The sequence below is a fragment of the Nocardia sp. NPDC051321 genome (assembly GCF_044455225.1).
GTDB lineage: Bacteria > Actinomycetota > Actinomycetes > Mycobacteriales > Mycobacteriaceae > Nocardia.
In genome coordinates this window covers 1-53,884 of sequence record NZ_JBITEM010000030.1, presented here as the reverse complement: position 1 = coordinate 53,884, position 53,884 = coordinate 1, and the positions used below count along the sequence as shown (strand labels likewise).

Here is a 53,884-nt window from a genome sequence, read left to right as displayed (position 1 = left end):
CCCGCCCCCCCCCACACCCCCCCTTGCTTTCCGTTGTTTTACCACCAATGCGCGGGGGGGAACCCCCCCCGCGGCGCCCGGCCCCCCGGGGGGGTGGGGGGGGCCCGGGCCCCCCGCCAAGCTCTGCGTTCAGAGCTTGATGATCCGCAGATCCGGCATGGCGGCGTAGGCGCCGTCCTGAGTCGCGATCGGAATGTCGTAGGTCATGGCGGCGGCCGCGATCCAGCCGTCTGGCTCAACGTCTCTCGCAACTCTTCGCGCAAACCCGTTGTGTCAGGGCCGAGCCGGGTCAGCTCCTCGAGTATTTCCGACGCGGGAATCCATTGCCGCCGCCGAGGTCGCGGGATGATCTCTGCCATCGGACGATTGTCCCGCACGGTTGAAGCGAGCGCAGTCGGTTGACACGCCGATAGCTGGCTGGGGTGAATGTCTGGTTGAACCGCCCGGTGGGCTGCGTCGTTGACCAAGCGAAGAGCGGTAACCGGTGGTGCCTGAGGTTTGGGGATCGCTTCGGCCGGGTTGACCGACGGGCGTACAGCGAGGAGTCCTATGAAACGTCTTGGGCCATGGCTCACTTTGGCGGCCGTGGCTGTGCTCGGTGTTGTGCTGCTAATCGTCAATATGTCCAAGGAGAGCGAACCGGCTGCGGCGAAACCGAATACGCCGGTGGTGACGAGCAGCGCCGTTGTGGCACCACCTATTACCGCCGCGCCGACCAGCAATGCGCCCGGGCCGGTGCGGTTTCCGGCGAAGGCTGACTATGTCGGCAAAATTCCGCTGGCGACAGGTGCTCCGATCACGCTGTCGATCACCGTCCAGGAGGACAATGCGATTGCCTATGCCTGTGACGGGAAAGCGGTCGAGTCGTGGTTGCAGGGCAGCGCGGCCAGTGGCGCACTGCAGCTGGCCGGAAAGAACGACGCCAAACTAGGCGGCAGTTACGACGGCAAAGTGGTTACCGGCACGCTGTGGCTAGGCCCCAGGAAATGGGACTTCACCGCCGCGCCGGTGCAATCGCCCGCGGGACTCTATGTCTACAACGAGGGCGGCGCGCGGCAGAGCTGGATCGTCGATGCCAACGGCACCGTGACCGGTGTGCGGCGCGCCGCCGACGGTGCGACCTCCCCAGCCGCCGGGCTGGCCCCCGACGCGACGGCAATCGTCAACGGCAAGAAGATAACCGCGAACAAGGTTAGTGGTGGTGACAGTGTCGGCTGATCGAGAGACGGCGCCCGTCCGGCGGCCGAACGCAACGGCGGTCGCGGCCATCGCGATCCCGATATTGATCGGTGCGGCGGTGTCGGTGCTGCTCGGCGTCTACGCCAAAACGCATGAGCCGATGGGCTACTCGGTCAATATCGCGGGCTTCGCCAACCCGCAGGCGGTCAAGGCGTGGCTGGCCACCGTCGCCATCCTGCTCGCCATGTGCCAATTGGTCTCCGCGTTGGCGATATACGGCAAGCTACCGGTCGACGCACCGTCCTGGATCGGCACCGCGCACGTCTGGACGGGCAGGCTCGCCGTGCTGGTCAGCGTCCCGGTCGCGGTGCACTGCCTCTACGCCTTCGGTTTCGAGCAGTACGACACCCGGGTGCTGCTGCACTCGCTACTCGGCTGCTTCTGCTATGGCGCGTTCGTCGCCAAGATGCTGCTGCTCACCCGAAAAGGGTTGCCCGGCTGGGTGATCCCGGTCGCGGGCGGCTTGGTGCTTGCCGTGCTGACCGGCATCTGGCTCACCTCGTCGCTCTGGTTCTTCCAGCACAACGGCCTCACCTTCTGATCGGAGATCGACCACATGACCAACGACGAATCGGTCTGCACCCGCCGCACCGTGGTCACGGCTGGCGCGGGCGCCGTTGTCGCGGCGGCCGCACTGACCGCGTGCACCACCTACGGCAAGGAAAACGCCGCTCCCGCACCGAATCCCGCACCGACCGGCAATCCGGCGGCGCTAGGTCAGCCGGCCGGCAACGCACTCGCCAAGACCGCGGACATCCCCGTGGGCGGCGGCGTGATCGTCGGCGACACCGTGGTGACCCAGCCGAGCGCGGGCACCTTCGTCGGACTGTCCGCGACCTGCACGCATGCTGGTTGCACGGTGGCCTCGGTGTCCGGCGGCACGATCAACTGCCCGTGCCACGGCAGCAAATACAAGCTGGACGGCACCGTCTCCAACGGCCCGGCAACCAGGGCGCTGGCCGCGAAAACCGTTCGGGTCGTCGGGGATTCGGTGATACCCGGCTAGTTGATCACGGCCCCGGAACACCCTGCAGCCGACGCACCTGCGCGGCGGTGAGATCGCTGAGCACGCCGTCCTCGACCGGTTCCGGCGCGGTCACCGCCACCTGCGCCAGCGTGGTGCCGACCTGCACGATCGCGACCGAGGAATGCAGCGTCAGTCCGTCACTGGTGGTCTGCACCTGAAACGCGGTGGCGGCGTCGCCGACCCGCGGCGGAGTGAGACCGCCGATCCGGTAGTCGACCGCGATATCGGTGGCGTCGTTGCCGGAGTAGTGCAGGCAGCGGCGCAAGGTCGCCTGCACCTCCGAAAACGCGGACGCCACCGCGTGATTCGGAAAGCTCGCCGCATCGATATCGACGCTGGAGAAATTCGGACCCGCGTATTGAATGGACGCTTTGGCGAGCGAACCTGCCTGCTGCGCCCCGAGCGGAGTGAGGACTTTCGCGCACTCCGCCGGATCGGTCGGCGAGTCGTGCGTGCCGGCGGGCGCCTGGGCGCGGGTGGGCAGCATGGTGAAGTTCGGCGGCAGGTTCGTGCTGGTCAACAGCTGGTCGTGGAGTCGGTCGGCATTGGTGATCGGGTCAGCGGTGACCGGCGCGGCGGTTACGGTCGGACCGAGTGGCGGCAATCCCGGCGACTCGGGGGCCGCCGATTTCGACGATCCGCACGCCGCGACGAGCGCGGTGGTCGCGGCGGCCAGCAACAGGGCAGAGCCGCGGCTCACTCCGTCCACGACACCTGCGTGTCGATCGTCTGCTGCAGCACGCTCGCGCTGCGCGCATCGCGGTAACCCTGGTGGCCACCGACGGTGATGGACCCGGAGACCGGCAGCGGCAATCCGAGATCGACGGTGATGGTGCCGGTGCCCTGCATCACGTAGTCCTGGATGTCGAGCTTGCCCGCGTTGTTGGGCAGGTTCCACACCGCGGACTTCGGTTGCTGGATGACGTCCAGCTCGATGGTGAGCCGGTCGCCGTCGCGCTTGGTGAGCGTCGCCGTGGTCACCTGATCGAGGGTGACGCCGCCGGCGATCTCCTGACGCACCGTCCAGACGGCGCCCTCGCCGACCGGCTGATCGGGGAACGCGATGGAACGGTAGACCGCCTGATAGAAGGCCTGCTCCAGCGCGGCCCGCGCCGGGTTGGGGATGTCCGGCGACGGCTCGAGCCGCAGCGCGGTGATGGTGCCGAGGTCGCTGAGGTCGAATCCGGCATGCGAGCCGCCGGTCTTGGTGAGCGCCTTGGCGAGCGACGGGTCCGGCGTGGTGACGGCGCCGAGCGTCAGATCGATGCCCTCGGCGTCGGTCTGCGCGGTCATCGGGATGGACAGCGCGGGCGCGGAAAAATCGCGCGCGGGCTGATCGTTGATCTGCTGGGCGATGCGGTGCGAGGTATGCAGCGTCACCTGCTGCACGGTGCCCGACGGGTAGTCGCGGTGCAGCAGCGAGCGCGGCTCGGCGCCGGGCGAGACGAGGACGGTGGTCGCGGCCGGGATCGGCATCGTCACTTGCTTGCCGATGCCGAGCGGCTCGGTGCTGTCGGTCTCCGGGCGCGACTCCGAGCCACCGCTGCAGCCGGTTCCGAACGCGGTCAGGCCGACCGCGAGCACTATCAGCAGCACACCCGACCGCGCGAACCGAGGGATGTGGGGGGAAGACAACACCGTCACGAGCATCAGGGTACGACCGGTTCCTGAGTGTCAGCTGGGACTTGCGGGTGACCACCGCACAACGTGTCGGGTAGCTCGAGAGATGATGGTGCGTGTGAGTGATGAGCCGCCGTCCGAGGAGAACCCAGCGAACACCGCCGAGGAGGCGACACCAGCGGCTCCGCCGCAGCGGCTGCGGACCTTATTGATCATCGCGGGCGTGCTGCTCGGCCTGGACCTGCTTACCAAATGCATCGTCGTCGCGAACCTGACGCCGGGCGAGCCGGTGTCGATCATCGGCGACTTCGCGCGGTTCAGCCTGGTGCGCAATCCCGGCGCGGCCTTCTCGATGGCGACCGGCATGACCTGGCTGCTGACCTTGGTCGCGGCGGCCGTGGTGATCGGGGTGGTGCGCATCGGGCGCACGCTGCGGTCGCTGTGGTGGGCGATCGGGCTCGGCATGGTGCTCGGCGGCGCGCTCGGCAATCTGGTGGACCGGCTGTTCCGTGCGCCGGGGCCGTTGCAGGGACATGTGGTCGACTTCATCGCGATCGGCTGGTGGCCGGTGTTCAACGTGGCGGACTCGTCGATCGTCTGCGGCGCGATCCTGCTGGTGGTGTTGACCGTATTCGGCTTCGAGCCGAACGGGACACGCACCCGGCGCGACGAGCCGGACACCGACGAGACCGAGACCACTACGGACAAGAGCACCAGCGAGGGGAACACCGCATGAGGGAAACACGAACCATGCCCGTTCCCGACGGGCTCGACGGCATGCGCGTGGACGCGGGCCTGTCCCGGCTGCTCGGCCTGTCCCGCACCGCCGTCGCCGCGCTCGCCGAGGAAGGTTCGGTGCAGCTCGACGGCATCGCGGCGGGCAAGTCCGACCGGCTTGCCGCGGGCGCCTGGCTCGAGGTGATCTTCCCGGAGCCGAAGCGCGAATTGTCCATCGAGGTCGCGCCGGTGGAGGGCATGCGGATCCTCTACGCCGACGACGACATCGTCGCGGTGGACAAGCCGGTCGGCGTCGCGGCGCACACCGGCGTCGGCTGGACCGGGCCGACGGTGATCGGCGGGCTGGCCGCGGCAGGCTATCGGATCTCCACCTCGGGCGCGCACGAACGTCAGGGCATCGTGCACCGGCTCGACGTCGGCACCTCCGGTGTCATGGTGGTCGCGCAGTCCGAGCACGCCTACACGGTGCTCAAGCGCGCGTTCAAGCAGCGCACCGTTGCCAAGCGGTATCACGCACTGGTGCAAGGACATCCGGACCCGAGCAGCGGCACCATCGACGCCCCGATCGGGCGGGCCCGCGGCAACGACTGGAAGTTCGCGGTCACCGCCGACGGACGCCCGAGCGTCACGCACTACGACACCGTCGAGGCGTTCCAGGCCGCAAGCCTGCTCGACATCCACCTGGAAACCGGACGCACCCACCAGATCCGGGTGCATTTCTCCGCGATCCGGCACCCATGCTGCGGCGACCTCACCTACGGCGCCGACCCGCGCCTTGCTCAGCGCCTCGGCCTGGAAAGGCAATGGCTGCATGCCCGTTCGCTCGGCTTCCACCATCCCGCGGACGGCCGCTGGCTGGAGATCACCAGCGATTACCCCGACGATCTGAAGCACGCCCTGGACGTCCTGCGCAATGCCTGACCGGCGGACGCTGCCCCTCGGTCGACTCGCCCTCGGGGCGGCGGCCGTCGCGCTGGTCGTGTTCATCGTGCTGCTCGGTGTGCTGAACCCGCCGCGTACAGCGGGGGTGTTCACCGATCGACTCGGCCCGGAGCGGGGTGAGCGGGTCGCGGATTATCTTGCGCGGGCCCGCGATTCGCTCACCGGCACGGACACCGCCGATCACTGGGCGCTGGTGTCGTTCACCGAACCGCTGGTGCCGGAGCGGATTCCGTCGCACAGTGGCGGGCTGCGGATATCGCAAGTGCTGTACCAGGTTCCGCTCCCCCGGGTGCAAACCCCGTTGGTCGCGGTGCCGGTTCCCGCGGGCGACGAGGCGGCAGTCACCTCGGCGGAGTCGGCCGCCTGGCTGCTCCCGCGGAACACACCCGATGAACGCGCCACCCGGATCACCGCGCTCTCCGCCGCCCGACTCCGCTCCGGGTGTGCGTGCACCGTCGGCCTGGTCCTGCGCGGACCACTCGCCGGTCTCCGAAACATCGCCTCCCAGAACGGGATCCGCGCAGTAGAGGCCCTACCCCCCGATGCCGTCTCCGGCCGATTCAGCGTAGTCCCGCTACTCCCCGACCAACTCGACGCCGCCCTCCCCGGCCCGAACGACGGCCCCGTCCCGGACCAGTGACGCGCCCGAACCACCAACGCCGCGCACCAGTTGTCCTGCTGCGCATCAATCGTCGTGCCGCGCACCAAATCGCGGGCTGATTTACGCGCAGCACGACAGAGAGGCGCAGCGGGGGCGTTAGTGGCGCAGCCGAAGCATCGACGCGGCGCACCAGTTGTCCTGCTGTGCACCAGCTGTCTTGCCACTCGCGTATTCGCTAGCTGATGCGCAGGAGGGCAAAGGGGTGCGGGGCATATCAGTGGCGCGCGAGCCAGTCGGCGATGTCGGTGACGACTGTGGGGTCGACGTGTTGTGGCGCTTCATAGTCGGCGGGGGTCGAGGGACCGGAGCCGGGGAAGAACATGTGGTTGTCCGCGGGGTACACGCGGATTGTCACGTTGGTGCGTGATTCGAGGCCTGCCCGCCAGCGAGCGAGGTCGTCGTCGACGGTTACCTGGTAGTCGCGCCCTCCCTGCAGGACGAACATGGGCTGCGGTAACGCTGCGGCGGTCGCCACCTGGTCGTAGTGGCGTAGGTCCAGCCAATAGGCGCCGCTCATGCCGAAAGGCAGTTCGGTGGCGGGTGTTTCGCGGGACAGATCGGCGCTGTCCACCACCGCGGCCCCGCGGGTGACGGCGGCGAGCATGGCGTCCACCTCCGGACTCGATGCCACCGATGCCAGGTAGCGCAGCACACGCACGGCGGCGTGCTGCATCGGCTCGGCGTCGGCCGCGAGCAGCACCAGGCCCGCGACGGACGGCTCCGCGGCCGCGACGCGTGGCGCCACCTTGCCGCCCATGCTGTGGCCGACGACGAAAACCCTTGCCGGATCGACGTTCTGCGTCTCTTGCAGCAGCCGGATCGCGGCGGTGGTGTGCGGCAGGTACTCGTCGGTCATCGTGAAGCCGGGGTCGGTCATGACTTCAGGGCGGGTGTGGGTGATCTTGTCGAAACGCACTACCGCGACGCCACGGCTCGCCAGACCCCACGCGAGGTCACGCAGCGGCTTGTTCGGCCCAACGGTGCCGTCCCGGTCGAACGGCCCACCGCCGCTGAGCAAGACGACACCGGGTCGGAGTCCGTCGATCTGCGGCAGGGTCATCGTGCCTGGCACCGCGAAGTCACCGGAGCCGATGCTGATGTCGCGCTCGGCGAAGGTGGCCGGGTCGGCATAGGTCGGCGGAATCCATCTGGACGCATCTACCATTCTCATGTTTGAGAACGGTATCAGTTGTGAGATCGTAGAGCAATGGACGCGATGGAGCTGCTGGCTCACCCGGTGCGGTTGCGGATCGTGCACGCGATGCGCGGCGGCCGCCTGCTCACTACCGCGCAACTGTGCGAGCGACTTCCCGATACGTCGAAGGCGACCGTCTACCGTCATGTCGAATTACTCACCGCGGGTGGGATTCTCGAAGTGGCCGAGGAGCAGCGGGTCCGCGGCGCCGTGCAGCGCCGGTACCGGCTGCGCCAGGATCGCGCGGTCATCGATCCCGAAGCCGTCCAATCGCTGACCCCCGATGACCACCGCCGGGTCTTCGCCACCGCCATGGCCACCCTGCTGGCCGAGTTCAACGCCTACCTCGATCGCCCCGAGGCCGATCTGACCCGCGATGCCGTCGGCTACCGTCAGCACGCGATCTGGCTCAGCGACGACGAGGTGCTCGAGCTGATCGAGGGCATGCGCGCCGCGATCGTCCCCAAGCTCGGCAATGCGGCGGCCCCTGACCGCACTCAATACCTGCTGAGCCCCATCCTCTTTCCCATCGATGATCAGCCCTGAGGCGGGACGAAACCAGCGCGGCCCGAGCAGCATTCGACCCCAGCTGGGCGCGGTAGGACAGACCTCCGCCGGGATGATTCATCCCCACTTCATCCCGGCGGAGGCCTGAAATCACCACGCCGCGTCAATGATTCGCCGCGCCGCAGTGACAGCGCGCGACTCGGCGGCGGCGTGGCCACGGCGGCGCTGAGGCAGCGCGAATCTTGGTGACGGCGCGCGCGAGTCGCGGATGCTCGGTTCAGTCCGGTAGTTGCACAACGCCGTCGAGGTAGCGGCGGCACCGCCCGACGAGCAGCACCCGGTCATCGACGAGTGCGCAGCGCAGGCTGCCGCCGCGCCGGGAGAGCTGGCTGGCACTGAGTTCGGTACGGCCGAGCTCGCGCGCCCACAGCGGAACCAGTTGGGCGTGTGCCGATCCGGTGACCGGGTCCTCCAGCACGCCGACGCCCGGCGCGAAGAACCGCGAGACGAAATCGGCGCTCTCGCCGCGCGCGGTGACGATCACGCCGCGCGGCACGGGCGGGAAGGCGGTGAAAATCGGTACGGCGTCGCGGACTTCCTGTTCGGTGGCCACCACGATCACCTCGTCGGTGCCGGTGAAAGCGCGCACCGCGCTGACGCCCAGTGCGGCGACGAGCACCAGATCGGGTTCCACCTCGGTGGATGACACGGCGGGCAGATCGAGCACGAATTCGTCGTCGTCGGTGCGATCGACATGCAGCCAGCCGCTGCGGGTGAAGAAGCTCACCCGGTCGGCGCCGGGGTGCATGTCCTCGAGAATCTGTGCGGCACTGGCCACGGTGGCGTGCCCGCACATGTCGACCTCGACCGCGGGGGTGAACCAGCGCAGGTGGAACGCGGGCCAGTCTCCTGGAGGCGCACCGGCCTCCGGCGGTAATTCCGCAGTGTAGAAGGCGGTTTCGGCGAGGTTGTTCTCCTCGGCCAGTTGTTGCAGCAACGAATCCGGGAGCCACGACGGGAGCGGCATGACCGCGGCTGGGTTGCCCGAGAACGGTGCGTCGGCGAACGCGTCGATCTGGTGCAGCAGTACCTCCATATTCGGAGAAGGTACTCCAACACTGAATGGTCGCTTCGCACAAGGCTTCTCGCGGCGCGCCGGGTCAGATGTCCAGTTTGTCAGGAAACGCCGTTATTCGGGGTCGGGAACAGTCGGGCCTTCTCGCCGAGCAGCGTCGCGCTGACCCACCACGCGACCTCGACGAGCACGATTCCGACAGCGCCGCAAATGAATGCGGCCGTGGTGAGCCCGACGTCCGACGGGTCAAGCTTGAAGAAGTGCCGGGTGAACGGGACGGTGAACAAGATCACGTAGGCGGCGACCGAGGCCGCGATGAGCACCACCTTCCACCACACGTACGGCCTCGCCACGATGGCGAGCACCCACACCGCGATCATGATCAACGTGATGAGCGCGGTGGTGCCCGCCTGCTCCTTCTGCTGCGCGGTGGCATCGGGACCGGCGTAGGCGATCAGGTAGGCCACGAAGGTGGCGACGCCGATCACCACGCCGGACGGGATCGCCAATCGCATGACGCGCCGGACGAATCCGCTACGGGCGCGCTCGTTGTTGGGCGCGAGCGAGAGGATGAACGCCGGGATGCCGATGGTGAACCAGGCGGCGATCGTGACGTGCCGAGGCAGGAACGGATAGCCGATCGGGTCGTAGCCGAAGATCTGCGAGCCGATGCCCGCGATGCCGATCAGGAAGGCGAGCAGCACCGAGTAGACGGTCTTGGTGAGGAACAGATTCGAGACCCGCTCGATATTGCCGATCACCCGGCGGCCCTCCCCCACCACGTACGGCAGGGTCGCGAACTTGTTGTCCAGCAACACGATCTGGGCGACCGCGCGGGTGGCCGGACTGCCGGCGCCCATCGCGACGCCGATGTCGGCATCCTTGAGCGCAAGCACGTCGTTGACGCCGTCGCCGGTCATCGCGACGGTGTGGCCACGCGACTGCAGGGCGGCCACCATGGCGCGCTTCTGGTCCGGGCGAACCCGGCCGAAGGTCGTCTCGTGGTCCAGCACGTCGGCGAGTTCGTCACGGCCCTCGGGCAATTCGCGCGCATCCACCGCGTGATCGCCGCCGGTGAGGTCGAGCGAGGAGGCGACCGCGCCCACCGATACGGCATTGTCGCCGGAGATCACCTTGATCGAAACGTTCTGGCTGGCAAAGTATTCGAGGGTTTCCTTGGCGTCCGGCCGGACTCGCTGTTCGAGCACGACCAGCGCGGCGGGGCGCACGGTGCCCGGCGCGTCCGCGGCGTCGACCGGGCGATCGCCGCGGGCGAGCAGCAGGATGCGCAGCCCGGAGGAGCCGAGTTCCTCTGCCACCCCGGCCTCTTCGGAGTTCGAGTCGAGCAGCACGTCGGGCGCGCCGAGCAGCCAGTCGCCGTGCTCGCCGTAGGAACAGCCGCTCCACTTCTTGGCCGAGGAGAACGGCGCGACCGCGGTGCGCTGCCAGCCGGGGCTGTCCGGCAGCGCCTCGGCGATGGCCTGCACGCTCGCGTTCGGGCGTGGATCGTCGGCCGCCAGCGCGGCAAGCGCCTGCCGAACGTCGTTGTCCTCGAACGATTCCAGGGTCTTGATGTCGGACAGGCGCATGCCGTTCTCGGTGAGCGTGCCGGTCTTGTCCGCGCACACCACGTCCACCCGGGCCAGGCCCTCGATGGCGGGCAGCTCCTGCACCAGGCATTGCCGCCGCCCCAGCCGCACCACGCCGACCGCGAACGCGACCGAGGTCATCAGCACCAGGCCCTCGGGCACCATCGGCACCAGCGCCGCGACCATGCCGCTCACCGCTGGCCGCCACGACTCCTTGCTGGAGAACAGCTGGTTGTAGATGCTCAGCAGCCCCGCAGGGATCAGCAGGTAGGTGATCACCTTCAGGATGGTGTCGATGCCGCTGCGCAGCTCCGACTTCACCAGCGTGAACTTGCTCGCCTCGTCGGCCAGCTTGGCCGCGTAGGCGTCCTTACCGACCTTGGTCGCGCGGTAGCAGCCGCTGCCGGAGACCACGTAGCTGCCCGACATCACCTCCGCGCCGACCTGCTTGTCCATCGGGTCGGCCTCGCCGGTGAGCAGCGACTCGTCGATCTCGAGCAGCGAAGCCTCGGCGACCTCGCCGTCGACCACGATCTGGTCGCCCGGGCCGAGCTCGATCAGGTCGTCGAGGACCACCTCGCGCGGCGCCACCTCGACGGCCTTGCCGTCGCGGCGCACCGTCGGCTTGGTCTGGCTGACGATGGCCAGCTTGTCCAGGGTGCGCTTGGCGCGGACCTCCTGGATGATGCCGATCGCGCTGTTCGCGATGATCAGCAGGCCGAACATGCCGTCGATGATCGAACCGGTGGACAGCACCAGTATGAACAGCACGCCGAGCAGGGCGTTGATCCTGGTGAAGACATTCGCCCTGACGATGTCGCGGACCGAGCGGCTGGCCCGGTCCGGCACATCGTTGGTGAGCCCGTCGCGGCGACGTTGCTCGACCTCCGCCGCGGTGAGTCCGGTGGCGCGCGAAGCCTGCACGGTTGTCGACATGACCGCAAGGCTACGTGAGAAGTAGCGTCGGAAGCGTGCGGCGGAGCAGGTCTATCCCGGGTGTTGCGTTCGGTATGAGCGCGTTCTTTCTCTGGGGCTTGTTCCCCGCGTTCTTCGGTTTGCTGGCGTTCGCCAGCGCCGGCGAGGTGGTCGCACAGCGAATCCTGTGGACGTTGCTGGTGGTGCTCGCGGTGCTGATGGTGTCAGGCAGGCTGCGCGAGCTGCGTGGCATCGGCGCGCGGATCTGGCGGTTGGCGGCGGTGGCATCGGCGGCGATCGCGATCAACTGGGGTGTGTACGTGTACGGCGTCACGTCGGGGCATGTGGTGGAGTGCGCGCTCGGGTACTTCATCAACCCGCTCGTCACCGTCGCGTTCGGGGTGCTGATCTTCCGCGAGCGACTGGCCAAGGCGCAGTGGGCCGCGCTCGGGCTCGGTGCCGCCGCGGTCGCGGTGCTCACCGTCGACTACGGCAGGCCGCCGATCATCGCACTGGTGCTTGCCTGCTCGTTCGCGACGTACGGCCTGGTGAAGAAGGTCATCCCGTTGGACGCGCTGCGCGGCATCGCCGCCGAGGGCATCGTCGCCGCGCCGTTCGCGCTGGCCTTCGTGATCGCGCTCGCGGTCACCGGCCGCAGCGAATTCGGTTCCAGCGCAGGGCATGCCGCGCTGATGCTGGCGACCGGCCCGGTCACCCTGGTGCCGCTGCTGCTGTTCGCCGTTGCCGCCCAACGGGTTCCGCTGTCCACCATGGGCCTGCTCCAGTACCTCACTCCGGCACTCCAGATGGCCTGGGGCGTGGCCGTAGCCCACGAACCCATGCCCGCGTCCCGCTGGGCTGGCTTCGCCCTCATTTGGATGGCCCTGGCCGTCTTCACCGCGCATGCCCTGCTTCGCGCCCGCCGCACCCATCGCGACGGCGCTCCCGCTGCGAATTCTATGCAGAAATCTGCATGATGGGGTACAGTTCTCTGCATGCGGACCACCCTTGATCTGGACGATGCGCTCCTTCGCGCCGCCAAACAACGGGCGGCGCAAGACGGACGGACCCTGACCAGTCTTATCGAGGAGGCGTTGCGCATGTTGCTCGAAGAACTCAGCGACCGTGACACAGCCAAGATGGACATCGCCCTACCCACCTACGGTGGCGACGGGCTCCAGGTCGGCGTCAACTTCGGCGACTGGAAGACCGTCCGGGACGCCGACTACGAAGACGAGGACGCCCGGCTGCGATCGGCATTGACCGATGCTGCTACCTGACGTCAATGTCCTGGTCTACGCCTTCCGAACCGAGTCACCCGACCACGCCGACGTCCACGCGTGGCTGACCGCGCTGGTGAACGGACCCGCCACCTTCGCACTGAGTGAGCTGGCGCTCAGCGGATTCGTTCGCGTGGTCACCAACCCACGTATCTTCCGGACACCGACACCGCCGGCCATGGCGCTGGAATTCACCGAAATCCTGCTCGGCGCACCGAATTCGCGTCCGATCCGGCCCGGACCTCGGCATTACGAGATCTTCGCCGGCCTGTGCCGCGGCCTGGACGCCAGAGGCAACGACGTCGCCGACGCCTACCACGCCGCGCTGGCGATCGAGTCCGGCAGCGAATTGGTCACGTGCGACCGGGGTTTCGCGCGATTCCCGGGTCTTCGCTGGCAGCATCCGCTGCCAGCGAAGACGAAGACGAAGAAGTCGGGGGCACGGTCTCGGTAGACCGAGTTGGTATGGCCGCCTTCGTCGTTGGCCACCCTGCTGCGCACTCGTCGCGCCGCCCGAATGCCAAGTGTGTCAGCGGAATCGGAGCACAGGTAGCTGCTGACCCGCATCCTCGAATGCGGGTCAGCAGTTTTCGCTACCAGTCGGTGTTGATATGGCCGGGAGTCCAAGTGCCCCAGCGCTGGGTCTTGTCGATGGCGACGTGTGCAGGCTGCGCGTTGGGGTCGAGTGGCAGGTACTGCTCGATCGAGCCCCAGTCGCGGTCCCAGTCGTCCTTCAGATACGCGGGCAGCGCGCGGGCGGTGAACAGCAGCTGGGTCCAGCCGAGCGGACCGCCGCCATCGTGCGCCTGCCAGAGGTTGGTGATGGTTGCGCCGTTGCGGTCGGGCAGGATTCGGTAGCTGGGCAGGTCACTTACGCCGGCATGGGTGGGCGCCAGGTTCTGGCAGGGGTAGGTCATGGCGACCTCCCAGTCCAGCAGGACCGGCGTGCGCGAACCGACCACATCGTTCAGGGTCTTTGTCTGCGGCACGCGCGGCGGGGTCACAGCGAGCCACTGATCCTTGCCGAGATCCTTGTCGCTCGCGACGATCCGGACGACGTCCGCGTCACCGGGCAGCCAGCTGAATGGCACCCGCATGTTGCGCCACGTCGGGGACGGCCCGATGTCGATCGGGTCCACGCTGCCGAGCGCCACAGCGGTGCCGTCGGCTGCGGCGCGGCCATACTCGAGGCGCAGATCCTGCCCGGGGTGCACGATGCCGTCCCGGTCGGTGTGCCGAATTCGCCCGGCGACCGCGATCGAGATGATCGGTCCGCGACTTCCGTTGTTGTCCTTGGGAAGTCGATACCACCCGGTCGTCAGCTCAGCAGCCTCCTGAGTGCCTTCCCGATAGCTGCCGAGTACGGGAATGGTTGCCGGATCTAGACCGAAGGGCAGCGGGACACTGCTGCCGTTGATCCCGGCGCCCTTGGACGTGCCGGTCTCCGAACCCGGCGACTTGGACCCCGCCTTCGGATCGGCGGGCTCATCGGAATCGGAGCTGGTGACGGAATTCGCCTTGCCCGTGGTGGATTCGATCTCATCGGAGGTGAGGTCGGTGGCCACGCCGTTCGGGGTGAATCCGGTCGACCCGGCACCGGCCAGCGCCGTTGCGGCTTCGCCGGTCAGCGGACTCAGCACCGATGCGTTGGGATCGGTCTCGACCAGCACCTGGTCTGCGAGCCCGCAGCCACCGGAAACGGCTGCGGTCAGGTTCGATTGGGCGACCGAATACGACGGATACTGTGCCACAGCTGCTTTCGCCAACGACACCACTTCGAACAGCACCATGGCGGCCGCGACGACCGCGAGCACGGGAGTACGCGTGAACCGACCAGGTATCGAGTCAGGACGCGGCTGTGCCTGCGGGAAAAGGTGGAACCAGCCCGCGAGGGCTAACGCGAGCACCGCAAGGCCCGCAGCGAAGCTCGACAACCCGAAACCGGCAATCATCGGCGCCTTATCCCAGAAGGGGACACCCCAGGCCGAGACCCACCAGTAGCCGTTGGCTCCAATGAAAGTCAGCGCCAGTGCGAAGAAGACTGCCGCGGCGAACAGTGCCCGGTTGCGCAACGGACGCGTGACACGTGGACTGATCGCGACGGCGGTGAGCGCCGCGACGCAGGCGGCGAGCCCGGCGAAGACACCGAACAGATGGATCCATTTCGTCGGCGAGAACATCAGCAGCACCATCGCGGCGATGGTGATACCGATGAGTCGACGCGACGGCCCGACGGCCGTCCCGGGGATGTGGCCACCACGGCGCAGCATGGTGACCGCGCAAGCCACCAGACCGAGCAGCATCATGAACATGCCGAACCGCCGAGTCAGCCAGCCATCGCCGCTGGGCTGCAGCAGATACTGGTAGCGCAAGAACTCCATGAACCACGACTCACCAGGCTGAATCCTGTTGTGCACGTATGAAAACTCGAGCACCCCCGCCAAGGTCCGATCCGCGAAGATCACGGTCAGCACCACCAGACCGGCAGCGACCAACGGCAGCAACAGCGCAAGATATCCGGTGTTCTTCGCCCGTCGCACGAGTACCAGGATCATCGTGCGTGCGCCAGCCGCCAGCGCACCGACACAGATCAGCCCCGAGGGTGCGCACGTCAAGGTGAACGCCGCGATGACGATCGCCAGCGCGTAGGGAAGCAGCCGGCGAGTAGCGATAGCTCGCTCGACCGAGGCCCAGGTGAGGATCATTCCCACTGCCACAAAGGGTTCGGCGCGCAAGCCGTTGTTGTAGGGCAGCCAGAACGCGAGGAACACCAGTGCGCTGGTCCAGACAACGACCGCGTTGTCCCGTAGGGCGGCGCCGAGCCGTGGCAGCAGCTCTCGGCTGATCACCCACCAGGCGATAACGCTGACAATCAATGTGGGCAACCGAACCCAGGGACTCAGGTTCGACACGTGGGTCAGCAACCCGATCATGTTGGTGTACGGCGTGTAGAACGGCCCCTCGTCGATGCTGAACCAGCGGTAGTAATTCGACATGAATCCGGAACTGCGCTCAGCGCGCGCCATCCCGATGATATAGCCGTCATCGGAGGTGTTGGCGCCGATGAAGTGCCACACCAGCAGGGTGGCGAAAACCAGATAGTCCGCTGGACGCAACCGCCACCAGCGAGCGGGCAGGAACCGCCGCGACTTGCGGCCGTCGAGACTATCCAACCGGTACAGCGCGACGAGTGCAACCAGCGTGGCCAGCACGGCCAGCACCATCGCGACTAGCTTCAGTGGTGTCGGCGACGACGAAAAGCGGGAATCGACTTGAACATTCACATGCAACCCGGACGGCACCGCGCCGGTCAGCTCGCTGAATACACCGACCACCTGCGGGCGAATGTCGGTCGTGAACTCCTTGTCCGGATCCGCGAGGCCGGGGGCCGACACCGTGGTCCGCTGAGTATCCATGTCGATGCCGACCGAGCAGGACTGACCGCGGACGGCGCTCAGAGGTGACGACCACAGCAACATGTTGCGCGACACCACGTCGACTCGGCCCGGCCGGTCCGCCGTGTCAGCAACGACTTTGACCACGAAGCCGTAGTGCTCCAGGTCGGGTGACTGACGCGGAATCGTCGACACCACGACACCGCCCGAATCCGCGAGGGCGGTGAAAGCGGCGCACGGGATCTGCGCCGAGAGATTCATCGGTGCGTAGGTGATCAGCGGCGACGTAACTGAGGTCACCGCCGCCGTCTGCGGCCACGCCACGCTGGATTGGTCCTGCCGTACCGGAAGGAACGGGATCGAGATCGCCGCGACAACCGCGATGAGGCCGCTGACGATCGCCAACATCTTGATTCGTCGAGCGGCGGCGCTGAGGAAGTGCTTCGGCTGGTCTCCCCGCTGTGCCGACGGTTGGGCGGACTCACGCACAGCGTCACTGACAGTCACGACGGTGGATGCTAGCGCGAAATCATCGGATGACACAGAGTCCCAGCTACCGGGGCTCGAAACACGCACTCAGCCTGCATATTCGGCAACCGCGCGGCACCGGGCAAAAACGGCGTTGCCGCGGCCGGCTCAGCGGAGCCGGCCGCGGCGGGCACGATTCAGCCGCAGGCCGTGGAGGTCTGGCCCAGGTTGGTCAGCATGGCGCAGGCCCAGGACTTCTGGATCTTCCACTTGCCGTTGTCGGCGACGAAGGGCACGTCGACGATGTTCTCCTGGCCGTTGACGACGAACTTGGCCTTGGCGTTGACGCTGTCACCGAACGCGGAAACGTCGGTGACCTCGATCTTCACGTCGGCACCCTTGGCCGCCTGGGAAAGGCGATCGGGCAGCGTCGGGTCGGCCTCGGCGCCCTGGACGCCATCCAGCTTCTCCGCGGCCGGAACGGCCGGGTCGAGCGCGCGGGCCAGGGCCGCGTTCAGCTCCGCGGGGGTCGGGACCGGCGGCAGGTTCGCGGTGTTGGTCGACGCCGACGCGCTGGCGCTGGTCGACGTCTTGGCGGCAGGCTTGCTGTCTTTGTCGTCGCTGCTGCATGCGGTCATGCCCAGCGCGGCAACGACGGCGAGGCCGGCGATCGCGATGCGTCCAGTCTTACGAAGCTTCAACTGCTCGTCCTTTGCGTTCGAGTAGGTCCGTGTCATGTCCACCATTGGCAGCCTCCACCCGACCGGCGGCGCTGCACGAGCTCCCAGGCTACCGGCACAGCGGACCACCGCGTGGACCCACACGGGACGGACTGATGTCGTCGGCAGCGAACGTAGCCGGTGGGCTCGGCGATGTCGAGCCGTTCGCTGGCCCGGTCACCGCAGACTGTTCAGCGGATCGGCTCTGGTCAGACTCGGATCGTCGGCGGCGAAGGTGCGGGCCGGGCCGGGACCGGTCGAGCGGGTCTCGAAGCGCACCGTCACGACGCCGTAGCCGCCGCCCTGCACCCAGCCGTGGCCGTGCTCGGGGTGTTCGACGTCTATGCCCGGGTGCCAGAGCGGGATCGGCAGTGCGGTCGCGAGCGGTGCGGTCTGCGGGGTTTCGTCCTCGGCGGGGACAGCGGTCTGCTCCCATGCCTCGGCGACCGGTGCCTGATCCAGTTCGGGAAACAAGGACTCCTGCCGCACGGTGGACAGTCCGCCGTAGCCGACGCCGACCAGCCGGATCGGGCCGAGCTCGGCCGGGTCGATTGCGGAGCGCTGCGCGGCGGTGGTGAGCGTGACGAGGTCTTCGGTCGCGTAAGGCAAAGTGAACGAGCGCGTCACGATGCTCATGTCGGACTTGCGCAGCTTGAGGACCACGGTGCGGGCGGCGCGACCGTCCTTGATCAGCCTGCGATGCGCGGCCGCCGCCATCGATTCGATGGCGGGGCGCAGGTGGGCCAGGGTGACGATGTCGGTCTCGAAGGTGGTTTCGGCGCTGATCTGTTTGGCCTCGTTGCGTTCGGCGACCGGCCGGTCGTCGATGCCGCGGGCCAGCCGGTGCAGTGCGGCGCCGACGCTGCCGCCGAGGATCGACATCGCCTCGGATTCCGGCAGCGCGGCGAACGCGCCGACCGTCTCGATGCCGAGCGAGCGCAGCTTGTGCTCGGCCACCGGGCCGATCCCCCACAGCTTCCGTACCGGAAGGGCGGCCAGCATCTTGGGCTGCTCGACCGCCGAAACCACCCGTATCCCATCGGGTTTGGCGAGTGCGGAGGCGATCTTGGCGAGCTGCTTGCCGGTGCCCGCGCCGACCGACGCGGTCAGCCCGGTCCGTTCGCGCACCACCGCCCGCAGTTCCTCGCAGAACTCCTGCACCCGGGCCACCGTCGCGCCGGCCAGTTCCTCGGGCTCGCCGAACGCCTCGTCGAACGACAGCGTTTCCAGCACCGGGATCCGGCTGCGCAGCGCGTCGAACACCTGCCCGCTGAGCGTGCCGTAGACGACCCCGCGCGGCGGCACCACCACCGCGGTGACGCCGACCAGCCTGCGCGCCATGTGCATCGGCATCGCCGACCGCGCGCCGTACACCCGCGCCTCGTAGCTCGCGCCCGCGACGACGCCGCGCCCGCCGGTGCCACCGACCAGAACCGGCCGCCCGCGCAGGGTGGGCCTGGTCAGTTGCTCGACGGACGCGTAGAACGCGTCCATATCGATGTGCAGTACCCAACGCCGGGCGGTGCTCCGCGCGTCGACGCGCATGGGGGTCTGCGCGTCGGCATGCCCGAGGCTGTGCGCAGCACGCACGACGCTCTGCTCGTCGGGAAACACGGAGCTCTGCGCATCGGCACGCACGGCGCTCTGCTCGTCGCCACGCACGGCACTCTGCCCATCGGCACGCACAGCACCCTGCCCATCGGCACGCACAGCACTCTGCCCATCGGCACGCACAGCACCCTGCCCATCCGCGCGCACAGCACTCTGCCCATCGCCACGCACAGCACCCTGCCCATCCGCGCGCACAGCACCCTGCCCATCGCCACGCACGGGACTCCCCACATCGGCGGATCCAACGCTCCCCACATCGGCGACGCCGGCGGGCACAGCGCCGGGTACGTCGATGGGTGCCGCGTTCCGCACGTCGGCGCTCGCCGGTGGATGCTGCTTGCTCACCGCGGTTTCGCCGAGGGTTTCCTGGACTTGGGTACGCGCACCGGCAGCAGTTCGGCGGTGCGCCGCACGAACTCCGCCAACCAGGTCGAATCCGCCAGCCGCGGTGCGGGCACGCGGTAGTAGTCCTTGGCGCCGGGATACGGTGGCGCCAGCCAGGACTCGTCGGCGTAGTCGGTGGCGACCGCGGTGGGTTTCACGAACAAGTGGTCGTCGGCGATCAAGACGACCAGCTTGTCGTCGCAGTACAGGCCGTATTCGCCGAACATCGCCCGTACCCGCACATCCAGCGGTTCGAGCTGCTCGAGGATCTCGGCGACGGTCGCCTTGGCAGTACTCACGACTGCGCCTCGCTGACGCTCGGCTCCGTCGTTCGCCCAGACGCCGTGCTGCTGGTTCGCTCGCTGCGCTCACTCACGTCCGGAAATCTACGCCCGAGCACCGACAGGTCCGGGCAGGCGGCGACGCTGGGCGATGACTGGGTACTAACTGTTGATTTCCTGTAGAGATCACAGCGCACCGACCGCCGTGCGGCATCCAGAACTTGAACGGACAACCAGCCCACGACCTGGGCCGATAGCACCCTCGCTGCCGCACTACACGGTTTCGGTAAACAGTTGACGAAGCACGGGGACTGCCCTTGCGGCTCAGCTTCATATGTGATGATCGGACCTATGAAGATCCGCAAGGCCGTGATCCCGGCCGCCGGTATCGGTTCCCGGCTCCTCCCGCTGACCAAGGCCATCCCGAAGGAGATGCTGCCGGTCGGCGACAAGCCGGTCATCGAACATACGGTGCGCGAGCTGGTCGCGTCGGGCATCACCGACATCACCATCGTGGTCAGCAGCGGAAAATCGTTGATCCAGGACCACTTCCGGCCCAACCCGGCCCTGGTGGCCCAGCTACGCGCGGACGGGAAGGCGGCATACGCCGACGCGGTCGAAGAGGTCGGCGAGCTGTCCAGGCTCGGCCACATCACCTACCTCGACCAGCACGGCCCGTACGGCAACGGCACCCCCGTCCTGAACGCGGCCCGCAACCTGGGCGACGAGCCGATGCTGGTGTTGTGGCCGGACGACGTATTCGTCGCCGATGTCCCACGTGCCCAGCAGCTGATCGACGCCTACGAGGCCACCGGCGCCCCGGTGCTCGCGCTGATGCCGATGGACCCGGCCGAGTCGCAGCGCTACGGCGTGCCGGTGGTCGCCGACGACCAGGGCAACGGGCTGCTGCGCATCACCGGCCTGCGGGAAAAGCCCAAGCCCGAGGACGCGCCGTCGGACTTCGCCGCGATCGGCGGCTACGTGGTCACCCCCGGCATCATCGACGAACTGCGCACCCAGACCAAGGCCTGGTACGAGCACCACACCGGCGAGGTCTACCTGACCGACGCGATCAACGTGCACGCCGCCGACAACCCGGTCTTCGGACAGGTGATCCAGGGCCGCTGGTACGACACCGGCAACCCGGCCGACTACCTGGTCGCCCAGTTCGCCTCGGCGCTGGCCAACCCGCAGTACGCGCCGCTGCTGCGCAGCCTCGTCGAAGACGCCGACTGAGTCGCGAATCCTGATCTCCCGCACCCGGATTCGCCGATGTGCTGGAGCTCGGGTCAGAAGCGACGGATCGCGAAGATGTCGAACTGGCGCAGCGGGCTGAGGCCGACGGGGACGCCCCAGTCGTAGGCGTTGAAGATCTGCCCGAAGCCCGCGTAGATGCCGACATGCGAGCCGTCGGTGTTCAGCACCACCACATCGCCGGGCGAGAGCGCGAAGAACGGGACCGGCGCGCCCGCCCTGGCCTGCTCCCAGGTGGTGCGCGGAATGTTGACGCCGACCTGCCGGAACGCCCATTGGACCAGGCCGGAGCAGTCCCAGGCGAACGGGCCGGTGCCGCCCCACTCGTAGGGCTTTCCGGTCTGGGAGGTGGCCGCCGCGAGCGCACCTACCCCATGCGAGCTCGGCAGCGGGATCGCGGCCGAACCGGAGGCGGACAGGGATTCGGCGCTGCCGGTGCCGCTACCGGTGTCCGACCATCCCGGCCCCGCCAGGAGCAACGTCGCGGCCGTCGCTAGGAGGAATCCGAAAGCGATGCGACGCAAGGGTTTTCTCTTCACGTGCTCGTCCCTTCCGGCGGCCCGGCGTGCGGGTCACCATCCGGCGGTCCCGGCTGACGCCTGGGTCGAGCAGCGTCATCCATAAGGAGCCGCAGCCGCCGCGTCCGGCGCGGGAACGCCGGGCACAACGCATTTCAGGTAGGACAATCCACGAACTCACTGCTGCCCCAGAAGTCCATATCTGTCACAGCAGCACCACCTTCGATTCTGCCGCGCGGCCCGGACCAGCGACGACACTTCAGCAAATTTACAGCATGTGATCTACATCACATACATGATCGATGCTCGCGGCGCTGCCCGTCCGCACTCAGGCCGCCGCATCGGCTTCGGCGACCGCGGCACGGACCAGCGCACGCAGTACACCACGCCACCCCACTTCGTCCGAGAACTGGCAGGCGCAGCACTCGTCCGATGCGGTCCTCGGGCAGGAGATAGCGCCGAAATAGCAAGGGCGGGGCCGACTTCGGCCCCGCCCTTCGATGTCGAACCGTCAGGCCTTGGTGACCTGTGCGCGCACTCCCCCGACCAGGTCGGCGGCGTCGGCGGGCGCGTCACCCAGGGTGAAGGTGGTGGCGAGGATCTCGCCCGCGATCAGGTCGCGGTGGGTTTCGGCCCACTCGACTCGATCGGCGGGCACCTCGAGCACCACGGTGATCCGGTCGGATACGTCCAGCCCCAACGACTTCCGGGTCTCCTGGAGATCGCGGATGAGGTCGCGGGCCCAGCCCTCGGCCTCCAGCTCCTCGGTGACCACCGAGTTCAGCACCACCAGGCCGGCATTGCCGGGCAGGGCAGCGGTGGACTCGGGTTCGGCGGCGACCAGTCGCTGCGTGTATTCCTCAGGGAGCAGGGCGATTCCGGCGGCGGTGACGACGCCGTCGGCGTCCTCGGACCATTCGCCTGCCTTGACCGCCTTGATCACCGTCTGCACGTCCTTGCCGAGGCGCGGGCCCGCGGCACGGGCGTTCACGGCCAGTTCGAACCGGCCGTGCACGGCGACGTCGGTGGTCAGGTCGACCTTCTTGACGTTCACCTCGTCGGCGATGATGTCGGCGTAGGGCGCCAGCCGCTCGGCGTCGGCCGCCGCGATGGTGACCTCGGCCAGCGGCAGCCGCACCCGGAGGTTCTGCGCCTTGCGCAGGCTGAGCACCGTCGAGCAGACCACTCTGGCCTCGTCCATCGCGGCGACCAGTTCCGGATCGGCGGGCAGCTCACCGTCTTTTGGCCAGTCGGTCAGATGGACGGACTCGCCGCCGGTGAGTCCACGCCAGATCACCTCGGTGATCAACGGAAGCAGCGGCGCGGCTAGCCGGGTGACCACCTCGAGCACCGTGTGCAGCGTGTCCACCGCATCCGGCTCCTCGCTCCAGAAGCGCGAACGCGACCGGCGCACATACCAATTGGTGAGCGCGTCGGCGAAACCACGCAGTTGGTCGCAGGCACCGGCGATGTCGTAGGTCTCGAACGCCTCGGTCATCGTGTCGCGGGTTTCGGCGAGCTTGGCCAGGATGTAGCGATCAAGCACGTGCGGTGAGTCCGTGCGCCAGGTACCGGGTTTCGAGGCGTACAGCTGCAGGAAGGTCCAGGCGTTCCACAGCGGCCGCAGCGCATGGCCGACGCCCTCGCGGATGCCGCGCTCGGTGACGATGAGGTTGCCGCCGCGCAGGATCGGCGAGCTCATCAGGAACCAGCGCATCGCGTCGGAGCCGTCCCGGTCGAACACCTCGTTGACGTTCGGGTAGTTGCCCTTGGACTTGCTCATCTTCAGCCCGTCGTCACCGAGCACGATGCCGTGCGCGACAACGGTTTTGAAGGCGATCTGATCGAAGAGCGCGGTGGCCAGGACGTGCATCTGGTAGAACCAGCCGCGCGTCTGGCCGACGTACTCCACGATGAAGTCACTTGGATAGTGGCTCTCGAACCACTCCTTGTTCTCGAACGGGTAGTGCACCTGTGCGAACGGCATAGACCCGGAGTCGAACCAGCAGTCGAGCACCTCCGGCACCCGGCGCATGGTCGACTTGCCGGTCGGGTCATCAGGATTCGGCCGGGTCAGCTCGTCGATCATCGGCCGGTGCAGGTCGGTCGGGCGCACGCCGAAATCGCGCTCCAGCTCGTCGAGTGAGCCGTATACGTCCATCCGAGGGTAAGTGGGGTCGTCGGACATCCAGACCGGGATCGGACTGCCCCAGTAGCGGTTCCGGCTGATGTTCCAGTCCCGCGCGCCCGCCAGCCACTTGCCGAACTGGCCGTCCCTGATGTGCTCAGGCAACCACTCGATCTGCTGGTTCAACTCGACCATCCGGTCGCGGAACGTGGTGACCGCGACAAACCAGGACGGCACCGCCATGTAGATCAGCGGCTGACCCGAGCGCCAGCTGTGCGGGTAGGAGTGCTCGATCGTCTCGTGCCGCAACAGCTTTCCGGCGGCCTTGAGGTCCTTGATGATCACCGGGTTGGCGTCGAACACCATCAGGCCCTCGTAGGGCGGCACCATCGAGGTGAACTTGCCGCCCTGATCGAGTGGCTGCACGATCTCGATGCCGTTGGCGGTGGCGACATCCATGTCCTCCTCACCGAAGGCCGGTGCGAGGTGCACGATCCCGGTGCCGGAGTCGGTGGTCACGTAGTCGGCGTTCAGCACGCGGTGCGCGCGCGGATGCCCGACGAAGAAGTCGAACGGCGGCTCGTAGGACAGATCGGTCAGCGCGGCACCGTCGAACTCGCCGAGCACCTCGGGCTCGTCACCGAATTCGCGGGTGTAGTGCGACACGCGTTCGGCGGCCAGCAGATAGCGTTTGCCGTCGGCGCCGCGCAGGTGCACGTAGCGCACGTCGGGGTGCACGGCGATCGCGAGGTTGGACGGCAGGGTCCAGGGGGTGGTGGTCCAGATCAGCGCGTTGGCGCCGTCCAGCGCGTGCAGCGGATGCTCGGCGGGCACGCGCAGCACCATGTCGACGGTGACCGCCGGGTCCTGGCGCATCTTGTACGCGTCGTCGAGCCGGGTCTCCTGATTCGACAGCGGCGTCTGCTCGTACCAGCTGTAGGGCAGCACCCGGAAACCCTGGTAGATCAGCCCCTTTTCGTGCAACGACTTGAACGCCCACATCACCGACTCCATGAAGTCGAGATCGAGTGTCTTGTAGTCGTTGTCGAAGTCGACCCAGCGCGCCTGACGCGTCACGTAATCGCGCCATTCGCCGGTGTAGCGCAGCACGGAAGATTTAGTGGCCGCGTTGAATTCGGCGAGCCCCATTGCTTCGATCTGTGATTTGTCCGTGATACCGAGCTGCTTTTCCGCCTCGAGCTCCGCGGGCAATCCGTGACAATCCCAGCCGAAACGCCGGTCGACGCGCTTACCGCGCATCGTCTGGAAACGCGGGACGAGATCTTTGACGTATCCGGTGAGCAAATGCCCGTAATGCGGCAGACCGTTCGCAAACGGCGGTCCGTCGTAGAAGACGAACTCCGCTGCCCCGGAACGGTTTTCGATGCTCGCACGGAAGGTGTCGGCGGCGGCCCATGCGTCTAGCACGCGGCGTTCCATCTCAGGGAAGGCCGCTCCCCCGAGGTCGACCCGCGGGTATCCGCTGTTGCTGGAAGTTTGGTCCGCCATCGCGGATGCATCTCCTCGTGCCGTTTTGCGTTGGCACGGGGACGATGCCGGCGCCGGTGCGCCGAAACCGCGGTACCACCCCGCTTGTCCGGCCAGACCTGCCGGACCTCTCGTTGCGAGCTGTGACGGGCTCACCCGTTCGGTTCTACTGAGCACCCCCGCGATGCGAAGTGCTGTTCTTCCGAAGGCTCCCCGGTGATGGCCGGATCGACACCATGTTCATGTTTGATTCTAGCCACCGCGGTCAAACCTGTTTACGGCCCACCTAGCGTTTCGCGTGGCGGCCCGGCGGCGGAGCGGAATCTTCGTCCGGCTTACGCATAGACAGGGCACTGACCAGCAGGAGCACCGCACCCAGCACGCACACCAGGATGCAGCCCCACGCCCAGAGCACCGATCCGGTGGTCAGCGCGGCTACCAGTAGTGCGAATCCGACGGCGGCGAGAACAAGCGTCAAGACAAGCATGATGACCCCCCGGGGGGATGGCAGGAAGCGAAGCCGACGGGGTGGGTATCGAGCAGGCCAGGCGGCTCGACTGTTCCTCTAGTTGGATGAACTGCGGTGTGCTCGGTGTGAGCGGTTTACTTGCCACCCTTGGCGAACGTGGCGGGCTGCAGGTTGTTGGCCGTGTTGGCGTCGGCGAAGGCCTCGCCACCGTCGACCGGGACCGCAGAGCCGCGGTTCTCCAGCTCCTCGAGCTGCGACTCCAGGTAGGACTTCAGCCGCACCCGGTACTCCCGCTCGAAGGTCTTGAGCTGCTCGATCCGGCTCTCCAGCACGCTGCGCTGCTGGGTGATGGTGGCCATGATCTCGGTGTGCTTGCGCTCGGCGTCGGCCTGCAGTGCGTCGGCCTTTTCCTTGGCCTGCCGCAGCTGGTTGTCCGAACGGGACTGCGCGTCGGACAGCATCGCGTCGGCCTTCTGGCGCGCGTCGGCGATCATCGCCTCGGACCGGGTCCTGGCATCGCCGACGAGACGCTCGGAGTTTGCCCTGGCGTTCGAGAGCAGGTTTTCCGCCTCGCCCTTCGCGTCGCTGGTGAGCCGGTCCGCCATCTCCTGGGCGAGGCTGAGCACCTTGGCGGCCTGCAGGTTCGCGTCCGCGCTCGGCGCTTCCTTCGGCGCGGGCGGCGGCGGCATCGGGGCGGGCGGGGCCTGCTGCACCGGCGGCTTGATCGGCTCCGGAGGCGGCGGCGGGGCCTGCTGGACAGGCGCTTTCACGTTGTTCGGGCCGACCGGGCCGCGATTCTTTTTGGCATCAGCCAGTTCCGCGTCGAGTTCGGCCACCCGCTGACGCAGATCGGCGTTTTCCTCGATCAGACGCGAGAGTTCCTGCTCGACGAGATCCAGGAAGGCGTCGACTTCATCCTCGTTGTAGCCGCGCTTCCCGATCGGCGGTTTGCTGAACGCGACGTTGTGCACATCGGCTGGAGTCAGCGGCATGGAAGGATCCCTTCACGCGTCTTTTGGAGATCTAGCAGATCTAGCAAGCTACTTCACCGCCCATTCTGTCACACCGGGGCTACCGGCTGCCCGAGCCTGCCCACGATCGACATCAAGATGAAGACGATGAAAAGCAGGACCATTATCGACAGATCCAGGCGAATTCCTCCCAGTGACACCGGTGGTATCAACCGCCTCAGGAGTTTCACCGGAGGATCGGTGATCGTGAAGATCACCTCGAGGATGATGACCACGACACCGGTAGGGCGCCAGTCACGGGCGAAGCTTCGGATGAACTCGACGATCACCCGGCTGATCAGCAACAGCCAGAAGATGAACAGTACGAAGTACAGCACCGCGAACAAGGCCACGACTTCACTCTGCCGCAAAATCCGCTTTGCGCAAAATGACCGCGCCGCCCCACCTGCGACCGGTCTGCAACACCCCCCAGATCACGACCTTATTTCTGGTTGTAGAAGCCGGTTTCGGCGATGCGTCGGCGTTCTTCGGCTGATACGTCGACATCGGCCGGTGAGAGGAGGAACACCTTCGTAGCAACCTTGTCGAACGAGCCACGCAGCGCGAACGCGAGTCCGGCGGCGAAGTCGACGAGGCGCTTGGCATCGGCGTTGCTCAGTTCGACCAGGTCCATGATCACCGGGTTGCCCTCGCGGAACCGCTCGCCGATGATCCTGGCCTCGCTGTAGTCGCGCGGGCGCAGTGTCGTGATCTTGGACAAGGGGCCTCCGTCCTCGAAGAGCCCCGGCCTGCGCGCGGGTGCCGGCTCGGGGCGCACGCGCTCCTCGAGCCTGCGCTCCTCGAGCCTGCGCTCCTCGGCGTCGGGATCGACGGCGAGCGCACCACGGGTGGTGCCGCGCAGCGGCGGCGCGGTGCCGCCCGCCCGGAACCGGCCGGACGACGGCGCGGTCTCGATCCGGGTGGGTCGCCGCGGCGTCTCGTAGCGGTCCTCGCCGTAGGGCGCGTCGGTGTACTCGTCGCGGCGGGAGACCGGGTATCCGGCCTGATACGGCGACTTGTACGCGGGCTCCGGGTATCCGGCGTCCTCGCGATCGAATCCGTCGGCGGCGTAATGATCTGCGCCGTAACGATCTTCGGCATAGCGATCGGCCGCGTAGCCGTCGCGTTCGGGGTAGTCACGGGGGCGAGGCCGACGCGCGACGCGATCGTCGCTGCCCCGGGGGGCGCGATCGTCTACGTAATCGTCTTCGTAGTCCTCGAGGGGAACCATGCCGAAGTACGCCTTGAACTTATGCAGCGTACTCATCACCTGGCCTCGCTGACGCTCGACGAAGCCATGACCACGAGAGTGGCTGCGTCCATTGGCCGCTCGCTGCGCTCGCTCATGACCTGGCCTCGCTGACGCTCGGCGCAGTCATGACCATGATGGTGGCTGCGTCGAGGACTCGCTCGCTGCGCTCGCTCATATTGGTCGACCTTCCTTCGGCCCCGGTGGCGGCCGGGTGTTGAAGTCTTGCTCAGCCCTCGTCTGCCTCAAGCATATGTGTCGAATGTGACTGATGAGGTTTCTTTGCTACGCCGAGGTTATCGGTCGAGCGCCCATCAAGGCGGTACCGACACGCACACACGTTGAGCCGTGTTCGATGGCGGTTTCCAGATCGCCCGACATTCCGGCGGAAAGTTCTGTCGCACCGGGATGCTCGGCGAGCAGCATGGTGTGCAAAGTCGCAAGTCGTGCAAATGCCGCATCAGACTCTGCCCCCAATGGCGGAATGGCCATCAGACCGGACAGTCGTAATCCCGCGGACCCCGCGACATGTTCCGCGAGACGGGCCAATTCGCCGGGGGCGACACCGCCGCGGGAAGGGTCTTCATCCAGGCTCACCTGCAACAGGACGCGCACCGGGTCGGTCCGCTCCCCCGCGTCCAGCGCGGCCCGCGCACCCACGTCAAGAGCCGTTGCCAGGCGTTCGCTGTCGACCGAGTGCACGGCGTGCGCCCAGCGCGCGACGACCCGTGCTTTGTTGCGCTGCAAGCGTCCGATCATGTGCCACTGCACATCCGGGAGGCCTTCGTCACTTTCGGCGCCTTGGCCGAGCAAAGTTGGCAGGGCTGCCACCTTTCCGGTGGCCTCCTGCTCGCGCGATTCGCCGAACTCGCGGCGACCGAGCCGGTAGAGGATCGCCACGTCCTCGACCGGGAAAAACTTCGTCACGGGGAGTAGACGCACCGAGTCCGGCTTGCGCCCTGCCGTGAGACAGGCCGCGTCGACCCGCTGGAGTAGCGCGGCGAGCGTGGTGGCCAGTTCGGCGGTCCGCGCGTCGACCTGTGGCGCAACGGCTTCCGGCTGCGTCATTACCGCACCTCCGCCCAGATCACGCTGCCGAGTCGTCCGGTCGGCGCGCCGCGGCGATGGCTGAACAGGGTGCGATCCTCGATGGTGCAGCGCGGGTCGACGGCGACACCGTTGACCCCCGCTTCGACGAGCTGCCTGGTGATTCCGGCGCGCAGGTCGAGCGACGGGGTTTTGCGCACGGTAGTCGCGGCGCTGCCCGGCAGGTGCTTTTCGACGTCGGCACGCATCGCGGCGGGCACTTCGTACTGACGCCCGGAAGCGGCCGGACCGAGGAACGCGCCGATCCGGTCGACGCGCGCGCCGATGGACTCCATCGCCTCGAGCACCAGGGGCACGATCCCGATCCTGGCCCCGATCCGCCCGGCGTGCACGGCGGCGATGACGCCCGCCTCATCATCGGACAGCAGGATCGGCACGCAGTCGGCGGTCAGCACCACCAGGGCAAGACCCGGCACGTTGGTCACGATCGCATCGGTGGCAGGCACCGGCTCATCCCGTGGCCCATCAATGATCTCGACATTGCGCCCATGGATCTGCTCCATCCACACCAGCCGATCCGGCGTCAGCCCGATCCCCTCGGCCAGCCGATCCCGATTGCGCCGCACCGTAGCCGGATCATCCCCCACATGATCCCCCAGATTGAACGACTCATACGGCGGCGCCGAAAACCCACCCGCCCTGGTCGTCGTCACTCGTCGAACGGTCAGCGTAGGGGCAGAAGTCATGTCAACGAGCCTAATAGCGCGCCGACCCCCCGACGACCCGTCACCGGAGGCCTACACCACACACCGAGCCGCGGTCTGCAACAACCGGGCCCTCGCCACCGTTCAGCGCACAGCCGCACTACTTCTGATTTGGCGCACCGAAAATCGCATGCGATTCCCGGTGCGGGAAATCAAGAGTGGTGCGGCGGACGGGTCGCAGCGGGTTCGCCGAGGCCAGGTGCCGCGAAGGCCCTGTTCCGCTGGGGATCAGGGCCTTCGCGGTTCAGCTTGTTGTGCGCGCGGGGTGGGTGTCACCTTCGCATGAAGGAGGGCACGTCTACGTCGTCGTCATCGTCGTCGGGCGGTTCGATGTGGGTGCGGGCGTTGCTTGTCACCGTGGGGTCGGCCATTCGGGCCTTTTCGCTGTCTCGGTAGCTCGGGACGGCGCCTCGGGTGGCGGAGGTCGAGCTCGCGGTGGCGGCGGCGATGTCGGTGCTGCGGGCGGCTACCTCGGCGGGGCGGCTCTGGCCGATCTCGCCGGCACGGGCCGCTCCGATGGTGCTCCGGCTCGGGTTCTCGAAGGTCCGCCGGGCGGGGCCTCCCCCGTCAAAACCCGCTGCGATCACGGTGACTCGCACTTCGTCGCCGAGCGAGTCGTCGATCACCGTGCCGAAGATGATGTTGGCCTCGATGTGCGCGGCCTCCTGGACCAGCGAGGCGGCCTCGTTGATCTCGAATAGGCCGAGGTCGGAGCCGCCCGCGATGGACAGCAGCACGCCGTGCGCGCCGTCCATGGATGCCTCGAGCAACGGCGAGTTGATCGCCGACTCGGCGGCCTTCACCGAACGGCCTTCGCCGCGCGCGGAGCCGATGCCCATCAGCGCGCTACCCGCGCCGGACATCACGCTCTTGACGTCGGCGAAGTCGACGTTGATCAAGCCGGGGGTGGTGATCAGGTCGGTGATGCCTTGCACGCCATTGAGCAGCACCTCGTCGGCCGAGCGGAACGCGTCCATCAGGCTGACCGCCGCGTCGCCGAGCTGCAGCAGCCGGTCGTTCGGGATCACGATGAGCGTGTCGCAGGACTCGCGTAGCTGGCCGATGCCGGTCTCGGCCTGGCCGCCGCGCCGCTTGCCCTCGAACGAGAACGGGCGCGTGACGACGCCGATGGTCAACGCGCCGAGCTTGCGCGCGATCTGGGCGACGACCGGGGCACCACCGGTTCCGGTGCCACCGCCCTCGCCCGCGGTGACGAAGACCATGTCGGCACCCTTGAGCACCTCTTCGATCTCGTCCTTGTGGTCCTCGGCGGCGCGTCGGCCGACCTCGGGGTCGGCGCCTGCGCCGAGACCACGGGTGAGTTCGCGGCCGACGTCGAGCTTGACGTCGGCATCGCTCATCAGCAGGGCCTGCGCGTCGGTGTTGACCGCGATGAACTCGACACCTTTGAGGCCCTGTTCGATCATCCGGTTGACGGCATTGACACCGCCGCCGCCGATACCGACGACCTTGATCACGGCAAGGTAGTTGTGCGGGGGCGTCATGGGCTCTCGCCTTCCTTCGATCTAAAGCCTGTCGTTTTCGGATTCGAGACACTTCGCCGGTTCCGCCTGAGCGGCTTCACTCAGCGAACCGCCGCCCGGGCAAACCCTCAACCTCAACCATAGGGTTAGCGTTATGTCAAGTATCCGACTGCTGCGGAACGCTATTCGCCGCCGCTGCAATACGCGCGCAGGCGCGCCGAAACGAAAGACAGAATCTTGTGTGATCCCTCTCGTTTCGCAGCGCCGCACGACGTATGGTGAACGGTTGCCCCCTGGCGCTCGGTTCCCGGCGCGAGGGCCGGTGCCATGAGCGTCAGGCCCGGAAGCGGCAGCTCGCGCGACTGTGGAGGGTCTGCGAACGCCACCCGTCGAATACTGCAATTCGACGCGGGCGCAATGGGTATCGCTCACTTTACCGTGACCAGGTTGGGACTCGACACATCGAACACCGTTCCGGGGCGGGTCAGCAGCGGGAGCACGACCGCCGCCTTGCGTTCGGCGTCGTTCGTCCCGCCCCAGAGTACCGTGCGGCCGTCCTTCAGATTCAGCGAAACATCCGAAATGGACCGCGCCACAACCTCGTCCACCTGAACGGCCAGCGCGGGCGGCACCGCGGCGAGCACCGCGACCGCGGCCCTGGTCAGCGGGGCGTCACTGGCCGGATGATCGGTGACCAGCTTGGGCACGCCGATGGGCGCGTCCTCGATCGCGAACTCCACGCTCTCGGCGTCGAGCAGATGCGCGCCCTGCGGACTGTCGAAGAACAGCACCGGCGTCCGCTCGACCACGGTCACCCGCACCGTCGAGGGGAAAACACGCTGCACCCGTGCGGTACGCACCTTCGGAATGCTCGCCACCCGCCGGGCGACGGCGGTGGTGTCGATGCGCAACATCGAGCGCCCCGACGGGATTTCGAGCAAGTCGCGCACCTGCTGCTCGGGCACCGCGACCACGCCGTCGATCTTGACCGTGCGCACCGAGAGCACGGGTGTGAACCAGGCAACGGCACCGACGATCGCAAGGACGCACACGCCCAGCAATCCCCACAGCCGAACCCGCCGCCACCCGTTCGGGCCGAGTCGCGCACCCACCGAGCGCGCCGCGCCGAAGCGCGGCTCGCGCACCGCGCCACGCCCCGATCCGCTCCTGTTCACGACTGCTCCTCGCTGACGCTGGCTCACGGCCTCACCGCCCGTACTGAGGACGCGCCCGTAAACCGTCGAGGATCTGGCTGCCGAGCATGGTCACATCGCCCGCGCCCATGGTGATGACGACGTCACCGGGCAGCGCGAGCTTGGCGACCTGACGGCCGACGCGCGACATATCCGGCTGGTAGTGCACGGGTTTGGTGACCGACTGGGCGACCAGCGCACCGTTCACCCCGGGCAGCGGCTTCTCCCGCGCGCCGTAGACGTCGAGCACGACCACCTCGTCGGCGAGGCTCAACGCCGCACCGAAATCCTGCGCGAAAGTCGCGGTGCGGCTGTACAGATGCGGTTGGAAGACCACGATCACCCGGCCCTGCCGAGATCGGGCCCCGTCGCGCGCCTCCTGCTGCACCAGCTCGGCGGCGGCGCCGAGCACGGCCCGCACCTCGGTCGGATGGTGGGCGTAGTCGTCGAAGACACGCACCCCGTTTTCCCGGCCCGCGAACTGGAACCGGCGGTGCACGCCACCGAAACCCTCCAGGCCCTGGATGATTTCGTCCACGTCGGCCCCCGCCGCGCGGGCGGCGAGCAGCGCGGCCAGCGCGTTCAACGCCATGTGCCTGCCAGGCACCGACAACCGCAGGGTCCGTGGCGTCGCTTCGTCGTCGAGCTGGAACTGGGCGATGCCGCCGACATCGCGCGGCTCCCAGCTGTGCAGCCGCACGCCGACGGGCACCGGCGCGTCGGCGAGTTCGCCGGAGCCGTAACCGAGTACGCGGATGTTCTTGGCGGCGAGCTTCGCGCCGACCCGCTCGGCCAGCGCTCGGGAGCCGGGATCGTCCAGGCAGACCACCAGCAGGCCGCCTTCGGCGAGCCGGTCGGCGAAGTCGTCGAAGACCTGGACGTAGGCCTCGTCGGTGCCGAAGTAGTCCAGGTGATCGGACTCGATGTTGGTGACCACCGCGACGTCCGGGTCGTACTGCAGCAGCGACCCGTCGCTCTCGTCGGCCTCGGCGACGAAGATGTCCCCGGTGCCGTGATGCGCGTTGGTGCCCGCCTCGTTCAGCTCGCCGCCGACCGCGAAGGACGGGTCGAAGCCGCAGTGCTGCAACGAGACGATGAGCATCGAGGTGGTGGAGGTCTTGCCGTGCGTACCCGACACCAGCAGGGTGCGATGGCCCCGCATCAGCGACGCGAGCACGGCGGGCCGGAGCAGCACCGGGATGTCGCGCCGATTCGCTTCCATCAGTTCGGGATTGGTCTTCGGAATGGCCGCGTAGGTGGTGACCACCACGGTCGGCCCGCCGGGCAGCAGGTCGAGTGCGCTGGCGTCGTGGCCGATGCGCACCTGCGCGCCGCGCGCCCGCAACGCGAGCACGCCGCGGCTCTCCTTGGCATCCGAGCCGGACACGGCACCACCGCGGGACAGCAGAATCCGTGCGATACCGGACATCCCGGCCCCGCCGATACCGACCATGTGCACACGCGCCAACGACGGCGGCAAAGCCGAAAGGTCGTCCTCAGCCACGTGCGACCTCCAGCACGATCCGCGCCACCGCGTCGGCGGCATCGCGATGCCCGGCGCCGGCCGCCGCGCGACCCATCTCGATCAGCCGTGCGGAGTCCATGAGCAGCGGAATCACCTCATCGATCACGTATTTCGGCGTCAGCTCCGAATCCGGGACAATTCTGCCCCCGCCCTGCCGGACGACGGGCCTTGCGTTGAGCTCCTGCTCGCCGTTGCCGTGTGGCAGCGGCACATAGAAGGCGGGCAGCCCGACCGCCGACACCTCGGCGACGGTCATCGCGCCCGACCGGCAGACCACCGCGTCGGCGGCGGCGTAGGCGAGGTCCATCCGGGAAAGATACGGCACCGCGACATACGGTGCGGGCGCGCCACTCTCAGCAACCTCGAGGGTGTTCTTTGGTCCGTGCGCGTGCAGCACGGAGATACCCGCGGCGGCGAGCTGCGGCGCGGCACCGGACACCGCCTCGTTCAGGCTGACCGCACCCTGCGATCCGCCGAACACCAGCAGCACCGGCCCCTCGGCGGGCAGCCCGAAGTGCGCGCGCGCCTCGGCCCGCAGCGCGGCCCGATCGAGCGTGGTGATCGCGGCGCGCACCGGGATGCCGACGACCTGCGCCCCGGCCAGCCCCGAATCAGGTACCGCGGCAAGCACTCGCGCGGCGCGGCGGGCGCCGACCTTGTTCGCGATCCCGGCCTTGGCGTTCGCCTCGTGCACCACCACCGGCACCTTGCGCCTGCGCCGCAGCCCCGACCCGGCGGCCAGGTACGCGGGCAGTGCCACATATCCGCCGAAGCCGACGATCACGTCGGCCTCGACCGCGTCGATCACCGCCCTGGTCCGCGCCACCGAGGCACGCACCCGGCCGGGCAGCCGCAGCAGATCGGCGGTCGGCTTACGCGGCAGCGGAACCGGCGGGATGAGTTCGAGTGGATAGCCGCGTTCGGGCACCAGCTTGGTCTCCAGGCCGCGTTCGGTGCCGAGCGCCGTCACCCGGATCGAATCGTCGAGCCGCCGCAGCGCGTCCGCCACCGCGAGGGCGGGTTCGATATGGCCCGCCGTGCCGCCGCCTGCGACGATTACCGAGATCACCTAGATTTTCCTCGTTCTCTTGTGTGATTGACCGGGTAGCTGGGTTCCCACGCTCTGGTGGCCCGTGCCGAGCTGGTGCCGCGACTCTCCGGCGAGCGGCGTCGTCCCGGCTCCGGCTGCGGGCGCCGGGCGGGCAATGCCGGTCTGCCCGGCCGAGGCGCCTTGCGCTGCGCGGACTTCGCCCGTGCGGCGCTGGCCCTGGCCGGTGAGTACACCTCCGGCTTGGGCAGCCGCAGCAACTTACTGAACCTACCGTCTTGCCCGGCGTGCAGCGCGGAGACAGCCTCCGGTTCGTGCCTGGCCGCGTTGGCGATGATGCCGAACATGAACAGGGTGATGGCCAGCGACGAACCGCCCGCCGACACCAGCGGCAGCTGCAGGCCGGTGACCGGGAGCAGCCCGACCACGTAACCGATGTTGATCAGCGCCTGGCCGGTGATCCAGGTCGTCGCGGTGGCCGTGAGCAGCCGGAGGAACGGATCGACCGAGCGGCTCGCGATGCGAATTCCGGTGTAGACGAACAGCGCGAACAATCCGAGCACCAGGGCGCAGCCGAGGAAGCCGAGCTCCTCGCCGATGATGGCGAAGATGAAGTCGTTGTGCGAGTTGGGCAGATAGCTCCACTTCGCCCGGCTCTGCCCGAGGCCGCGACCCCAGATGCCGCCGTCGGCGAGCGAGTAGAGCGCTTGCCGCGCTTGATAACCCATGCCCTGCGGGTCGTCGCCAGGGTTGAAGAACGCGCGCATGCGATCGGATCGATAACCCGCCGACAAGGCCAGCACCGTCGCCGCGACCAGGCCGGATACCGCAACCGTCACGAACAGCCGCAGCGGCAGGCCGCCGAACCACAGCAGCGCCGCGATCACGATGCCCAACGCGATCGTCGTCGACAGGTTCGGCTCCACCACGACGAGCAGACACACCAGCAGACCCGCCGGAACCAGCGGCATCAGAATGTCTTTCAGCCCCGCGTGCTCCGAGCGGCGCGACGCCAGCAGGTGCGCACCCCACACCACCAACGTGACCTTCACGATTTCCGACGGCTGCACGTTGAAGACGCCCAGGTCGATCCATCGCCGCGCACCCTGCACCTTGGAACCGATGCCAGGGACAAGCACCAGTACCAGCCCGAGCACCGAAAGCACGAACAGCGGAAACGACCACTGCCGCAACCGGCGCAGCGGAATCCGCAGCGCGAGATAGAACAACACGGTGCCGATCGCGGCGAACATCGCCTGCTGGATGAACAGCGAGTACGCCGATCCCCCATAGGCATACGCTTCGACGCTCGACGCGGAGAGCACCATCACCAGTCCGAGCACGGTGAGCAGGGTGGCGATGGTGACGACCAGATGAAACGACGCGAGCGGCCGCGCCAGCCAGGCCACGAACCTGGCACCAGCTCGGGGCTGTTCCTTACGCCGCGCCGTTTCGCTCATAGCGTCCGCCCGACGTCACCGTCTTCCAGTGCGTGCACCGCCGCCGCGAAACTGCGGCCTCGATGCGTGTAGTCGGCGAACATGTCCAGCGAAGCCGCCGCGGGAGCGAGCAGTACGGTGTCGCCGCGTCGGGCGTACCCGGCCGCGGCCTGTACGGCACGCGCCATCACGGCGTCGGCCTTATCTCTCGACGCGTCACCCATCCCTGCATCGTCTCCCGCGATCAGCTCGATGACCGGGACCTCAGGCGCGTGTCGCGCCAACGCGACCGCGAAAACCGGTGCGTCGGCTCCGATCAGCACCACCGCGACCAGCCGGTCGGCGACCTCTTCGACCAGGTCCTCGATGTGCGCGCCCTTGAGCTGACCGCCGGCCACCCAGACCACCTGCGGGTGCGCCAGGATCGCGGTGCGCGCGGCATGCGGGTTGGTGGCCTTGGAGTCATCGATGAAATCGACGCCGCCGACCTCGCGCACGAACGCGGACCGGTGCGGGCCGACCTTGTGCTCGATCAGCCCCTCCCGGATGAACTGCGGCGCCACATCGATGGCCCTGGTCAGCGCGGACGCGGCGAGCGCGTCGGCGACACCGGCCGGTCCCGGCGGGCTGATGTCGCCGACCTCGGCCAGGATCGCGGCCTTGGTGAACGCGCGATCGAGCAGCTTGCCGTCGACAACGCCGAGCTCACCGTCGGCGGGCACGCCGATCCGGAAGCCAACGGTGCGACGGGCTTTCGACCGGCGGGCCAGCGAGGCCGCCACCGGATCGTCGAGCCCGACCACGCCGACCCGGCCGACCAGCGCCCGCGCCTTCGCGGCGGCGTACGCGTCGAGGCCGCCGTGCCAATCCAGGTGATCCTCGGCCACATTGAGCACCACGCCCGCCTCCGGGCGCACCGACGGCGCCCAGTGCAGCTGGAACGAGGACAGCTCGACGGCGAGCACCTGCGGTCCGGGGTTGCGCCGCAACGCATCCAGGATCGGCAGGCCGATATTGCCGCACGCGACGCTGGGGATGCCCGCGGCACGCAGGATGGCGTGCGTCATCTGGGTGGTGGTGGTCTTGCCGTTGGTTCCGGTCACCACCAGCCACTTGCGCACCGGGCCGTAGATCCTGGCTTGATCCACCCACCAGGCGAATTCGACGTCGCCCCACACCGGCGTGCCCTCGGCCACCGCCGCGGCGAGCACCGGTGAGTCCGGTCGCCAACCCGGGCTGGTGATCACCAGCGCGAACCGGCTCCAGTCGGTGGTTTCCAGTTCCACGCAGGTGGCGATGTCCAGGCCGAGCCCGGCCGCCTCGGCCAGCGCGGCGGCGCCGCCGTCGGTGACCACCGGGCGCGCGCCGATATCGCGAAGCGGCTCGACGAGCGAGCGCCCCGATATGCCCCAGCCCGCGACGAGAACGTCACGGCCACGCAGGAATTCGAGCATGGGCCCAGGTGATCGCAGGGCCCGAGGAGAATGTTCGACCATCGCTAGTTCACCCGACCGCAGAGAGATATTCGCTGTAGAACAAGCCGAGGCCGACGGCGGAAGCCATCGCGGCCAATAGCCAGAACCTGATGATCACCGTAGTCTCGGCCCACTTGCTGAGTTCGAAGTGATGATGGAACGGCGCCATCTTGAACAACCGGTTGCGCGTGGTGCGGTACACCGCCACCTGCAGCACAACCGACAGGGTTTCGGCAACGAACAGTGCGCCGATGACGATCATCAGCAGCTCGGTCCGGGTGGTGATGGACAGTCCGGCCAGCATGCCGCCGAGCGCAAGCGAACCGGTATCACCCATGAAGATCTTGGCGGGCGCGGCATTCCACCACAGGAAGCCGACGCACGCCGCGGCGCCCGCGGCACAGACCAGCGCCAAATCGAGCGGGTCGCGCACGTTGTAACAGCCGACCTCGGCCTTGATCTCGCAGGCGTGGTAGTACTGCCAGAACGTGATGACCACGTAGCCGCCGAGCACCAGGCTCATCGATCCGGCGGCCAGCCCGTCCAGGCCGTCGGTGAGGTTCACCGCGTTGGACCAGGCGACGACCACCAGGCAGACGAAGACAAGGAACACGACGACACCCATCGTCACCGTGCTGATGTCGCGCACATAGGACAGGTGCCTGCTGGCCGGGGTCAGCCCGCTGGCGCCGCGAAACTGCAGCGCGAGCACGCCGAACACGACGGCGGCGGTGAGCTGGCCGAGATACTTGCCCGCGGCGGTCAGGCCGAGGTTGCGCTGTTTGCGGATCTTGATGAAGTCGTCGACGAAGCCGACGCCGCCGAGCGCGGTGGCCAGGCCGAGTACCAGCAGGCCCGAGGCCGACGGCCCGTCCGCGCGATAGCCGATGCCGATCAGATGCGAGCCGAGGTAACCGGCCCACATGCCGATGATGATGGCGACGCCGCCCATGGTCGGGGTGCCGCGCTTGGCCTGGTGACTGGCCGGGCCGTCGACCCGGATCTCCTGGCCGAAGCCCTGCTTGGCGAACATCTTGATCAGCAGCGGGGTCAGCAGAATAGACACGGCGAGCGCTATCGCCGCCGCGAATAGAATCTGTCTCACGACTGAGCCTCGCTAACGCTCGGCTCAGCCGTTCGACAGGAGGTCGCTGCGTTTGTGGTTCGCTCGCTGCGCTCTCTCACGCTTCTGCCTCCGTGCTTCCCATACGTCCGCTGGATGGCTCTGCTGCGATCAGGTATTCGGCGACCTCCCAGAGGCCCACCGACTTCGACGCCTTGACCAGCACCACATCGCCCGCCTCGACCTCGTCGTCGAGCAACGCGATGGCCGCGCCGATGTCGGGCACGAGGATCGACTCCTCGCCCCATGAGCCTTCCATCACCGCTCCCTGATGCATCGCGCGGGACGGCCTTCCGTCGCCGACCACGATCAGCCGGTGCACGTCCAGCCGCACCGCGAGCCTGCCGATCCGGTCGTGTTCGATCACGGAATCCTCTCCCAGCTCACCCATTTCGCCGAGCACCGCCCAGCTGCGGCGCGGGGTCTCGCCCGCGCGTGCCATGGTGACCAGGGCCTTGAGGGCGGCGCGCACCGAATCCGGGTTGGCGTTGTAGGAGTCGTTGACGACGGTCACCCCGGCGGCGGTGGTCCGCACATCCATCCGGCGGGCCGACGCGGCGCGCGCCTCGGACAGTGACCGCGCGATGGTGTCGAGGTCGGCGCCGCATTCGAGGGCGACCGCCGCCGCGGACAGCGCGTTGCCGACCTGGTGTTCGCCGTGCACCGCCAACTGAATCGGGATGCTGCCCACCGGAGTATGCAGGGTGAAGCCGGCGCGGGCCGCGTCGTCGAGCCGGATGTCGGTGGCGCGGATGTCGGCACCGTCGGACTGGCCGACGGTCACCACACGGGCGGTGGTCCGCGAGGTCATCGCGGCGACCTGGTTGTCGTCGGCATTGAGCACGGCCAGCCCGGACGGCGGGAGTGCTTGCACCAGTTCGCCTTTGGTCTTGGCGATCGCCTCGCGGCTGCCGAACTCACCGAGGTGCGCGGTGCCGACGTTGAGCACGACGCCGATGGTCGGCGGGGTCACCTCGGCCGCCGCCGCGATATGGCCTGGGCCGCGCGCCGACATCTCGAGCACCAGGAAGCGAGTATCGGCGTTGGCGCGCAACGCGGTCCACGGGTGGCCGAGTTCGCTGTTGAACGAGCCCGGCGGCGCGACAACGGTGCCGAGCGGCGCGAGCACGGCCGCGAGCAGGTCTTTGGTCGAGGTCTTGCCGGACGAGCCGGTCACCCCGATCACGGTGAGAGTGCCTGCCGCGGTGAGGTGTTGCACGCTGGCGCGGGCCAGGTCGGCGAGCGCGGCGAGCACCGCGGCGCCGGAACCGTCCGAATCACCGGCCAGCGCAACCGAAGTCGACGGCACCGAGCCCGGCTGGGGCGCGACGACGATGGCGGGCACGCCGACCGGGCGTGCCGCGAGCACCGCGACCGCACCGGCCGCGACCGCCGGGACCGCCCAGTCGTGCCCGTCCGCTCGTGTGCCGGGCAGGGCAAGGAACAGATCGCCGGAACCGATTCGGCGCGAATCGAATTCCACCGAACCGGTCACTCGCACCTCCGGGTCGGGGACGTCGTGCAGCGTGCCGCCGACGACCTCCGCGATCTCCCGCAGTGTCATCTCGATCATGAAACCGTCAAGTCCTCCGCGTCCGCATTGTGCGGACTTCGCTTGTCCAGTGCCGCCGCGAGCACGTCGCGGTCGTCGAAGGGGTGCTTCACACCCCGGATCTCCTGCCCTGCCTCGTGCCCCTTGCCCGCAACCAGTACCACGTCGCCGGGCTGAGCCCAATTCACCGCCGCCGCAATGGCTTCGGCACGGTCGCCGAGCTCGCGCACCTCGCCGCGGCCGGACTCCGCCAGCGCGCCGGTGCGCATCGCCGCCCGGATCTCGGCCGGGTCCTCGCTGCGCGGGTTGTCGTCGGTGATGATCACCAGGTCGGCGCCTTTGGCCGCCACCGCGCCCATCAGCGGACGTTTACCCGCGTCCCGGTCGCCCCCGGCGCCGACCACCACGGCGAGGCGTCCTGGCGCTTCTGGCGCGTCTGCCGCGAGATGTCCACGCAGCGTGGCGATCACCGATTCCAGCGCGGCCGGCTTGTGCGCGTAGTCGACGATCGCGAGAAAGTCCTGCCCGCGCTCCACCCGCTGCATCCGGCCCGGCACGTCGACGGTGGCCAGGGCGGGCGCGGCGATCGAGGCGTCGACCCCGGCGGCCGCGCACACGGCGACCGCGAGCAGGCCGTTGGCCACGTTGTAGCGGCCCGGAAGGCGCAGCCGCACAGCGACATCGCCGCCGGGGCCGGTCGCGGTGAAGTCCTGCTCGCCGCCGTGCGCCGCGATCGGGCCGTTCAGGCGCCAGTCGCCGGTTCCGGTGGTGGACACCGTGATCGGGGCGTCGAGACCGTCGGCGAGACGCTGGCCCCACTCATCGTCGATGCAGACCACCGCAGTCCGCGCGGCAATCGGCGAGGTCGCCTCGAACAGCCTGCGCTTGGCGGCGAAGTAGTCCTCGAAGTCGGCGTGGAAGTCCAGGTGATCCTGCGACAGGTTGGTGAACGCGCCGACCGCGAAGCGCACGCCGTCCACCCGGCCGAGCGCCAGCGCGTGGCTGGACACCTCCATCACCACCGCGTCCACACCCTGCTCGACCATCAGCGCGAACATCGCCTGCAGCTGCGGCGCCTCGGGCGTGGTCAGCGCGCTCGGCACCCGGCGGCCGCCGATCCTGGTCTCGATGGTGCCGATCAGCGCCGTCGACAGTCCTGCCGCGGCCAGACCGGCCTCGACCAGGTAGGAGGTGGTCGTCTTGCCGGAGGTGCCGGTGATACCAACGATGCGCAGCCGCTCGCAGGGGTTGCCGTAGATCATGGCGGACAATTCGCCGAGCACCGCGCGCGGATTCTCCCGCACCAACACCGGCACATTCAGCTCACCGGCCAGCTCAGCGCCCGCCGCATCGGTGAACACCGCCACCGCACCCCGCTCGACCGCGTCCCGCGCGAACCGGGCGCCGTGCGCCTGCGCGCCTGGTAGCGCGACGAACAGGTCGCCGGGCAGCACCGACGCCGAGCGCTGCTCGATTCCGGTCACCGACGCCGCGCCCAACGGCCGCGGACCGACCGGATTCGCCGCGACGGCGGACGCCAGGGCGTCCAGCGGCGTCACGGGTGACTGGGCGGGCCGCAACGTGCGCGGTTCACCGGACTGCACAGAAATCAGGCTCCTCTCGGCGGCAGCGATCGACGTGCCAGGTTACCGGCGACCGACCAGCGCGCGACCAGGCAGCCCCACCGCAGCGGGGCGGCACCGCTCATCGCACCCTACGACGCCGGCAACCCGACAGTGTGCCACCACGCGGCCCGCCGCATTCGAATCAACGGAATTCGCGCACCGATACTTCGCATGCCTGCGACTACAGCGCTATCGCACCGCAAGCGAAACATATTCTGCCCGCCGCGATTCACGACATATAGGCAGCAAAATACTTGACACCGTATACATTGTGCGACAGGCCACGCGAGCGTCGATAGATGGCCACCGAAATAAACTTGAGCCCAATGATATTCATGCATTGTTCGAGCTCGGCGCATCGTTCCCGGAAAGATGGTCACAAAACGCCGTTTCGGGCAGCAAAGGGGTGTACCGAGCTGACCGCGGGACCCTTTCAACTAGCTGAAAGGGCCCACCTCAGCCGGGGTCAGTGGCGGCGCACTGGCCGCAGGCAGTGTGACAGCGGAAATCCCGATAAACATGAGCCCTCCCATTTCGGCCTTGCCTTGATTCAGCCGCGGAACTGAGCAACACATTTGCCGTGACTGATTCAGTCCGCCTGGAGCACGAAACGTTTGGACGGTTCCGGTGATGGCGGGATTCGGTCGCGCTGCAATGCCCATGAGGCGATGTTGTGGAACAGCGGTGCGGCCGACTGACCGCCGCTGCCGTCGGAGCTGCGGATGGGGTTGTCGAGCATCAGGCCGATGACGTAGCGCGGGTTGTCGGCGGGGGCGATGCCCGCGAACGTGATGAAGAACGACGAGGTCGAGTAGCACCCACAGCTGGGGTCGACCTTTTGCGCGGTGCCGGTCTTGCCCGCGATCTGGTAGCCGTCGATCGCGGCGGGCCAGCCGGTGCCGTTCTGGTTGGCGTTCATCGGGTCACGCTGGACCACCGACTGGAACATGGTGCGCAGCGTCGCGGCGGTCTGCGGGCTCACCACGCGCACACCGTCGGGCTGGGCCTCGTCGGTACGGGTACCGTCCGGCGCGATCTCGGCCTTGATGATCCGCGGCGGGATGCGCACCCCGTCGTTGGCGATGGCCTGGTACATGCCCGTCATCTGCAAGGTGGTCATCGAAAGACCCTGACCGATAGGAAGGTTGGCGAAGGTGCCGCCCGACCATTGGTCACGGGCAGGCACCACACCGGCACTTTCGCCCGGCAGGCCGACGCCGGTTCGCTGGCCGAGTCCGAAGCGATTCACCATGTCGGCGAATCGGTCCTCGCCCACCCGCTGCGCGAGCATCAGGGTCCCCACGTTGGAGGACCTGCCGAAGATGCCGGTGGTGGTGTAGGGCGCCACACCGTGCACCCAAGCATCGTGGACGGTCACCCCCGCCATCCGGATCTCGCCGGGAACCTGGTGCACCTCATCGGGATTGGTCAACCCGTACTCGATCGAGGCGGCCGCGGTGATGATCTTGTTCACCGAGCCGGGCTCGAACACGTTGACCACCGCCGGATTGCTCATTTCGGCGCTTGCCCACGTTTGCGGCCCCTGCTGCGGATTGAAGGTGTTGTCGTTGGCCATCGACAGCACCTGTCCGGTCTTGGCGTCGAGCACGACCGCGGAGGCCGAGTTGGCACCGGACATCTCCTTGGCCTGCTGCACCTGCTGCTGCACGTAGTACTGCAGGTCCGAATCCAGCGTCAGCTCCACGCCGTGGCCGTTGACGGCGTCCTGCTTGTCGCGCGAGCTGCCGGGAATGACCGCGCCGTCGGAACCGCGGTCGTAGGTGTGCGAACCGTCGGTGCCCGCGAGCGCCGAGTCGAGCGACGACTCCAGCCCGATCTGACCGTGCCCGTCCCAGCCGGTGGCGCCGAGCACGTTGGCCGCGAGCGACCCGCCCGGATGCTCCCTCGGATATTGGGAATCCGCACCGACCTCGGGGTACTGCGTGCGGATATCCGCGGCGATCCTTGGATCGACGCCGCGCGCCAGGTACACGAACTTTTCATCGCTGTGCAGCTTGGCGAGCAGGTCCGCCTCCGACGGGCCCGCCTTACCGAGCTTGTCATGGATGGTCTTGGCGATCGCCTTCAGCCGCTCGTCCGGGTCAGGCTCCTTATCGTTCTTGGCTTTCGCATCGGCCAGCTGCTTACGGACCGGGACCGGCTGGAAGTTCAGCTGTTTCGCGGCGATGGTGTACGCGAGCGCCTTACCGTTGCGGTCGGTAATCGGGCCACGCACCGCGTAGTCGATCTCGTGCTGCGTGCGCTGAGTCGCCGCCTGCGCGGAAAGGCTTGGCGCACCGATGGTCTGGATCCACAACAACTGCAACGCGACTACGCCGAGCGCGATCAGCATGATGATCCGGCCCGCGCCGAGTCGTCTGCGTTGCGGCCGATCTTTTTTGGGTGGCGCGGAGCGTGGGCGGGCCGACTTACTCGGACCAGGCTCGCGCCGCCGACGCGGCGCGGGCCTGGTCTGTGTCACCTCTGGCCTCCGTCAGAAAGCGCTTGAGGCTGTGGGGTTTCCGGCTGCCCCTGCGCGAGATCCACCGGCGGGTGCAGGGTTTCGGCCTGCGGCGGCGTGGGCTCGGCCGGTGCCGCGGGGACCGGGCTGACCGGCACCGGGCTCGCCGGGGCCGCGTTCACCTGAACATTGTTCGCCTGTGCACCGTTGCCCGGCGCGGGCGGCAGGGCGGGCGGCGGCGGGGTCGTCGTCACCGGCACCACGCGTTCACCGCGCGCCTGCACGTTGCCTGCCTGCGGGTTGGGCGGGGCGGTCGGCGAAATGTTCAGCGGCGGCACCGGGGGGCCGTCCGCCGGGGCCGGCTTGCCGACCACGGTCACGGCGCCGTCGGGGGCGACGATGATGCGGGCCGGGTCCTTGGCCGGGATCATGCCCTGTTCCCGGGCACGGGCGGCCAGGTCGGGCGGGGAATCCGCGGACTCCACCTCACGCAGCAGCGCGGCGCGCTCGTCGGCGAGCCGCTTGTTGGTCGCCCGGATATCGCCGAGCTGGTAGCTGTCCTCCGCGGCGCGGGTGGTCAGCAGCAGGGTGAGCGCGAGACCACAGCCGAGCAGCGCGATGATCGCCGCGACGAACGGAATGCGCCCGGCCATCGCCGACCCTTGCCGACGCGGCAGATCGGGTGTGTCCGAACGAGTTTCGGCGCGGGTCCGGCGCCGGGCGTAAGCCCGTTGCGCGGCACCCGATTTCACCCGCTCGGATTCGTGCACCCGGCGGGCGATCCGCCCGGGTGCCTCGACGGTCCGCGTCCTGATACTCATACTGCCGTCCCCTCGTGAGTCTGTGCGGGACATCCGGCCTCCCTTGTCCAGGCCCCGCACCCGGTCCGCCGGACGAGCTCATGTCTCATCCGGCCTCCTGAATTCGCTCCGCGGCCCGCATCCGTACCGGTGCGGCCCGCGGGTTCTCCGCTATCTCCTCCTCGGTCGCCTTCTCCGCGCCACGGGTCAGCATCCGGAATTCCGGTCCCATGCCGGGTAATTCGACCGGTAGGTCGACGGGGGTCCTGGAGGCCGCGCGCGGCGCGAACTCCTGCTTGACCACCTTGTCCTCGAGTGACTGATACGACATGACGACGATCCGGCCGCCGATCCGCAGGGCGTCCATCGCCGCGGGCAGCGCGGCGCGCAGCGAATCGAGCTCGCGGTTGACCTCCACCCGCAGCGCCTGAAAGGTGCGCTTGGCCGGATGTCCGCCGGTGCGGCGGGTGGCCGCCGGTATCGCCGCGTAGAGCAGTTCCACCAGCTCGGCGCTGGTGGTGAACGGCCGCTGCGCGCGGCGGCGCAGTACCTCGGAGGCGATCCGGCCCGCAAAGCGTTCCTCGCCATAGGTTTTCAGCACGCGGGCCAGGTCGCCGTGGCTGTAGGTGTTGAGCACGTCGGCGGCGGTGGGGCCGGTGGTGGGATCCATCCGCATGTCCAGCGGCGCGTCGATGGAGTAGGCGAAGCCGCGATCGGTCTCGTCGAGTTGCATCGAGGACACGCCGAGGTCCATCAGGATGCCGGAGACCGAGCCGCGGGCGGCCAGCCCGGCTTGCTCGAGCGCGTCGGCGATCCCGTCATATCGGGTGTGCACCAGGGTGACTCGGTCCGCGAACGGCGCGAGCCGCTCGGTGGCCAGCTTCAGCGCGGCGGTATCGCGATCGAGACCGACGAGCCGGAGGCCGGGATAGGTGCGCAGGAAGTGTTCGGCGTGTCCGCCGAGACCGAGCGTCGCGTCGAGGTAGACCGCACCTGGTTCGGTGAGGGCGGGCCCGAGCAGCGCGTCGGCCCGGCCGAGCAGAACAGGAACATGGCGGGGGCCGTCCTGCTCACGGTTCACCTCGACCTCCCGGGATCTGCCTCGCTTCGTCGCGCACCGCGCACGGGTCGCCTTGTGTGCTGATGCGGGAGTTCCCGCACCCCTCGGCCCAACGAGCGCTTCGCGATTGTGTCTCATTGGGCCGCAAGTGCTTTTGCCTAAGAAACCGTTGCCGGAGACGAATGCCCCGTGGTCTCTGACCGAACCTCGGCACCTGGCGTCGGGGAAGTACGTCAGGGTCCGCGTCCGGGCAGAGGCCACGCGGCACTCGTTCGCTCGGGGCTAGAAAATTCCGCCCAGCGACTCGTCTCTCGCTTGCGAGAAATCCTCCTCGTGCTCGGCGAGGTAGGAGTCCCACGCCTGCTTGTCCCATATTTCGAGGAAATCGACCGAGCCGGTGACCACGCAATCCCGTTGCAGGTTTGCGTACCGCCGATGTTCGGCCGATAACACGATCCGGCCCTGTGCGTCCGGACGTTGCTCATCCGTTCCGGCCGCTAGCGCCCGGACGAACGCGCGCGCCTGCGGGTTACTTCGAGATGCCGCCGCGGCTCGTCGAGCGAGCGCGGTGAACTCTTCTTTGGGATACACGGCAAGGCTGTGGTCTTGACCCTTCGTGACCATCAACCCTCCCGCCAGATCGTCTCGAAATTTCGCAGGCAACGTGAGTCGCCCCTTGTCGTCCAGCCGAGGTGTGTAGGTACCGAGAAACAACTCGATACCTCCCTAGTCGATCACCTCGATGGTCGGCCTTTCCGGTAGTGCGCGCTCCACATTACCCCACTTTCCCCCACTTTCAATCGAAACTGCCGGTGATCTGGCTCCCGGCCCAGACGATTTCGCAGGTCATCCCAGCTATCACCATGGTGGAGAACTTTTTGCGTGTTCTGCCGACACGCACAGTCCGCATGGACAAAGGCCCGGAAACACCCAGCAAACGCCCAGGTGCGAGGTCGCTCGGCCGAAGATGGGGGGAAGTGGGGGATCTTGTGGGGGGAGGTGGAGCGAGTGCCGCGAACCCCCGCGCGGCGCGGCGCGGCGACGCCGCGCTATCCACACGCGAGACGGCGACGCCGCACCGGATCGGTGCGGCGTCGCCGTCTGTCTGCAGATGTCAGGCTACGAGCGGGCTAATCCTGCTCGAACCGTCGCCGGAAGCGGTCCTCCATGCGTTCGGAGAAACCGCCGGACTTACGTTGGCGCCCACGCGGTCCGGCCGTTCCACCACTGGGACCGCCGGGCGTGGCGTCGCCGCCGGCCCGATCGCCCTTGGCCATGCCCTTGGAGGTGCCGACCAGCAGCAGTACGCCGGCCGCGAACATGACGATGAATCCGACCAGACTGATGATCGGGAAGCCGCCGGGCTTCACTGGGGCAGCGATGCCGGCGACGAGTAGAAACAGACCGAGGACGAACAAGGCCGCGGCCTGGAGTCTGCGACGACTCGAGGTCGAGCGAAGGCGCCCGCCGCGGACGGACGACGCGAACTTCGGATCCTCAGCATAGAGCGCGCTCTCGATCTGTTCGAGCATGCGCTGCTCGTGCTCGGAGAGTGGCACGGTACCTCCCCCGGCACTAGGCGTGGCTGTCGCCTCCGGGTAGGCGACCTGATAGCCGACCTTGGCGGCTATCTGTCACCAATGATACGAGTTCGATCAGGGCCGTACCACCTAGTCGCCCATAACTATGTGGGCGTGCCGCCGGTCACTATCCGGTCATGCCGCCTGTCCACCCCGGTGCGGGGCGCAACCGAGCCGATGCGGTAAGGAGATCTTCGACGTCGTGCAGGAATGCTCCTACCCGCGAATAGAACTCGTCGGCCTCGTCTTCGTCGACGTCACGATCGAGTCCGGCCTCCAGCGCGGCCCTGGTCTCCGAGCGCCCGCTGAAGTAATCCGCCCACATGACGAACTCGGGCGCGGCGGACTGCATCAGCACCCACGCGTTCCGCGAACGAGCCCGCGGCGCGTTGTCCGCGCCGGTGAGCGCGATCACCGCGCCCGCCCCGCGTAATGCCGCCAGATAGGCGGTGCGGAACCGCTCGCGCGGGTCCCGCTCGCCCGCCGCCTGCATGAGCAGGCCATCGGCCCGTTGCAGCAGCTTGCCCGCCCGCCCGGGCTGTCCCGGATGTTCGACCCGACCAGACATCTCGGAGTCCCTTCGCCATCGCGTACCTGGAGCCAGCACCGCCTAGTGTGACCGAACAGGTATTCGAACGTTTGAATTGAGATTGAATATAGAGACGCCCACCGACAAACTTCCGCGCCCGCTGTGGACCCGACGAGAGCCATGACCGCCGTCAAGCCCAATCACACCCCCGCACCTGTCGTCGTCGACCTCTCCGTCGCGACACTGCGCTCCCGGCTGCACGATGCGCTGGCGGTGTATGTCGCGGCGATGGACTATCCGCGCGGCACCGAACACCACCGCGCGCCGATGTGGACCGAGCACACCACCCGCCCGGGCTGGCAGGCCGTCGCGGCGGTGGTCCCCGACGATTCGGGGCACGTCGACCTGCGCTCGTCGCCGATCGTGGCGATCGCCTACGGCTACCGCGGTGCCGCGCACCAGTGGTGGCATCAGCAGGTGCACAGCGGTATGCGGCGCTCCGGATGGCCGGAACATTCGACGCGCGAACTGCTTTCGGACTATTTCGAACTGACCGAGCTGCACGTACACCCTTCGGCGCAGGGTCTCGGCATCGGCGGCACGCTGCTGGAACGGCTGCTGCGCGAGCGCCCGGAGAAGGCGGTGCTGCTGTCCACCCCGGAGGTGGATCGGGAGGACAACCGGGCCTGGCGGCTGTACCGGCGGCAGGAATTCACCGATGTGGTGCGGAATTTCGTGTTCGCCGGCGACAATCGGCCGTTCGCCATTCTCGGACGACGGCTGCCGCTGTGAGGGCTGCGCGCACAACGCCGCTGGGACCGCGAGGCGCCGGGGTGCGGGTCACGTGACGGTCGTTGTGGTCGGTTCGGGCCACAATGCGCTGGTCGCCGCCTGTTATCTCGCGCGGGCCGGGCACGCGGTGCAGGTGCTCGAGCGTGACGAGGTGCTCGGCGGTGCGGTGTCGACCGTCGAACGGTTTCCCGGGCATCGGGTCGATCGCGGATCGTCGGCGCACATCATGGTGCGGCACACGGGGATCATCGAGGAGCTCGACCTTACCCGCTTCGGGCTGCGGTACATCGATTGCGACCCTTGGGGTTTCACGCCCGGCAGCGATGGGCGCCCGCCGCTGGTGTTCCATCGCGATCTGGACGCCACCTGCGCGTCGATCGCGGCCGCCTGCGGCGAGCGGGATGCCGCGGCGTATCGGCGTTTCGTGCAGGTGTGGGGGCCACGAAGCGCGCGGGTGATGCGGGCGTTCGGCGGTGGGCCGACGCCGGGCCGGTTGCTGCGTTCGTTCTGGGGGCTGGACGCCAAGGACGGCGGGAGCGCGTTGTCGCGGGAGTTCCTGCAGTCCGGGGACGCGTTGCTGGACACGTGCTTTCAGGATGAACGGCTCAAGGCTTCGCTCGCCTGGTTCGGCGCGCAGTCCGGACCGCCGATGTCGGAGCCGGGCACCGCGCCGATGGTGGGGTTCGCCGCGCTGATGCACACGCTGCCGCCGGGACGTGCGGTCGGCGGTAGTGGTGCGTTGTCCGCCGCGCTCGTCGAGCGGCTGCGCTCCGATGGCGGCGTGGTGACGGCGGGCGACGCCGTGACCGCGCTGCGCCGCGCGGGTGACGGCTGGCGGGTGCGCACCGCCTCGGGGCGAAACCTGTACGCGGATACCGTTATCGCGGGCTCGCATGTGCTGACCACCCTGGATCTGTTGCGCGAGGGCGGGTTCGACGCCGCCGTGCTCGATGACTGGAAGCGGCGGATTCGGGTCGGTCCTGGGATCGGCATGGTGGTGCGGGTGGCGACCCGGTCGTTGCCGCACTACCCGGGCAGCTCGGTCGGCGAATCCGCCCGTGGGCTCCAGTTTCTCGTGTCCGACCGGCGTCAGCTTCGGCTCGCGCACGGTGCCGCGTCGGCCGGGGATCTGCCGCCGCGACCGGTGGTGCTTGCGATGAGTTTCAGCGCGCTCGACCCGAGTATCGCGCCGTCCGGCGAGCATCAGCTCTCCCTGTGGGCACAGTGGCACCCGTATCGGCTGGCCGACGGCAGCGATTGGGCCACCCACGCGGAACGGGAGGGCGACCGCATCATCGCCGAGGTCGACTCCTACGCACCGGGTTTCGCCGATTCGGTGCTGCGCAGGTTCGTGCAGACGCCGGTCGATCTGGAGCGGGAGATGGGGCTGCTCGGCGGCAATGTGATGCACGTGGAGATGTCGCTGGATCAGATGATGATGTGGCGGCCGCTTCCGGAACTGTCCGGACAGCGGGTACCCGGTGCGCCCGGGCTGTATCTGACCGGCGCGTCGACGCATCCAGGCGGCGGCGTCTCCGGCGCCAGCGGCCGCAGCGCCGCCAACCTCGCCCTGCGCGACCTCCGCCGCCACCGATTCCCGTTGTTGCGCAGGTGATGACGGTGCACACGTGTGTGGCCGTGCGGCGGGGTGGCGCACGTGGGACAGTGCGCCGATGTGCGCCACTCGTCTTGGCGGTGGCGTTAGTTCTGGTGCAGATCGCCTATCCGCTGACGTCCGGGGCCGGGCGAGACCGGGTCACCGTTGCGGTGGTGCTGCTCTCGGCGGGCACGGCATTGGCGCACGCGACGGCGACGCGCGGGATTCGTTATGCGGCCGCATTTTTGGTGATCGTGTCGGGGCTCGGGCTGGCCGCTGAGATCGTCGGTACCGCAACAGGATTGCCGTTCGGGTGTTACGAGTACGCGGTGGATCGACTTGGGCCGGCGCTCGGTGGGGTGCCGCTGGTGGTCCCGCTGGCCTGGACGGGCGGGTTGTATCCGGTGTGGGTGGTCGCGGGGCTGCTCGCCCCTCGGGCGGCAGCGCGGGTCGGCCTGCTGGTGGTTGGCGCGGTCGGCTGGGATCTCTTCCTCGACCCGCAGATGGTCGCCGACGGGCAGTGGACCTGGTGCGACACCGGCTCCGGGCTGCCCGGTCTCGCGCAGATTCCGGTCACGAATTATCTCGGTTGGTGCACGGTGGCGTTGCTGATGGGTGCGCTGCTGACCATCTTGGATCGGGCGGTGCCCGCGTCAGCGGGGCTGGATAACCCGTCGAATCCGTCAGCGGGGCTGGACACCATCGCCTCGGATTCGGGCTCGGTCGCGGTGCCGGTGGCGGTTTTCCTGTGGACCTGGCTCGGGTCGGCACTCGCGCACGCGGTGTTCCTCGGTCTACCGGTTTCGGCCTGCTACGGCGGCATCGGGCTGGCTGTTCTCGGCCTCCCGCTGCTGCGTCACCTCTGGTTTTCCCGCCTCCGACCGGAACCGGCGGGCTAGCAGAAGCACATCGCGGGCCTCCTTCCGCCCGTCGCGTGGGCATCTGGACGGATGGCCTGGCACGATGTCCCCGTGCAGCCGAGTCCCATCACCACGATGCCCGATGCCCCGGTACTACCGTCGCCGCGGACGCCCCGCCCTGGAGTGCGTGTCGCCGCGGCCGTCCTGCTCGCGGCGTTGCTGGTACCCGTACTCGCGGGCTGCCTGCGGGTGCAGGTATCGATGGGTGTTTCGTCCAACGACCGCGTGTCCGGGCGGATCGTCGCCGCGGTGGTGCCCGCCGAAGCCAATGACAAGGGCCCGCAGCTGAAGGCGCCCGACACGCTGGCCGCGAAGGTACGGGTGGAGCCCTACTCCCAGGACGGGTACGTGGGCAGCCAGGTGTTCTTCGAGGACATGTCGTTCGGCGAGGTCGGCCAGCTCGGTCAGCTGTCCGAGCAAACCCAGGGCATGTTCCAACTGCAGTTCCAGCGAGCCGGTGACCTGGTCAGCCTGAGCGGGCGCGTCGACTTGAAATCCGTGCCGCCGCACGGCTCCGACGTGCAATTCACCGTCGCGTTCCCGGCCCGCGTCGCGAAGACCAACGGCAATCGCGAGGGCGACAACATCGTCTCCTGGAAGCTGCCCGCCGGCGACGTCTCGACATTGCGCGCCGAGGTCAGCTACGCCGACCCGAACACCCGCTCGTTCGCGGGCTGGGCGGGCATCGTCGGCGGCATCACCCTCGCCGTGGCCGCCATCATCGCCGCCATGGCCTTCATGGACCGCAATCCGCCCGCCCCGGGTGCCCCGACCGGCCTGTCCTGGAGCCGGTGGTGGAAAACGGTCAAACAGGGCCGCTGAGCCGTTCGCCGGTGCGCGCGGCCGCGTGGGCCGGCGCCGGAATCTCGTTGGCGGGCACTGGGATTGCGTTGTACAACCGGATCACGGTGCGCCAGCTGGCGGATACCGCCGTCGAGGTGAACGAGCCGGTCACCGTGTGTGTTCCGGCTCGTGACGAGGCCGCGCGGCTGCCCGGGTTGATCGCGGATCTGCGGGCGCAGCGGGGCGTCGCGCGGATGCGCGTCGTGATCATCGATGACGCGTCGGATGATGACACCTATGCGACGGCGGTTGACGCGGTCGGCGGAGATCCGCGAATCACGGTGTTGCGCAACAACGCCGAGCCACCCACCGGATGGACCGGCAAAGCCGCCGCGTGTGCGCGACTAGCCGAATCCGTGGTCACGCCCGTGCTGGTGTTCGTGGACGCGGATGTGCGGCTCGCGCCGGGAGCGATCGCCGCGGCGGTCACCGAATTACGCAGGCAGCGCGTCGCGTTGGTGTCGCCATGGCCGATGCAGCGAGCCGAATCGGTGGTCGAGGGCTTGGTGCAGCCGTTGCTGTGCTGGTCGTGGGCGGCCACGCTGCCGATCGCACTGGCCAACCGGAGCCTGCGGCCGTCGACTTCCGTTGCCTGCGGCCAATTTCTGGTGTTCGACACCGCCGCCTACCGTGCCATCGGCGGACACGCGGCGGTGGCCGCCAGCGCCACTGAAGACCTCGACATCGCCCGAACACTGCGTCGCGCAGGACAACCCACCACCCTCGTTGCCGCGGGCCGCCTGGCAAGCACCCGAATGTATGCGGGCACCGCCGAACTCGCGGCCGGTTACACCCGATGGCTGTGGTCCGCGTACGGCGGCACCATCGCGGGCGGAGCGGCTGTGGGAACGATTGCCGCCCTGGCTTATTGGATCCCGCCATGGGTGGCGATCAGTGGTCGTGGCGTGGTCCGCCGCGCCGGTGCACTCGGCTACGCGGCGGCCGTCACCGGCAGGCTGCTGGCCCGTTCCACCGAAACCGGCGGCCCGCCCTCCCCCGCTGATGTCCTTGCCGCCCTGGCGCACCCATTCTCCGTGGCGGCCTACTTGCTGCTCTGGGCGCGCTCGCACCGCGCCCGAGGACGGGGCGCGCTGCGCTGGAAGGGTCGCGTGCTCAGGTCTGACGGCGGGTAGCCCGATAAGTCGTCGCACCACGATCGCGGAACTGAACACGACCCGCTCGCAACGCAGTCGGCGGCACGCCACCGCTTACGGGACCTCGGTGATCCCCACCGTCGGCAGGAAGAAGCAGGACTTGCCGCCGTT

Annotated in this window: 49 protein-coding genes; 16 read left to right on the top strand and 33 right to left on the bottom strand. The window is 68.2% G+C overall.

From position 1 onward, the window contains the following. Positions 1 to 203: 203 nt before the first annotated feature. Positions 204 to 359 (bottom strand): hypothetical protein, encoded by a 156-nt coding sequence (locus ACIA8C_RS42685; protein WP_397145158.1) that lies wholly within the window; start codon positions 357 to 359, stop codon positions 204 to 206. 190 nt (positions 360 to 549) lie between these two features. Here ACIA8C_RS42685 and ACIA8C_RS42680 point away from each other — a divergent pair, with 190 nt between their 5' ends. Genes ACIA8C_RS42680 through ACIA8C_RS42670 form a run of 3 tightly spaced genes read left to right on the top strand, consistent with a single transcriptional unit; the run spans position 550 to position 2,245 of the window. Next, positions 550 to 1,218, top strand: coding sequence for a hypothetical protein (locus ACIA8C_RS42680; RefSeq protein ID WP_397145156.1), 669 nt, complete (start codon positions 550 to 552; stop codon positions 1,216 to 1,218). Continuing rightward, a complete protein-coding gene (locus tag ACIA8C_RS42675; RefSeq protein WP_397145172.1) occupies positions 1,208 to 1,780 on the top strand; it encodes a DUF6529 family protein in 573 nt (190 codons plus the stop codon). Before ACIA8C_RS42680 ends, ACIA8C_RS42675 begins: the two co-directional genes overlap by 11 nt. A 15-nt stretch (positions 1,781 to 1,795) precedes the next feature. Continuing rightward, positions 1,796 to 2,245 carry a ubiquinol-cytochrome c reductase iron-sulfur subunit gene (locus tag ACIA8C_RS42670; RefSeq protein WP_397145154.1) on the top strand — a complete coding sequence of 150 codons (450 nt, stop codon included), beginning with the start codon at positions 1,796 to 1,798 and terminating at the stop codon, positions 2,243 to 2,245. A gap of 4 nt (positions 2,246 to 2,249) precedes the next feature. Here ACIA8C_RS42670 and ACIA8C_RS42665 read toward each other — a convergent pair whose 3' ends face one another. Together ACIA8C_RS42665 and ACIA8C_RS42660 are read right to left on the bottom strand one after the other, a co-directional pair. After that, positions 2,250 to 2,975 (bottom strand): hypothetical protein, encoded by a 726-nt coding sequence (locus tag ACIA8C_RS42665; protein WP_397145152.1) that lies wholly within the window; start codon positions 2,973 to 2,975, stop codon positions 2,250 to 2,252. Beyond that, entirely contained in the window at positions 2,963 to 3,916 is a 954-nt protein-coding gene (locus ACIA8C_RS42660; protein ID WP_397145150.1) for a hypothetical protein, read from the bottom strand. The genes ACIA8C_RS42665 and ACIA8C_RS42660 overlap by 13 nt, the downstream gene beginning before the upstream one ends. A 76-nt stretch (positions 3,917 to 3,992) precedes the next feature. Here ACIA8C_RS42660 and lspA point away from each other — a divergent pair, with 76 nt between their 5' ends. The 3 genes from lspA to ACIA8C_RS42645 are packed head-to-tail and all read left to right on the top strand — an operon-like array spanning position 3,993 to position 6,206. Further along, on the top strand, positions 3,993 to 4,622 hold the full coding sequence (lspA, locus tag ACIA8C_RS42655; RefSeq protein ID WP_397145148.1) for a signal peptidase II: 630 nt from the start codon (positions 3,993 to 3,995) through the stop codon (positions 4,620 to 4,622). Then, entirely contained in the window at positions 4,619 to 5,545 is a 927-nt protein-coding gene (locus ACIA8C_RS42650; protein ID WP_397145146.1) for an RluA family pseudouridine synthase, read from the top strand. The genes lspA and ACIA8C_RS42650 overlap by 4 nt, the downstream gene beginning before the upstream one ends. Beyond that, positions 5,538 to 6,206, top strand: a complete 669-nt coding sequence (locus tag ACIA8C_RS42645; protein WP_397145144.1) for a hypothetical protein — start codon at positions 5,538 to 5,540, stop codon at positions 6,204 to 6,206. Before ACIA8C_RS42650 ends, ACIA8C_RS42645 begins: the two co-directional genes overlap by 8 nt. 235 nt (positions 6,207 to 6,441) lie before the next feature. On the opposite strand, the gene ACIA8C_RS42640 is transcribed toward ACIA8C_RS42645, so the two are convergent. Continuing rightward, positions 6,442 to 7,398, bottom strand: coding sequence for an alpha/beta hydrolase family protein (locus ACIA8C_RS42640; RefSeq protein WP_397145142.1), 957 nt, complete (start codon positions 7,396 to 7,398; stop codon positions 6,442 to 6,444). A 36-nt stretch (positions 7,399 to 7,434) separates the two neighbouring features. On the opposite strand from ACIA8C_RS42640, the gene ACIA8C_RS42635 reads away from it, so the two are divergent. Next, positions 7,435 to 7,968 carry a helix-turn-helix domain-containing protein gene (locus ACIA8C_RS42635; RefSeq protein WP_397145140.1) on the top strand — a complete coding sequence of 178 codons (534 nt, stop codon included), beginning with the start codon at positions 7,435 to 7,437 and terminating at the stop codon, positions 7,966 to 7,968. Positions 7,969 to 8,206: 238 nt separating this feature from the next. Here the strand turns inward: ACIA8C_RS42635 and ACIA8C_RS42630 are convergent, their stop codons facing one another. Next, positions 8,207 to 9,025 carry a PhzF family phenazine biosynthesis protein gene (locus ACIA8C_RS42630; RefSeq protein ID WP_397145138.1) on the bottom strand — a complete coding sequence of 273 codons (819 nt, stop codon included), beginning with the start codon at positions 9,023 to 9,025 and terminating at the stop codon, positions 8,207 to 8,209. Between the two features lie 80 nt (positions 9,026 to 9,105). Beyond that, entirely contained in the window at positions 9,106 to 11,529 is a 2,424-nt protein-coding gene (locus ACIA8C_RS42625; protein ID WP_397145136.1) for an HAD-IC family P-type ATPase, read from the bottom strand. A gap of 35 nt (positions 11,530 to 11,564) precedes the next feature. Here ACIA8C_RS42625 and rarD point away from each other — a divergent pair, with 35 nt between their 5' ends. Genes rarD through ACIA8C_RS42610 form a run of 3 tightly spaced genes read left to right on the top strand, consistent with a single transcriptional unit; the run spans position 11,565 to position 13,242 of the window. Further along, on the top strand, positions 11,565 to 12,485 hold the full coding sequence (gene rarD / locus ACIA8C_RS42620) for an EamA family transporter RarD (protein WP_397145134.1): 921 nt from the start codon (positions 11,565 to 11,567) through the stop codon (positions 12,483 to 12,485). Positions 12,486 to 12,503: 18 nt separating this feature from the next. Beyond that, positions 12,504 to 12,788, top strand: a complete 285-nt coding sequence (locus ACIA8C_RS42615) for a type II toxin-antitoxin system VapB family antitoxin (RefSeq protein WP_397145132.1) — start codon at positions 12,504 to 12,506, stop codon at positions 12,786 to 12,788. Continuing rightward, a complete protein-coding gene (locus tag ACIA8C_RS42610) occupies positions 12,775 to 13,242 on the top strand; it encodes a type II toxin-antitoxin system VapC family toxin (RefSeq protein ID WP_397145130.1) in 468 nt (155 codons plus the stop codon). The genes ACIA8C_RS42615 and ACIA8C_RS42610 overlap by 14 nt, the downstream gene beginning before the upstream one ends. A gap of 139 nt (positions 13,243 to 13,381) precedes the next feature. Here ACIA8C_RS42610 and ACIA8C_RS42605 read toward each other — a convergent pair whose 3' ends face one another. The 4 genes from ACIA8C_RS42605 to ACIA8C_RS42590 form a co-directional block, all read right to left on the bottom strand. After that, complete coding sequence (locus ACIA8C_RS42605) at positions 13,382 to 16,591, bottom strand: arabinosyltransferase domain-containing protein (protein ID WP_397145170.1); 3,210 nt, start codon at positions 16,589 to 16,591, stop codon at positions 13,382 to 13,384. A 257-nt stretch (positions 16,592 to 16,848) separates the two neighbouring features. Further along, positions 16,849 to 17,397, bottom strand: coding sequence for a hypothetical protein (locus ACIA8C_RS42600; protein ID WP_397145128.1), 549 nt, complete (start codon positions 17,395 to 17,397; stop codon positions 16,849 to 16,851). 150 nt (positions 17,398 to 17,547) lie between these two features. After that, positions 17,548 to 18,915, bottom strand: coding sequence for a DNA polymerase IV (locus ACIA8C_RS42595; RefSeq protein WP_397145168.1), 1,368 nt, complete (start codon positions 18,913 to 18,915; stop codon positions 17,548 to 17,550). 407 nt (positions 18,916 to 19,322) lie between these two features. Continuing rightward, entirely contained in the window at positions 19,323 to 19,664 is a 342-nt protein-coding gene (locus ACIA8C_RS42590) for a TfoX/Sxy family protein (RefSeq protein ID WP_397145126.1), read from the bottom strand. Positions 19,665 to 19,997: 333 nt separating this feature from the next. Between ACIA8C_RS42590 and ACIA8C_RS42585 the strand changes: the two genes are divergently transcribed. Then, entirely contained in the window at positions 19,998 to 20,882 is an 885-nt protein-coding gene (locus ACIA8C_RS42585) for a UTP--glucose-1-phosphate uridylyltransferase (protein ID WP_397145124.1), read from the top strand. A 53-nt stretch (positions 20,883 to 20,935) separates the two neighbouring features. Here ACIA8C_RS42585 and ACIA8C_RS42580 read toward each other — a convergent pair whose 3' ends face one another. The 23 genes from ACIA8C_RS42580 to ACIA8C_RS42470 all read right to left on the bottom strand — a co-directional run bounded on the left by ACIA8C_RS42580 (position 20,936) and on the right by ACIA8C_RS42470 (position 48,506). Beyond that, positions 20,936 to 21,439, bottom strand: a complete 504-nt coding sequence (locus ACIA8C_RS42580; protein WP_397145122.1) for an NlpC/P60 family protein — start codon at positions 21,437 to 21,439, stop codon at positions 20,936 to 20,938. A 490-nt stretch (positions 21,440 to 21,929) separates the two neighbouring features. After that, complete coding sequence (ileS, locus tag ACIA8C_RS42575; RefSeq protein WP_397145120.1) at positions 21,930 to 25,055, bottom strand: isoleucine--tRNA ligase; 3,126 nt, start codon at positions 25,053 to 25,055, stop codon at positions 21,930 to 21,932. 265 nt (positions 25,056 to 25,320) lie between these two features. Further along, positions 25,321 to 25,521: a hypothetical protein gene (locus tag ACIA8C_RS42570; protein WP_397145118.1), complete on the bottom strand. Its 201-nt coding sequence runs from the start codon at positions 25,519 to 25,521 to the stop codon at positions 25,321 to 25,323. A 116-nt stretch (positions 25,522 to 25,637) separates the two neighbouring features. Further along, positions 25,638 to 26,495 (bottom strand): DivIVA domain-containing protein, encoded by an 858-nt coding sequence (locus ACIA8C_RS42565; protein ID WP_397145116.1) that lies wholly within the window; start codon positions 26,493 to 26,495, stop codon positions 25,638 to 25,640. A gap of 68 nt (positions 26,496 to 26,563) precedes the next feature. Further along, positions 26,564 to 26,866: a YggT family protein gene (locus ACIA8C_RS42560; RefSeq protein WP_014983168.1), complete on the bottom strand. Its 303-nt coding sequence runs from the start codon at positions 26,864 to 26,866 to the stop codon at positions 26,564 to 26,566. Between the two features lie 89 nt (positions 26,867 to 26,955). Then, positions 26,956 to 27,780, bottom strand: coding sequence for a cell division protein SepF (locus ACIA8C_RS42555; protein ID WP_397145114.1), 825 nt, complete (start codon positions 27,778 to 27,780; stop codon positions 26,956 to 26,958). Positions 27,781 to 28,047: 267 nt separating this feature from the next. Next, a complete protein-coding gene (locus ACIA8C_RS42550) occupies positions 28,048 to 28,830 on the bottom strand; it encodes a YggS family pyridoxal phosphate-dependent enzyme (protein ID WP_397145112.1) in 783 nt (260 codons plus the stop codon). Next, entirely contained in the window at positions 28,830 to 29,555 is a 726-nt protein-coding gene (gene pgeF, locus ACIA8C_RS42545) for a peptidoglycan editing factor PgeF (protein ID WP_397145110.1), read from the bottom strand. Before pgeF ends, ACIA8C_RS42550 begins: the two co-directional genes overlap by 1 nt. 290 nt (positions 29,556 to 29,845) lie before the next feature. After that, entirely contained in the window at positions 29,846 to 31,078 is a 1,233-nt protein-coding gene (gene ftsZ, locus ACIA8C_RS42540) for a cell division protein FtsZ (protein ID WP_397145108.1), read from the bottom strand. Positions 31,079 to 31,485: 407 nt separating this feature from the next. After that, on the bottom strand, positions 31,486 to 32,232 hold the full coding sequence (locus tag ACIA8C_RS42535) for a cell division protein FtsQ/DivIB (RefSeq protein ID WP_397145106.1): 747 nt from the start codon (positions 32,230 to 32,232) through the stop codon (positions 31,486 to 31,488). A 31-nt stretch (positions 32,233 to 32,263) separates the two neighbouring features. Next, entirely contained in the window at positions 32,264 to 33,703 is a 1,440-nt protein-coding gene (murC, locus tag ACIA8C_RS42530) for a UDP-N-acetylmuramate--L-alanine ligase (RefSeq protein ID WP_397145166.1), read from the bottom strand. A 43-nt stretch (positions 33,704 to 33,746) separates the two neighbouring features. Then, entirely contained in the window at positions 33,747 to 34,844 is a 1,098-nt protein-coding gene (murG, locus tag ACIA8C_RS42525; RefSeq protein ID WP_397145104.1) for an undecaprenyldiphospho-muramoylpentapeptide beta-N-acetylglucosaminyltransferase, read from the bottom strand. Continuing rightward, entirely contained in the window at positions 34,841 to 36,283 is a 1,443-nt protein-coding gene (ftsW, locus tag ACIA8C_RS42520) for a putative lipid II flippase FtsW (RefSeq protein ID WP_397145102.1), read from the bottom strand. The genes murG and ftsW overlap by 4 nt, the downstream gene beginning before the upstream one ends. Then, positions 36,280 to 37,716, bottom strand: a complete 1,437-nt coding sequence (murD, locus tag ACIA8C_RS42515) for a UDP-N-acetylmuramoyl-L-alanine--D-glutamate ligase (protein ID WP_397145100.1) — start codon at positions 37,714 to 37,716, stop codon at positions 36,280 to 36,282. The genes ftsW and murD overlap by 4 nt, the downstream gene beginning before the upstream one ends. Before the next feature lie 49 nt (positions 37,717 to 37,765). After that, positions 37,766 to 38,842 (bottom strand): phospho-N-acetylmuramoyl-pentapeptide-transferase, encoded by a 1,077-nt coding sequence (gene mraY / locus ACIA8C_RS42510; RefSeq protein ID WP_150406558.1) that lies wholly within the window; start codon positions 38,840 to 38,842, stop codon positions 37,766 to 37,768. Positions 38,843 to 38,918: 76 nt separating this feature from the next. Beyond that, on the bottom strand, positions 38,919 to 40,433 hold the full coding sequence (murF, locus tag ACIA8C_RS42505; protein ID WP_397145098.1) for a UDP-N-acetylmuramoyl-tripeptide--D-alanyl-D-alanine ligase: 1,515 nt from the start codon (positions 40,431 to 40,433) through the stop codon (positions 38,919 to 38,921). After that, positions 40,430 to 42,022, bottom strand: coding sequence for a UDP-N-acetylmuramoyl-L-alanyl-D-glutamate--2,6-diaminopimelate ligase (locus ACIA8C_RS42500; RefSeq protein ID WP_397145164.1), 1,593 nt, complete (start codon positions 42,020 to 42,022; stop codon positions 40,430 to 40,432). The genes murF and ACIA8C_RS42500 overlap by 4 nt, the downstream gene beginning before the upstream one ends. A 604-nt stretch (positions 42,023 to 42,626) precedes the next feature. Continuing rightward, positions 42,627 to 44,519 carry a peptidoglycan D,D-transpeptidase FtsI family protein gene (locus ACIA8C_RS42495; protein ID WP_397145096.1) on the bottom strand — a complete coding sequence of 631 codons (1,893 nt, stop codon included), beginning with the start codon at positions 44,517 to 44,519 and terminating at the stop codon, positions 42,627 to 42,629. Further along, positions 44,516 to 45,319 carry a hypothetical protein gene (locus tag ACIA8C_RS42490; RefSeq protein ID WP_397145094.1) on the bottom strand — a complete coding sequence of 268 codons (804 nt, stop codon included), beginning with the start codon at positions 45,317 to 45,319 and terminating at the stop codon, positions 44,516 to 44,518. The genes ACIA8C_RS42495 and ACIA8C_RS42490 overlap by 4 nt, the downstream gene beginning before the upstream one ends. Before the next feature lie 85 nt (positions 45,320 to 45,404). Further along, the gene (gene rsmH / locus ACIA8C_RS42485) at positions 45,405 to 46,496 is read right to left on the bottom strand and encodes a 16S rRNA (cytosine(1402)-N(4))-methyltransferase RsmH (protein WP_397145092.1); all 1,092 of its coding nucleotides are present in this window, start codon (positions 46,494 to 46,496) and stop codon (positions 45,405 to 45,407) included. A gap of 144 nt (positions 46,497 to 46,640) precedes the next feature. Next, positions 46,641 to 47,072: a division/cell wall cluster transcriptional repressor MraZ gene (gene mraZ / locus ACIA8C_RS42480; RefSeq protein ID WP_040733463.1), complete on the bottom strand. Its 432-nt coding sequence runs from the start codon at positions 47,070 to 47,072 to the stop codon at positions 46,641 to 46,643. 416 nt (positions 47,073 to 47,488) lie between these two features. Next, positions 47,489 to 47,917, bottom strand: coding sequence for a DUF3040 domain-containing protein (locus tag ACIA8C_RS42475; RefSeq protein ID WP_150406553.1), 429 nt, complete (start codon positions 47,915 to 47,917; stop codon positions 47,489 to 47,491). Positions 47,918 to 48,065: 148 nt separating this feature from the next. Then, complete coding sequence (locus ACIA8C_RS42470) at positions 48,066 to 48,506, bottom strand: SAV_6107 family HEPN domain-containing protein (RefSeq protein WP_396989811.1); 441 nt, start codon at positions 48,504 to 48,506, stop codon at positions 48,066 to 48,068. A gap of 141 nt (positions 48,507 to 48,647) precedes the next feature. On the opposite strand from ACIA8C_RS42470, the gene ACIA8C_RS42465 reads away from it, so the two are divergent. From ACIA8C_RS42465 to ACIA8C_RS42445, 5 genes are all read left to right on the top strand, one after another. Then, positions 48,648 to 49,259, top strand: a complete 612-nt coding sequence (locus tag ACIA8C_RS42465) for a GNAT family N-acetyltransferase (protein ID WP_397145090.1) — start codon at positions 48,648 to 48,650, stop codon at positions 49,257 to 49,259. Between the two features lie 52 nt (positions 49,260 to 49,311). Next, positions 49,312 to 50,874: a phytoene desaturase family protein gene (locus tag ACIA8C_RS42460; protein ID WP_397145088.1), complete on the top strand. Its 1,563-nt coding sequence runs from the start codon at positions 49,312 to 49,314 to the stop codon at positions 50,872 to 50,874. Continuing rightward, positions 50,874 to 51,755, top strand: coding sequence for a carotenoid biosynthesis protein (locus tag ACIA8C_RS42455; protein WP_397145086.1), 882 nt, complete (start codon positions 50,874 to 50,876; stop codon positions 51,753 to 51,755). Before ACIA8C_RS42460 ends, ACIA8C_RS42455 begins: the two co-directional genes overlap by 1 nt. Before the next feature lie 96 nt (positions 51,756 to 51,851). Continuing rightward, complete coding sequence (locus tag ACIA8C_RS42450; RefSeq protein ID WP_397145162.1) at positions 51,852 to 52,598, top strand: LppM family (lipo)protein; 747 nt, start codon at positions 51,852 to 51,854, stop codon at positions 52,596 to 52,598. Continuing rightward, positions 52,595 to 53,752 carry a glycosyltransferase gene (locus ACIA8C_RS42445; RefSeq protein WP_397145160.1) on the top strand — a complete coding sequence of 386 codons (1,158 nt, stop codon included), beginning with the start codon at positions 52,595 to 52,597 and terminating at the stop codon, positions 53,750 to 53,752. The genes ACIA8C_RS42450 and ACIA8C_RS42445 overlap by 4 nt, the downstream gene beginning before the upstream one ends. The last annotated feature ends 132 nt before the right edge of the window (positions 53,753 to 53,884 follow it).

Excerpts from the sequence above, each read along its gene's own strand:
- ACIA8C_RS42680 (WP_397145156.1), top strand. The coding sequence starts at position 550 with ATGAAACGTCTTGGGCCATGGCTCACTTTGGCGGCCGTGGCTGTGCTC.
- ACIA8C_RS42455 (WP_397145086.1), top strand. The coding sequence starts at position 50,874 with ATGACGGTGCACACGTGTGTGGCCGTGCGGCGGGGTGGCGCACGTGGG.
- ACIA8C_RS42585 (WP_397145124.1), top strand. The coding sequence starts at position 19,998 with ATGAAGATCCGCAAGGCCGTGATCCCGGCCGCCGGTATCGGTTCCCGG.
- murF (WP_397145098.1), bottom strand. The coding sequence starts at position 40,433 with ATGATCGAGATGACACTGCGGGAGATCGCGGAGGTCGTCGGCGGCACG.
- murD (WP_397145100.1), bottom strand. The coding sequence starts at position 37,716 with ATGCTCGAATTCCTGCGTGGCCGTGACGTTCTCGTCGCGGGCTGGGGC.
- ACIA8C_RS42630 (WP_397145138.1), bottom strand. The coding sequence starts at position 9,025 with ATGGAGGTACTGCTGCACCAGATCGACGCGTTCGCCGACGCACCGTTC.
- ACIA8C_RS42685 (WP_397145158.1), bottom strand. The coding sequence starts at position 359 with ATGGCAGAGATCATCCCGCGACCTCGGCGGCGGCAATGGATTCCCGCG.
- ACIA8C_RS42555 (WP_397145114.1), bottom strand. The coding sequence starts at position 27,780 with ATGAGTACGCTGCATAAGTTCAAGGCGTACTTCGGCATGGTTCCCCTC.
- ACIA8C_RS42660 (WP_397145150.1), bottom strand. The coding sequence starts at position 3,916 with ATGCTCGTGACGGTGTTGTCTTCCCCCCACATCCCTCGGTTCGCGCGG.
- ACIA8C_RS42565 (WP_397145116.1), bottom strand. The coding sequence starts at position 26,495 with ATGCCGCTGACTCCAGCCGATGTGCACAACGTCGCGTTCAGCAAACCG.
- ACIA8C_RS42670 (WP_397145154.1), top strand. The coding sequence starts at position 1,796 with ATGACCAACGACGAATCGGTCTGCACCCGCCGCACCGTGGTCACGGCT.
- ACIA8C_RS42470 (WP_396989811.1), bottom strand. The coding sequence starts at position 48,506 with ATGTCTGGTCGGGTCGAACATCCGGGACAGCCCGGGCGGGCGGGCAAG.
- pgeF (WP_397145110.1), bottom strand. The coding sequence starts at position 29,555 with ATGACTTCTGCCCCTACGCTGACCGTTCGACGAGTGACGACGACCAGG.
- ACIA8C_RS42605 (WP_397145170.1), bottom strand. The coding sequence starts at position 16,591 with ATGTTGGCGATCGTCAGCGGCCTCATCGCGGTTGTCGCGGCGATCTCG.
- ACIA8C_RS42550 (WP_397145112.1), bottom strand. The coding sequence starts at position 28,830 with ATGACGCAGCCGGAAGCCGTTGCGCCACAGGTCGACGCGCGGACCGCC.
- rsmH (WP_397145092.1), bottom strand. The coding sequence starts at position 46,496 with ATGAGACACAATCGCGAAGCGCTCGTTGGGCCGAGGGGTGCGGGAACT.
- ACIA8C_RS42450 (WP_397145162.1), top strand. The coding sequence starts at position 51,852 with ATGCCCGATGCCCCGGTACTACCGTCGCCGCGGACGCCCCGCCCTGGA.
- ACIA8C_RS42595 (WP_397145168.1), bottom strand. The coding sequence starts at position 18,915 with ATGCGCGTCGACGCGCGGAGCACCGCCCGGCGTTGGGTACTGCACATC.
- ACIA8C_RS42490 (WP_397145094.1), bottom strand. The coding sequence starts at position 45,319 with ATGAGTATCAGGACGCGGACCGTCGAGGCACCCGGGCGGATCGCCCGC.
- ACIA8C_RS42640 (WP_397145142.1), bottom strand. The coding sequence starts at position 7,398 with ATGAGAATGGTAGATGCGTCCAGATGGATTCCGCCGACCTATGCCGAC.
- ACIA8C_RS42570 (WP_397145118.1), bottom strand. The coding sequence starts at position 25,521 with ATGCTTGTCTTGACGCTTGTTCTCGCCGCCGTCGGATTCGCACTACTG.
- ACIA8C_RS42650 (WP_397145146.1), top strand. The coding sequence starts at position 4,619 with ATGAGGGAAACACGAACCATGCCCGTTCCCGACGGGCTCGACGGCATG.
- ACIA8C_RS42645 (WP_397145144.1), top strand. The coding sequence starts at position 5,538 with ATGCCTGACCGGCGGACGCTGCCCCTCGGTCGACTCGCCCTCGGGGCG.
- ACIA8C_RS42465 (WP_397145090.1), top strand. The coding sequence starts at position 48,648 with ATGACCGCCGTCAAGCCCAATCACACCCCCGCACCTGTCGTCGTCGAC.
- ACIA8C_RS42615 (WP_397145132.1), top strand. The coding sequence starts at position 12,504 with ATGCGGACCACCCTTGATCTGGACGATGCGCTCCTTCGCGCCGCCAAA.
- ileS (WP_397145120.1), bottom strand. The coding sequence starts at position 25,055 with ATGGCGGACCAAACTTCCAGCAACAGCGGATACCCGCGGGTCGACCTC.
- ACIA8C_RS42600 (WP_397145128.1), bottom strand. The coding sequence starts at position 17,397 with ATGGTGGACATGACACGGACCTACTCGAACGCAAAGGACGAGCAGTTG.
- ACIA8C_RS42635 (WP_397145140.1), top strand. The coding sequence starts at position 7,435 with ATGGACGCGATGGAGCTGCTGGCTCACCCGGTGCGGTTGCGGATCGTG.
- ACIA8C_RS42610 (WP_397145130.1), top strand. The coding sequence starts at position 12,775 with ATGCTGCTACCTGACGTCAATGTCCTGGTCTACGCCTTCCGAACCGAG.
- murC (WP_397145166.1), bottom strand. The coding sequence starts at position 33,703 with ATGGTCGGTATCGGCGGGGCCGGGATGTCCGGTATCGCACGGATTCTG.
- ftsW (WP_397145102.1), bottom strand. The coding sequence starts at position 36,283 with ATGAGCGAAACGGCGCGGCGTAAGGAACAGCCCCGAGCTGGTGCCAGG.
- ftsZ (WP_397145108.1), bottom strand. The coding sequence starts at position 31,078 with ATGACGCCCCCGCACAACTACCTTGCCGTGATCAAGGTCGTCGGTATC.
- ACIA8C_RS42625 (WP_397145136.1), bottom strand. The coding sequence starts at position 11,529 with ATGTCGACAACCGTGCAGGCTTCGCGCGCCACCGGACTCACCGCGGCG.
- lspA (WP_397145148.1), top strand. The coding sequence starts at position 3,993 with ATGATGGTGCGTGTGAGTGATGAGCCGCCGTCCGAGGAGAACCCAGCG.